We start from the raw sequence: 57,671 nt of genomic DNA, 5'->3' as shown, positions 1-57,671 counted from the left end.
GCCGCGCCGTGAACAATTTCGACCGCAACCCGACCCGCGTGCTGTTCGGCGCCAGCAACAGCGCACCAGCCGCCGCGCCGCCGCCGGCCGAGCCGCCGAAGCCGGCGCCCGCGAACGAGCGCAAGCGGCAGTAGCGGGCCAGAGTGCTTCCCCGACGTCGTCCTGGCGAAAGCCAGGACCCATACCGCGAGGTCTATCGGTAGCAGTCGGTCGGAGTACCGGACGACCGGTTTTCGTCAAACTCCTCCCTGGGGTAATGGGTCCTGGCTTTCGCCAGGACGACATCGAATGTGTGGTCGACCGCTTCGTTCCTAGCGACCAGCCTCGTAGCCCGGATGGAGCGCAGCGCAATCCGGGACCTGGCCCCCGCATTCCGCTGCGCTCCATGCGGGCTACGATCGCTTCCTGCAATGACGAACTCAAACAAAAACGGAGGCCGCGAGGCCTCCGTTTTCTTATTCGTCCTTCGCCAGCTGCGTCTCACCCCAGCCGGCCCGCGGCGTGCGCGAGCAGGGTGTAGACCAGGCCCGTCTCCGAGGTCAGGTGGTTGCGCAGCTCCTGCGGGCCGCGGCCGTCGCGGGCGACTTCGTCGAGCAGGCGTTCGAACTCCGCGACGTAGCGGTCGACGGTGCCCTTGAAGTTGCGGTCGGCGCGGTACTTGCGGGCGACCTCGTCGAAGGCCTTCTGGCCGGCGGGCGTGTACAGGCGCTTGGTGAAGGCCTTGTTCTCGCCGCGCTGGTAGCGGTCCCACATCTCGGAGGCGAGGTTGCGGTCCATCAGCCGGCCGATGTCGAGCGACAGCGATTCCAGCGGATTGCCGTTGCCCTGCGGGGCCTGCGGCTGCTGCGGAGCCGCCGGGCGGCCGCGCGGGGCCTCACGTCCATTCGGAACGCTTTGGTTGGCGTCCGTGCGGTTCAGCAGGTCCGACAGCCAGCCGTCGCGGCCCTGGTCGTTGCCGGCGGGCGCGACCGGCGGCGCTTCGGTGCGGCGCGAGGCCGGCATGCCGAGGTCCGGCGGCGGCAGGGTGGAGGCACTGCCGGTGTCGCGCATGCGCGTCTCGGTGACGCGGCCGCCGACGGCTGCCAGCGCTGGCTCTTCATGGCGCTGCACGGTGGCGCGGCTCGTCGAGGAGACGTCGAGGCCGCGGCCGTGCTGGGCCACGATGCGGTTGAGCTCGGCGAGCGCCTCGATCTGGTCGACGATCACCTTGCGCATCTGCGCAGTGCTCTCGGCGGCCTCCTGCGGCATCTCGAGCACGCCGCGGCGCAGCTCGTTGCGGGTGGCTTCGAGCTCGTTGTGCATCTCGAACGCCATCTGTTTCATGCTGGAGACGAGGTTGGTGAACTTCTCGGTCGACTGCTTGAACATCGCATCCGCCTCGTCCGTGGTCTGGCGGTAGATGTCGTGCATGGACTCGACGGTCTGCCGGTGCTCCTCCTCGGACGCCGCGCGCACCGCCTCGAACTGGCGGGTGATCGCGGCCGAGCCGGCGCCGGCGGTCTCCGCGACGACGCGGGCGATGTCGCGGGCGCGCTCTTCGGCGGCGGCCAGCGATTCATCGAGCAGGCCGGTGAAGCGCGACAGCCGCTGGTCGAGATCGGTCGTGCGCAGGTCGATCGTGGTGACGAGCGACTCCAGCGCCTGCTTGCGTTCGGCGAGCGAAGCGGTGGTGTTCTTGTTGCTCTGCTCCACGACCTGGGCGGCCTCGACGAGCGCCTTGCCGTGCGCGTCGAACTGGGTCGACAGCTCGCCGAGATCCTGCAGCGCCTTCGTGGTCTTGCTGTTGAAGACGTTGAGCTGGTCCTCGAGGTTCTGCGTCGCAGCCCCGTTGCGCGAGGTGACGTCGTTCATTGCCGAGACGAAGTCGGCGACGCGCGTCACCAGCGCCCGCTCAAGCGAGTTGAGGTTGTCGTGCGCACCGGTCAGCACCTCCTGGAGCAGGATGTTGCCTTCGCGCAGGCGCTCGAACAGGGCCACCGTGTCGGTGCGCAGGATCTTGCTGGTCTCCTGCATCTCGGTGACGGCCGCGATCGAGACCTGGCGCGACTGGTCGATCGCCGAGCGCGAGGCCTGTTCGAGGTCCTTGAGCGATTTGTTGACCGCGCTGGTGGCGATCTCGCTCGCCGAGTTGATGGTGCGGGCCACTTCGGAGCCGTTGCCCATCATCGTCTGCGAGAACGCCTGGCCGCGGGTCTCGATCGACTTCAGCGCGTCGGAGGTGACGCGATCGATGTCGAGCGTGAGCTGGCTGGTCTTCGAGCCGATCGCATCGACCAGCGCGCCGCGCTTGGAGTCGATCATGTTCGAGAGACGGTCGGACTGCTGCTGCACGTAGGTGACGATCTCGTCGGTCTTGCCGGTCATGGCCTGGCCGAAGCTGCTGCTGGCGGCGAGCACCGAGCGCTCGACGTCGGCCGAGCTCGACTTGACCCGCGAGCTCGCCTCGTTGGAGGCGTTGATCAGCGCGTTCTGGGCGTTGAGCGCGCTGGTCTGGATGTCGTTGGTGGCGTTCGCGGTCGCCGTGCCGAGCGCGCGCTCGATCTCGGTCGAGATCGTGCGGATCTGGCTCGCGGCGTCCGCCGAGGTCGAGGTCAGCGAGGTCTGCGCCTCGCGTGCGCTGTTGAGGATGGTCGAGGCGGTATCGGCGCCGACCGCGGTCAGCGTGCGCTCGATGTCCGTGGTCAGCGACTTGATCTGGCTCGCCGCATCGGTCGAGGCGGAGATCAGCGTGCCCTGGGCCTCGCGCACGCCGCTGGTGAGCGCCTCGATGGTGGCGCCGCCGGCGGTCGCCAGCGCGCGCTGCATCTCGGCCGCCAGCGAGCGGACCTGACCGGTCTGTTCGGCCGAGACCGCGAGCAGGGTGCTCTGGGCGTCGCGGGCGCTGGTCGTGATCGTCTCGGCGGTCATCTGGCCGGCCTGCGAGAGCGAGCGGTGCACCTCGGCCGCGAGCGACTTGACCTGGCTTGCCGCGTCCGAAGACGCCGTGACCAGGGTGCTCTGGGCCTCGCGGGCGCCGGTCATGATGGTCTCGGCCGTCGAGGTGCCTGCCATCGAGAGCGAGCGCTGCACGTCCGAGGACAGCGCCTTGATCTGGTTGGCGGTCTCGGTCGAGGCCGCGATCAGCGTGCCCTGCGCATCGCGGGCGCCGGCGGTGATCGACTCGGCCGTGGCGGAGCCGGCCATCGACAGCGAGCGCTGCACGTCGGCGGTGAGCGTCTTGACATGGTTGGCCGCGTCCGAAGAGGCGGTGACGAGCGTGGTCTGCACCTCGCGAGCGCCGGCCAGGATCGAGGCCGCGGTCGCCGAGCCTGCCGCCGACAGCGTGCGTTCGACGTCGGCCGCGAGGCCCTTGATCTGGTTGGACGCATCGCCGGATGCGGCGACCAGGGTCGACTGCGCCTCACGGGCGCTGGTCAGGATCGAGTTGGCCGCGCCGGTGCCCACCGCGGTGAGCGCGCTCTCGACCTCGGCCGAGGTCATCTTGAGCTGGGCGTTGACGTCGGAGGAGACCGTCATCAGCGACTGCTGGGCGGTGCGCGCGCCGGTCTGGATCGTCTCGCTGGTGTTGACGACCAGGTTGGTGAGCGAACGCTCGGCGTCCTCGACATGCGAGCGGATCGCAGTGGAGATCATTTCGGCGCGGGACATCATGTCTTCGCTGGCCTGGCGTCCGCTGCTCTCGATGCGGCCGGCGACGGCCTCGACACGCGAGCCGAGCAGGTCTTCGAATTGCGCCACGCGCACGTCGATGTCGTTGGCGACCGAGCCCACCTTGGTCTCGATGGCCTGGTGGATGTCCTGGAAGCGCGCCGTGACCGTGTCGGTCAGATGCATGCTGCGGCCGTCGATGATCTCGGTGACGCCGGTGATGCGGCGGTCGACCGCCTCGATCGCCTGCGCGGTGCCGTCCGTGAGCGTCGAGGTCAGGAGCGTGAGGCGCGTGTCGATCGACTGCACGGCCTGCGAGGCGCCGTTCGTCACCGCGGTGGTCAGGTAGGTGAGGCGGGTGTCGATGGACTCGAGCGCCTGCGCCGCGCCGCCGGTGAGCGTGTTCGTGAGATGCGTCAGACGCGTGTCGATCGACTGGATCGTCTGCGATGCGCCGTCGGTCAGCGAATTCGTCAGGTGGGTGAGGCGGGAGTCGACCGACTGGATCGCCTGGGCGGCACCGTCGGTCAGCGTGGTGGCGAGCGTGTTGAGGCGTCCGTCGATGGTGTCGGTCACGGACTGCGCGCGGGTGTCGAACGACTGTTCGAGCGCGGCGACGCGGCCGACGAGCTGCTCGTCGAAGGTCTTGATGTGGCCTTCGATCGTGCCGTCCAGGCTGGCGATCTTGCCGTTCAGCGAGGCGTCGAGGTTGGTGACGCGTTCGCCGATCGTGGTCTCGAACTGCACCAGGCGCTGGTCGAGCGCGCCGGTGATCTGGCCGCCGTGCGAGGTGAAGCGGGTGTCGAAATTGTCGACATAGGTCTTCAGCGTCTCGGCGATGTCCTGCGTGCGCTGGCCCATGCGCTCGACGATCTCGCCGCCGAAGGTCTTCACGGTGCGGTCGAACTCGGAGATGTGGCGGGTGATCAGCGCGCCCAGCGTGCCGGAATCGCGGGCGAACTTCTCGACCAGCTCGGAGCCCTGGTTCTTCACCAGCTCGTCGAACGCACTCATCTGGAGCGACAGCGAGTCGTGCGCGGTCTCGGTCTGGCTGACGACCTTGGCGACCAGAGTGTTGACGGTGGCGTCGAGCGCTTCGCTCGCCTTGTCTCCGGAGGTCATGATATGGCCGGCGAGCCGGTTGCCGGCGTCGTCGATCTTGGCGGAGAGGTCGTTGGAGCGCAGCTCGAGCTCGAGCAGCAGCGAGTCCGACGAGTTCTTCAGGCTGTCGTGCACCTGCTCGGTGCGCTCGGAGATGCCGTCGACGATCGCGGCGGAGCGCTGCTCGAACTCGCCAGTGATGCGGTCGATGCGCTCGTTCAGCATCTCGTGGACGCGGTCGGCGAGATCGACGAACTCGTCGTGGACGTGGCCGGTCTTGAAGTTGAGGCTGGTGGTCAGCCGCTCGCTGGCGTCGAGCACGGCGCGCGTGGTCTCGTTGCTGGCTTCCTCGAGGCGGTCGAGCAGGTCGCCGCCGCGCTCGCCGAGCGCGAGGATCATGTTGTCGCCGGCGTTGCTCAGCGCGCCCGTGATGTGGGCGCCGCGCTCTTCGAGAGCGCCGGTGATGCTCTTGGCGACCTCGTCGACGCGCGAGGCGATCGCATCCGAGATCAGCGCGATGTCGTGGCGCAGGTCGATCTGCACGCCGGAGATGGCGCTGCGGACCTGCTCGGCCTGGCCGACCAGATTGTCGCGCTGATGCGCGATGTCCTGAAGCAGGGCGCGGATGCGCACTTCATTGTCGGAATAGGCGCGTTCCAGCGCCGCAACCTCGTTGGCGACCAGCGTCTCGAGCTCGCCGGCGCGCGCGATCGCGCGCTCGATGCCGTCGCCCATCGCCGCGACCTCGCGGCGGATGGCCTGGCCGACGGTGACCATGGAATCGGAGGCCGAGCCTTCCGGCTCGGAGAAGCGGATTGCGACCTGCGCCATGGCCTGCGCGATCATGCGCATTTCCTGGCCGCGCCAGACCAGGCTCGCCAGGAAGTAGAACAGCATGATGGGCGCGAAGAACATCGCGACCAGACCGGCGATGACGAGCACGCCGCCGCTCTGGCCCATGGCGGCCTGGATCGAGGGCAGGAAGCCGACGGACAGCGCGGCGCAGGCTGCGAGCCAGATGCCGGCGAAGATGGTGGCGAAGGTGTAGACGCTGCGGGCAGGGCGGCCCTTCTGAAGCGCCTGGAGCAGCTGGCCGATGGTCTCGCGGTCGTCATTGGCGGCGCGGCGCGAGGTCCGGGGCTCCTCGATCGGATCGAACACCGCCCGCTCGTTGGCGGCGGGACGCGGCTCGAAGGACGGTTCGTCGTCGAACAAGGGAGGCGCCGGCGGCGCGACCGAGGGCGCCGTCTCGTTGCGCATCGACGCGTTGCGACTGGTATCCGCGGCGGTGTCGCTGATGTTCAGGGCTTCCTGGATCGCAGAAAGCGCAACTTCTGTCGGGTCTTTGACCTTTTTCGGAGTGTTCGCCATGTTCAGTCCGAGCCCTCGTTACTTGTACGCGTCCCCCCGCGAGCCCTGCGCGCTACGCAAGCCCACAGACCGGATCATGCCGCTTGCGCGGATCTCCGAGCCGTCCCCACCCGGACGGCTTGTCCGCCAATTTCCGCAACATCCTATTGGCAGAGCGTCGCGAATGAAATGCCTGCGATTAAGACAATCTTAATCATCGTTAACAGGATCGCGCCGTAACGTCTTAGCAACACATGGAATTCTCCACCGAACCCGGCCGATTGCGGCAACTTTTCGGCAATAAACCGGCAGAATTACGTAAAACGGCTGGAACATTTCGTTAACCATTTCCGTGCTTGGGTAGCGCGGAACCTTGCCGCCGGACCGGCGGAGCATCGCGCGATGCCGGGGCCTGCGCCATGACGCCTGATCTGCAACGGATGCAATGGATGCCCTCGCCCCCGCTTGCGCCCATCGACACCCCGCTCGACCTCGATCATCTCGCGCGCATGACGCTCGGGGACGCCGAGCTCGAACAGGAAGTGCTCGCGATGTTCGCCGAGCAGGCGGTCCGGCTGCTTGCAGCGATGGCGGCGCTGCCGGCCGAGGCCGGTGCGCTCGCACACAAGCTCAAGGGTTCGGCGCGCGGTATTGGCGCCTTTGCGGTGGCGGATGCCGCCGCCAGCCTCGAGACCGCGATCCGGACCGGCCACAACCGGCCGGGCGCCTTCGCCGCGCTGAAGGAGGCGGTGGCCGAGGTCCGCGCCGTTATCGAGGCGATCCTGAAGCACTAGGCCGGCAACCCGCAGGCCGCGGGCGGCCTGCGCACTAGCGCGGCCCTTATCGACCCGTTATAGGACAGCCCAGACCCTCCTTTATTCCAAGATCGCGGCAGCACGAGCACACATGGCCAAAATTCACTTTGTCGACCACAAGGGCGAAACCCGCACGGTGGAAATCGAGAACGGCGCGACCGTGATGGAAGCCGCCATCCGCAACAGCATTCCCGGCATCGAGGCCGAATGCGGCGGCGCCTGCGCCTGCGCAACCTGCCATGTCTATGTCGACGAAGCCTGGCGCGAGAAGGTCGGCAGCCCGACGCCGATGGAAGAGGACATGCTCGATTTCGGCTTCGACGTGCGCCCGAATTCGCGCCTGTCCTGCCAGATCAAGGTGAGCGACGATCTCGACGGTCTCGTGGTGGCGACGCCGGAACGTCAGGCCTAAACGCCAAGCCTAGGCACGCGGCTGTTCTAGGCGGCGGGCGGCGCGACCTCGATCCCGCGCTTGTGCCAGGGTCTGAGCTTCTCGATGATCTCCGCCGTGAGCGGCGCCGGCCGCCGGGTCGCCTCGTCGAGCATGACGCCGACCGACGTCGCCGACGCGATGCATTTTCCTTCCGAAAACACCACCTGCTCGAAGGTCACCGAGGTTCGTCCGAGCTTCACGACGCCGAGGCCGAGCGCGATCGTATTGGGCCAGTGCAGCTCGGCGCGAAAATGGATGTCGAGCCGCACCATGATCCAGGCGAGGCCCGGCGGCGTCAGCCCGTATTGCGGGCTCTTCATCAGCGTGACGCGGCCGGTCTCGAAATAGGTGGCGTAGACCGCGTTGTTGACGTGCTGGTTGGGATCGAGATCGCCGAAGCGGACGTTGTCGTCGAGGCGATAGGGGTAGTCCTCCAGGCGCGGCGTCGTATCGAGGCGGCTTGGTGCGTTCACCGGTTGATCTCCGTCATATCCTTCCCGGTTACAGCCCAGTTATTTTGACCCGGCAAGTGGGGGCGGCTGCGGGGCGCTCCCGCTTTTATGCCTTCCCTGATCCATTCCCGTTGGCTAGACAGGCAGGGTCCCCTCTGCCCGCCGGGCGCCGTCCAACCGACACCGACCGATAAAGAGACGACATGAGCGACGCGATCAAAACCGATGTGCTGATTATTGGCGCCGGCCCCTGCGGTCTGTTCGCCGCCTTCGAGCTTGGCCTTCTCGACATGAAGGCACATTTCGTCGACATCCTCGACAAGATCGGCGGCCAGTGCGCCGAGYTCTATCCGGAAAAGCCGATCTACGACATTCCCGGCATTCCGCATGTTTCGGGGCAGGGGCTCACCGATGCGCTGATGGAGCAGATCAAGCCGTTCCATCCGACCTTCCATCTCGGCGAGATGGTCGAGACGGTGGAGAAGATCGGCGATCCCGCATTTCGCTGCACCACCGATGCCGGCACGGTGTTCGAATGCAAGGTGCTGGTGATCGCGGCCGGCGGCGGCTCGTTCCAGCCCAAGCGTCCGCCGGTGCCGGGGATCGAGGCGTATGAAGGCACCTCGGTGCATTACGCCGTGCGCAAGATGGAACAGTTTCGCGACAAGAGCGTGCTGATCGTCGGCGGCGGCGATTCCGCGCTGGACTGGACGCTGAATCTGCATCCGCTCGCCAGGCGCATCACGCTGCTGCACCGGCGCGACGAGTTTCGCGCAGCGCCTCACAGCGTCGAGCAGATGCGCGCGCTCGTCGCAGCCGGCAAGATGGATCTCAGGATCGGCCAGGTCACCGCGCTGGCGGGGAGCGACGGCAAGCTCACCGGCGCCACCCTCAAGGGCAACGACAACAGCATCACCGAGATCGCCTGCGACACCCTGCTGCCGTTCTTCGGGCTGACCATGAAGCTCGGTCCGGTCGCGAACTGGGGCATTGCGCTGGAGAACAATCTAGTGCCGGTCGAGACGTCGGCGTTCGAGACCAACGTATCAGGCATCTTCGCGATCGGCGACATCAACACCTATCCCGGCAAGCTCAAGCTGATCCTGTGCGGCTTCCACGAGGGCGCGCTGATGTCGCAAAAAGCACATCGCTACGTCTATCCGGAGAAGCGGCTCGTGTTCCAGTACACGACCTCGTCGTCCAGCCTGCAAAAGAAGCTCGGTGTCAACTGACTGCGGCGGACGGGGCGGCGATGCCCCATGTTTCTGGTGCTGGAATCGTTCGCGAAATCGCCGTAGTCTGCGGCCATTCCAGTCGTGGGTTAGCAAGGTGATGATAATGCGGAATCTGTTTTCCGGCTTTCGGCTGCTCTCGCTCCTCGCGCTTGGTCTGTCGCTCGGCGCGGTGAGCCCGGCTGCCGCGCAGGTCCCGGCTGCGGTGCCGGCCCAGCCGACTGCCGCAGGCCTTTGGCAGAAGGTCGAAGATGGCAAGACGGTGGGATGGTTCCTCTTCATCGACCATAGCGGCGTGTTCGAAGGCGTCATCGCCAAGACCTTTCCGCGTCCCGGCGACGACCCGAACGAGGTCTGCTCGAAATGCACGGACGATCGCAAGAACGCGCCTGTGCTCGGCCTCTCCTTCATCCGCGACATGAAGCGCGACGGTTTGAAATATGACGGCGGCAACGTCGTCAATCCGCGCGACGGCAACATCTGGAAGGCCAAGATGTCGGTGAGCCCCGACGGGCAGACGCTGACGATGCGCGGCTTCCTCGGCATCTCCCTGTTCGGCAAGGACGAGACCTGGACGCGCCTGCCGGACGCGAACCTCGCGCAGGTCGACCCCGGCATCATTGCCAAATACCTGCCCGCGCAGGCCGCCGCGACCAAGCCGCCCGCGCCCGCGGCGAAGAAGGGCGGTGCGATGATGGCGCCGGCGCCGAAGCAGTAAGGTTGCTTCCGTATTCTTTTGTAGCCCGCATGAGCGAAGCGATATGCGGGACCACTTGTCCCGGGTATCGCTGCGCTCACCCGGGCTACGGAATCGTCAATACGTCCGCGCCTTCTTGCAAGGCGAATAGAAGGTGCCGTTGCCGGCGACAACCCGTTCCAGGCATTGCCTCGGATCGGTGATCTCGCCGTCGACCTGAAAATAATAGGCCCGCGCGCCCAGGTTCAGGACATATTGTCCCGGCGCAAGTTCGAGTTCTGCATCTCCGGCGTGAAGCTCATACATGTCGGCTGTCGCCGGAATCGGCGCCGCCCGGAACGGGTAGGAGACGTTGCGGATGACCGCGACATCGTCTCCGCCACTCAGCGTCTTGCCTGCGGCGTCTGTCGAAAACTCCCTGACGATTTTCGCCACCAGCCGGACTTCGACGCGCTCCGGGATGGCGTTCACCGCTTCGCGGCGGAAGACAATGAATTTGACGCGACCGTTGGGCAGATGCGGCCGATCGGGCTTCTTGAATTCCGGTGAAATCGCGATCCGCATGTCCGGCGCCATGACGCTGATCGCATTCAACTCGGCGAGCGAACGATCATCAACGATGGCATAGATGCCGTAGTCGCTCGGAAGCACCCGCGTCGGTTTCGGGGGCGGCGCCACCGCGGTGACCATTTCCGGCTTGGTGACCGTGATCGTGTTCTCCGGCTTGGGCGGGACCTGCGCGATCTCCTGGGGTTGCGACGACATCAGCCGGCGCAGCGAGGCAATGTTGTCTCGCTGCGAGACGACGAGAACGACGGCGCCGGCGGCAAGCAGGATGGCCGCCGTGCGCTTGATCACCGGCCAGAGCGGGCCCGAGATTGTCGGCAGCTTGCTGCGGGATATCTCGATTCCCGGTCGTAGGACGGTCGCGTCGCCGGACAGGAGTTTGCCGCCTGTTTCAGTCGCCTTGGACGAATTGAGCTGGTGTTGCGGCAAACGCTCCAGCGGCGCCTGTTCGCGCGAGAACTTCTCGACCTCCTCGATTGCGACCTCGAGAGCCCGCTTCATCTGGTCGATGTTCTTGGCGTCGGCGTAGGTGAACTGCTCCAGCAGCTTGTAGCGGGCAAGGTCGTAGACGATCTGCCGTCTGAATTCCGCGTCGTCCTTCACCGTCTCGAGCATGCGCGAAATCACGAGCGCAAACTGAACCTCGTTGGCGGGCAAATCGGTCGGGTCCTGTTGGCCCGGGAGCAGCTCCTTCGAACTCATAGCGCTGACGGTCCAAGGCCTGCCACGCCGACACCCGATTTTCTATTTGAAGCAGCTGGTTAAAGGATGCGGTCGCGTCCGCGGCAATTTCGTACACGTCCCGACACGACAAGGAAAGCCTTCGAAAGAGCTGCGGCAAATCGCCGGCGCGCCCTGCATGCGGGGCGTGCAGGCCGGTCGAAGGCGCGGCTCCGGCCAGTAGTTCCCCGGAATGCGCGCTGGCGCCGGATTTGCATAGCTATTGGCAAAGCTGCAGGGGGATGAGTCGCCATTTCCACGCCCGTCGCAATTGTGCGGGGGGTGGGCGACCTTGTTCGTCCCCGCGCGGCGCTGACATCGATACGTGGGAAAACGACATGAGACTTGCAAGACCGTGTGCGGCGACGTTGCTGGGGCTGATGACGCTGCTGGCGACATCGGCGCTCGCGCGCGACGACGGGCGTTACGCCAACTCCCCATTAAAGCCCTGGTTCGAGAGCCTGCGCAGCGAATATGGGCAATGCTGCTCGGATGCCGACGGCTATGTCGTGGCCGACGTCGACTGGGAGTCCGATCGGGGCCGTTATCGCGTGCATCTCGACGGCGAATGGGTCGTCGTGCCCGACGGCGCCGTCATCACCGAGCCGAACAAGATCGGCCGCACCATGGTGTGGAAGCACTATATCGACGGCCACCCGCGCGTCCGCTGCTTCATGCCGGGCAGCATGACGTAGCCGTCCGACCGCCATTCGGGCGAGGCGCATCGTCAATCGGTCAGGACGACGATCTTCCCGCCGGCCGCGTTGTCCTCCATGCAGCGGTGGGCCTCCGCGATCTCCGCGAGGTGAAAGACCCGCCCGACCTGGACGCGAAGCGCGCCTGTTTCGATTTGCCGGACCAGGTCCTGCAACGGCGTCTGCATGAAATCGTCAGGGCCTCCGGAATAGACCGTGAGGCTCACGGCGTTGGGGATGACGTCCATCGGGCTGAACTGGTCGAACCACCATTTGTCCCCGACCATGCCCGTCATGCAGACGATGCCGTTTCGGCGCGCACATTGCAGCGAATCGGCCAGCGTGGTCGTGCCCACGAGTTCGAGCACCTTGTCGACGCCGCCTCCGCTCGCAGCGGTGACCTTCTCGGCGATCCGGCCGTCGTCGATGATGGCAAGGCCCGCTCCGGCGGCTCGCATCAGCTCCATGCGCGCGGGATTGCGCGTGGTGGAAATCACCTCTGCGCCGTGCTGGTTCGCGATGGCTGCAGCGGCAAGGCCGACCGAGGTCGTCCCGCCGCGGATCAGGAGCCGCTCGCCGCGCCTGAGTTGCAGAGCGGTGAACAGCGAGCCCCACGCAGTTTGGAGCATCTCCGGCAATGCGCCGAGGGCGTCCCATGGCAGCGTGGTCTCGAGAGACTGAACCTGGGTGGCGGGCACGCAGACATATTCCGCGTAGCTGCCGTCGAACTGCCGCCCCATGCCGCCCATGGCGGTCGCAACGATCTGGCCTTTGCGAAACCGGCCGCCCGGTGCCTCCTCGACGAGGCCGACGGCCTCGATGCCGAGCACGCGCGGGAAGCTCACACCCGGCGATAGTCCGCGCCGGGTGAAGAGCTCGGACCGGTTGAGGCCGAAGGCCTTGACACGAATAAGGACCTGATCCGACGCGGGCCTAGGCACGGGCCAATCCTCGACGCGCAGCACCTCCGGTCCTCCCGACTTGCGGATCACTGCTGCTTTCATCTGGGCCATGGCATCAAAGTCCCGTGTTGCTAGTTCGGTTGCAGATCGAGGCGCGGAGATTCATGCGCCGGTTCGGCGCGGGCTTCCGGAAAGCGGAGGCATGCCGTCGTTCCGTGGCCGGGGACCGATGTGATGATGAGCTCGCCGCCATGCGCGGCCATGATCTCCTGAACGATCGACAGGCCGAGGCCCGCGCCGTCGCGCGTCGTGTTGCCGGTCCGGAACGGCTCGATCGGCTGGTGCCGGAAATCCTGCGGAATGCCGGCTCCGTCATCACGGATCGATATGCTGCCGCTGCCGAGATTGGCGGTAATGTGCCGCGCGCCGCGGGCGTGGATCAGCGCGTTGCCGACGAGGTTGCCAAGCGCGCTGCGAACCGCGGCTTCGACCCCCTGGACGATGAAGGGGCCTTCGCCATCCTGTTCCAGCGAAAGCTCGATTCCGGAATCCAGCGCCGACGGGCTGAAATCGGCGAGAACGTCGAGCGTCACGACGGCAAGATCGATCGGCCGCTTCGCGATCGCATGGTTTTGCAGCCGGGCAAGGTCCAGCATGGCCGAGACCAGTGACGTCAGGCGACGGACGTCCCGCACGAGCTCGACCTTCAGGGCCGGTTCGGATACGTCCTCGATCTTCGCGCGCAGCAGCGTCAGCGGCGTGCGGAGCTGATGGGCGGCATTGCCGATGAAGCGGCGCTGCATCCTGATATAGGCGTCGATCTCGCCGAAGGCGCGGTTCAGCGCCTCGACCAGTGGCTTCAGCTCGGAGGGCACTTCGGACAGGGATATCGAACCTTGCGGGGCTGATGGATCGATCGCGAACGCGCGACGCGCGACCCGTTCGATACCTCGTGAGACGAAACGTGCGGCCAGGGCCGAACCGATGGCGACGGTCGCCGCAAAGGCCAGCGCCAGCAGAAAGATCGAAAAAATACTGCGAAAAAGGAAGTTCCGTGCGAGCCGACCGAACCGGACCTGAGGCTGTCCGACCATCATCGCAAGCTGCAACGAGCCCCGTTGCACGACGCCAAGGCAGAAGGTGCTCTTCTGGTCGAGGGTGTTGAAGACGGACGTGCCGACGGGCCCATGATAGGGAAACGCGAAGGGAAGGGCGGGCCGGCGTTCGCTGCCATACTCGCTGACCAGGTCGCCCGCGGACACGACGTACCAGAGGTTCGGGCTGTCGGCCTTCAATTCCTCGATGGCGGGAGTCGAACGGATGGCCAGGTTTTGCCCTTCGATCACCGTGGCGCGGTCGAGAATGGCAGCCACGACCCGGCACGCCCTGAACTCGCGTTCCTCCATCGGGTATCGCCAGATGAAGACGCAGAGCATGATCAGGAAGATGGTCGTGGCGGCGATGCCGAGCGACAGCGCAAATGTTCGGGCGATCGACGTCATCGGGGTTTTGCCAGCCGCATGATGTAGCCGATGCCTCGCATGCTGCGGATCTCGACGTCGCCGCCGAGCTCGGCCAATTTCTTCCTCAAGCGCGAGACCTGCGCTTCGAGCGTGTTGGACTCGATCTCGTCGTCGAAGCCGTAGATTTCCTCGATCAAGGCGGCGCGGGTGAGGACGCGGTCGCGCCGCATCAACAGCGCGCCGAGGATCAGCGCCTCGCGTCGCCGCAGCAGGATTTTCGTGTCGGCGACCACCGCCTCGTTGCTGCCGAGGTGCAGTTCGACATTGCCGAGCGACAACACCGAGGGGGCGAGCAGCCGCGGCCGCCGCAGCACGGCGCGCACCCGCGCAATCAGCTCCTGCGGCTCGAACGGCTTTCCGAGATAGTCGTCGGCGCCACCATTGAGGCCATCGACGATATCCTCCTTGGCGTCCTTGGACGTCAGCATGATGATCGCCGGGCGTTCCGGCGATCGGCTCAGCGCCGTGACCACCTGGAGCGCATCGCCGTCGGGCAGCATCCGGTCGACGATCGCGAGATCGTATTTGAAGTTGTCCAGCGCCTGACGGGCATCGGCAATCGAGCCGACGAGGTCGACGATGCCGTGCAATTGACCGAGCAGGCGGCTGACATAGGCGCCGATCTGCGGTTCGTCTTCGATCACGAGGGAGCGCACGCGGGTCGTCCTTGACTCTGCCGGAACGTCTGATCCTGGACCGTGACGCTCCCTGGCCGAACTCTGGCGTTTCGGCTCCTGCGCAGGGTTCCCATTAATGCAGCGAGCTTGGCGAATAAAAGGCGGGGGGCGAGGGGCCGGCCGACACTGACGGTCAAAGTTCTGCTGCGTGAGCGCGGCCCGGCAATGTTCGGGCAATGTTGACACGAGCGCCTCGCGGCGTGCGGGAATGTCGCAGGGACGGTCGCCCCTTGCAATCTTGGGGCAATTTTGCCCGACCACATGCTGAGGCTCCAACCACACCAGTCGACTCGGTCAGCAAGGCCGAGTCCGGGGCCCAGTAATGAAATATCTTGACGAAGCCGCTATCCGCCACACGGCGAATGCGCGGCGGTCGACCGCCTGTCTTGCCGCGCTCGGCGCGATCATCGCGTCTGCGCAGTCCGTATCGGCGCAAACCGCGTTCACGCTGCCGGCGCCGCCGTTCGAGCTGCCGATGCTGCCTTCACCGTCCGGCAACTGGACCGTCATGGTCGGCATCGGCGGAGAATACACGCCGGATTTCGTCGGATCGAAGAACGGGAAGTTGAGGCCGATCCCGATTTTCTCGATTCGCCGTGCCGGATCGGTCGACCAGTTTCGCGGGCCTCGCGACAGCGCGAGCATCGCGCTCCTCGACGTCGGCAATTTTCGCGCAGGGCCTGCGTTCAAATACGTCTCGTCGCGCAAGAGCGACAAATATTCCGAGCTGACTGGTCTTGGCGACGTCAAGGCCGCATACGAGCTCGGTGGTTTCGTCGAATATTATCCGGTCGACTGGCTGCGCCTGCGCAGCGAGTTGCGTCAGGGCATGGGTGGCCATACCGGCACGGTGGCCGACGTCTCCGCCGACGTCATCGTTCCCTTGATTCAGAGGCTCACGATCTCGGCCGGTCCGCGTTTCACCTGGAAGAGCACCAAGGCGACCGCGCCGTATTTCGGCGTCGACGCGGCGCAGGCGCTGGCATCCGGGCTGCCGACCTACGATGCCAAGGGCGGCGCGCACTCGGTCGGCTTCGGAAGCCAGGTGTCCTACCGCATCAATCCGCAGTGGGAGGTCCATGCCTATGTCGAATACGAAAAGCTGCTCGGGGACGCGGCGGACAGTCCGCTCGTCAAGCTGCGGGGATCGTCGAACCAGACCACGGTCGGGCTGGGCGCTTCCTATTCGTTCGATTTCAGAATTCGATAGCTCGCCATGCGCCGCAGCTTAATTCTATGTGTTGTCGTGGCGGTCGCTTCCGGCGTCCTCGGCGCCGCCGTGGCGTTCGAGACGCGCGCAAGCCGACTCCAGGCGATCAAGACCGTCGGCATCGTCTCGGCCGTCGGCGAGGAAATGAGCTTGACGCAAGCGGGCCTGACCGAGCCAGGCGCGGCAGGGCAGAGCGTTTCGATCAGCGCATGGGGCCTGGACGAGCTGATCGTCCAGCAGGCGGCCAAGCTGCTGAGCGGACGCTTTCGCGTGCAGCCGGTGACCTATCGGCGCGCCGCGTTCGCCGCAGTCAGGGATTCGGCGGTTACGCCCGTCAATCTGCTGCGCAGCGATCCATTCAAGGAACTGGTTCGCACCGACGTCGTGCCCCAGGGGCTCGATGCCTATATCGTCATCACAAGGGCACGATCGAAACTCGGCAACGGCCGCAACGTCGAGGGCATCGGGCTCGCCCAATACCGGACGCTGCTTGTAGATTACGGCCTGATCCACGCGCTCTACGAGGTGCGCGTGATCGACGGCAAGTCGTTCGACGTGATCGAGAAGCGGGCGGCCGCGCCGCTCGATAACACCGGGACCATGCGGCTCGCCGGCCCGAGTGGGCCGGTCGACGAGACGTTTGATGGCCCGGCTTCGGGTGAACGGCTGCGCGCGGCGATTGCGGATCTCATCACACGCAGCCTTCCGCTCACGCTGGGCGACATGCATCTCACCGATGGACGGTAATGGTCATGAGATCAGGTCCGGCAGCATGACGTAAGCGTCGCGCCTAGAATTTATAGGTCACGCTGCCGAGCACGGTGCGGCCGATGCCGAGGAAGCAGTCGCCGCGCGCCAGGCAGGTGGTGACGTGACGCTTGTCGAACAGATTGCTGGCATTGACCTGAAGCCGCCAGGGGCCGGTCTCGTAACGAACCAGGGCATCGAACAGGGTGTAATCGGGCGTGCGGAGGGTGTCCGTGCCGTCCCATGAGGTGCCGATGTAGCGCACGCCGCCGCCGAGCGTGACGCCGGGCAGGCCGAGCTGGGAGAGGCGGTACTTCGCCCAGAGCGAAGCCTGGTGGTCCGGCACGGTCTCGACATGCTTGCCGGAATTGTCGCCGCTCTCCACGCGGGCATCGAGATAGGTGTAGGCGCCGATCAGGTCGAGCTCCGGCGTGATGCGCGCCAGCACCTCGAGCTCGGCGCCGCGGATGCGGACCTTGCCGGTCTGGATCGAGAACCGGTCATCGTTGGGGTCGCTCGTCAGCCGGTTCTTCTCGGTGGTGTCGAAGATCGCGCCGTTGATCGCATGGCCTGGCATCGGATTGTACTTGAAGCCGAGCTCCACCATCTCGCCGCGCTGCGGCACGCAAGTAGCGGCGCAGACGCCGCTGCCGAACACCGGGTTGAACGATTGCGCATAGGTCACGTAAGGCGTGACGCCGAACGGCAATTCGTACATCAGCGCGGCGCGGCCCGTGGTCGCCTGGTAATTCTCGACCGGAGAGCCCTGCGTATCACTGGTGACGTAGTCGTGGCGCAGGCCGAGCACGGCGAGCCACGGCCCGAGCCGCAACTGGTCCTGTGCGTAGAGGCCGAGCTGGCTCTGGCGGAGATCCGGCTCGGGAGACATCGCCGGCGCGGTCACGCCGCGGTAGACCGGGGCGTAGAGATCGAACGGCGTCGAATCCGTAGCGAAGCCGGATTGCGCGCGTTCACTGAATGCGCGGTAATCGACGCCGAGCAACAGCTTGTGTGCGACCGGGCCGGTGTGCAGTTTCAGCTCGGCATTGCTGTCCGAGGTCAGGTTGTCCTTGACCGTCTCGCGGCTCCATACGCTGCGTGCGACGGTGCGTCGGCCGGAATCGAGAAACGGATAGTTCGGATCGCTTGGATCGACGAAGTGCAGATCCGGCCAGGTCGAGCGGTAGATGCCCTCGACATGGGCGAAGCGCAGGTTCTGCCGGATCTTCAGGCCATCGCTGAAGCTGTGCTCGAACAGGCTGCTGATCGCGCCCGTCTCGGTCTGGTATTTGTCGAAGCCCGGCTCGCCGGCAAAACGCTGCACCGGAATGAATCCGTTGGGGCCGGCAAACAGCGTGCCCTCATGCGGCAGAAACGCCGTGGAAGAGCCGGTCGCGTCCTTCTGGTAGGTGCCGAGCACGGTCCAGCTCGTGGTGTTGGTCGGCCGCCAGGTCAGCGACGGCGCGAGCAGGATGCGGTCGTCCTTGACGTAGTCGGTCTGCGTGTTGCTGTCGCGGTAGACGCCGATGAAGCGATAGAGCCACTCGCCGTCTTTGGTCAGCTTTCCCGTGGAATCGAGCTGTACCTGCTTGCGGTTGAAGCTGCCATATTGCACGCCGATCTCGCTGGCGGCTTCCGCCTGCGGCCGCTTCGAGACCAGGTTCAACAGGCCAGCCGTCGAAGTGTCGCCGTAGAGCACGGACGAGGGGCCGCGCAGCACCTCGATGCGCTCCAGCGTATAGGGGTCCGGCCGCCATTCGTTGAAATTGTTGGTGTTCACCATGCGCGTGCCGTCGAGATAAATGTTCGGGTCCTGGCCGCGGATGCGCGGATAGTCGCCGCGCGAGTCCGCGCCGTAGGCGTCGGCGAACACGCCGGGGACATAACGCAGCGCTTCCTGCACGGTGGTCGCGCCCTGGTCGGTGACGCGGTCGGCGGTCACCACGGTGATCGATTGCGGCGTCTCGCGCAGCGGCGTGTCGGTCTTGGTGCCGGTGCCGCTGCGGGTCGCGACGTAGCCGTGGACGGGGCTCGTCGCGGTCTCCGCGCCCGTGCTCGCGCCGGCTGCCGGTGCATCGGCGTTCGACGGCGCGCGCTCGGCCTGACGACGGCGGCTTGCCGCCTGCGCGGCCTGGCGGGAGCGAAGCGGACGTGTACGTGCCGTCGGCCGCGACGATGACTGCTCGACGACGACGGCAGGCAATTCCCGCGACGATGATTGCGCCTCGGCGGGCGCTGCGTCCATCAAGCCTGCCAGCAGCGGCAGCGCGCCGCCGATCAATCCCGCCGTCGTCCTCAGATACGTTGTCATTCGCGACCCCATCATTTGCGGGGCGACGACTAACAAGCGCGGTGTGGAGCTTGAAGTGCAGGAGGGGCGCAATGCCCCTCAATCATCGGATTTGGAATTAGTATTCATATAAATCGGGCGCGCGCCGATTGATGCCGGCGCGCGAATGCGTGAATGAGAGAATGGAGAAGCGCGTCTTGTCGCGGCGTAGACCAACGCGCTTCGATCGCCCCCGCGTGATTTGCCTGCAGTCGCCGCAAGGCATTGTGGATGCGCAGGTCGCCTGACGCAGGGGCCCGCCCTACGCGCGGCCTGACGGCAGGCTCCGTTTGACCCGTGGCGAGAGCGAAACGGCTCCGTTGATCGCGCCGGCACGGGCCGCTTCCGTCGCGAGATACTGATTGCCCCATGTCCAGAGCATGCGAACGACCGGTTCGAGCGAGCGGCCAAGCGCCGTCAAGGAATACTCGACCCGCGGCGGGACCTGTGCGTATATCTCGCGATGAATGAGGCCGTCCGCCTCGAGCTCGCGGAGCTGGCGTGTCAGCATGCGCTGCGTGATCCGGGACAGGCGCCGCTTGAGCTCGTTGAAGCGAATCGTATCGTCGAGCAAGTGATAAAGAATCACGCCCTTCCACTTGCCGTCGATCAGATCGAGGGTGGCCTCCACGGGGCATCCCACGGCACAATCATAGGTCTTGCCGCCGAGCTTCTGCATAGTTCACTCCGTGATACTAGAGGACTGGCCTGTGCGTAATTGTCAGTCCCTAAATTAGCGCGCATCGTAGCTCTCGCAAAGATCGATATCGGCGAGGCGGTGACGAACGAGCCACCGCTTCGGCTCGCATAGGGTCTCTGCATTCAAATTCTGCGGCGGCAACCGGCGCAGACCGGGCAAACGCGCGCCGGAATAATCATAGAAAACACAGGGAGGGAGCGGTGCGAAGCGTGAGGAGAGGAATTCTACTCGTCATTTTTCTGTCGGCCGCAATCGTCACGGGCGCAGCCTGTGCGGAGAGCGGAAGCGGCAACGCGGAAGTCTTCGCGAAGCTCCCGCAGTCGGTCGGCAACATTGCGTTTACGCCGGACAATCAGCTGATCTTCAGCCACCATCCATTCTTCAGTCCCGACATTCGTGTCGCGCGGCTGACATCGCCGACGACGTTTGAGCCGTTTCCAAATGCCGAGTGGAATACGCCACGAAAAGGAACCGATCAGTACCTCGATAACGTGCTGGGCCTTCGTTCTGACGAAAGCGGTGTCGTGTGGATCATCGACATGGGATTCCGGACGCAGATCACGCCGAAGCTGGTCGGCTGGAACACGCGCACGAACAGGCTGGAGCGCATCTATTACATGCCGGAGCCCGTGACGGTGAAAGGTTCGCAGCCGCAGGATATCGTGATCGACCAGAAGCACCGGAAGTTCTACATCGCCGACGAAAACATCGGGCCTGGCGGCGATGGGTCTCACGCTGCGATCATCGTCATCGATATGGATACGGGTGTCGCACGACGCGTGCTGGACGGCGATCGATCCACTGTCCCGGAAAATGTGCCGATCACCGTAGATGGTAATGACCTGACGGTGCCCGGCAAGGACGGCAAGCCTTCGCTCATCAAGGTCGGCTGCGACGGCATCACGATGGATGCCAGGTCCGAATGGGTCTATTTCGCGCCACTCAGCGGCCGGTCGCTGTATCGCATCAAGGCCATCGACCTCGGCGACGAGAAGCTACCCCCCGAAGAGCTGAGCGCGAGGGTGGAACGCTACTCGGACAAGCCGAACAATGGCGGCCTGTCGATCGACTACGCGGGCAACATCTACCTGACCGCGGTCGAGACCAAGTCGATTGGTGTAGTCGGGACCGATCGGAAGTATCGCACCTATCTGAGCGATCCAGACATGGTGTGGCCGGACGGGATTACTGCCTCTGCCGACGGGTACATGTACGTGTCCGCGTCTCAGGTATCCGCAGCCGCCATGTTCCATGGCGGAAAGGCGGAAAACAAGACGCCGTATCTGATCTATCGGTTCAAGCCGATCGCAGCAGGCTATATCTCACGCTGACGGCGAGAGCGACGACCCCGGCAAGGGACAGCCGGGGTCGGAAACTATCTCAGCGTTCTTCGCTGGTCGCGTTGGCGCTCGCGAGCCGCTTGACGCGCGGCGACAGCACCGAGATCTGCGCAGGCGAGGCGGGCATGCCCGCGACGATCATCGCGGGCGCGGCCGACTGCTCCTCGACGCCGGCGCCGCCGAGGACCTGGACTTGCGTCGCCGAGATCGGAAACGACGTCACTTCGTAGGAGGGAAGCTCGGTGGCGAATGCACCGGACGAGCTCGCAATCATCGTGCCGAGAACGGCAATCATCGAAAGAACGCGCATGGGAAAATCTCCGTGGAAGATGGCAATCGGAGGTTTGGTCGCGGCGAGGACGCGACAGGTTCGCTCGTATGCGAACGTTCGGTCACCGTCGGCGGAGATATTTGGTTGCGTGATTCGCGCGCAATGAAGCGAAGACGAAATGCTTCGCTGAAGTGTTTCAGGATTGTTTCGCCGCCGCCGGCCTTCAGGTCACCGGCGCCGGATTGAACAGCGTCAGGTCGTTGTGGATGCCCCAGCGGTCCGACCACGGCTTGATACGGCCGCTGGCGACATCCAGGATCAGGCGGAACAGGTCCCAGCCGGTTTCCTCGATGGTCTGCTCGCCGGTGGCGATGCGGCCGGCGTCGAAATCGATCAGGTCCTTCCAGCGCCGTGCCAGCTCGCTGCGGGTCGCGACCTTGATGACGGGCGCTGCCGCAAGGCCGTAAGGCGTGCCGCGGCCGGTGGTGAACACCTGCAGCGTCATGCCGGAGGCGAGCTGGAGCGTGCCGCAGATGAAGTCGGAGGCGGGGGTGGCCGCGAACAGCATGCCCTTCTGCGTCGCCTTCTCGCCGGGTGCGAGCACGCCGGTGATCGCGGATGAGCCGGACTTGACGATCGAGCCCAATGATTTTTCGACGATGTTGGCGAGCCCGCCCTTCTTGTTGCCGGGCGTGGTGTTGGCGCTGCGGTCGGCGCCGCCGCGGGCCAGATAGGAGTCGTACCAGGCCATCTCGCGCACCAGCGCGCGGCCGACGTCTTCATTGATGGCGCGCCGGGTGAGCAGCTGGATCGCATCGCGCACCTCGGTGACTTCCGAGAACATCACGGTGGCGCCGGCGCGCACCAAGAGGTCGGCGGCGAAGCCGACGGCGGGGTTCGCGGTGACGCCGGAGAAGGCGTCGCTGCCGCCGCATTGCAGGCCGATCACGAGGTCGGACGCCGGGCAGGTCTCGCGGGTGCGCGCGTTGAGGATCTTCAGGCGCGCCTCGGCCTGGGTCATGATGGCGTCGACGATGGCGCCAAAGCCGTCGAAGGCCTCGTCCTGCATCCGCACGATGGCATCGCTGATCCCTTCCGGCACCAGCCGCTCGGGCGCGAGCTTTTCGCATCCCAGGCTGATGACCAGAATCTCGCCGCCGAAATTCGGGTTGAGCGCGATGTTTTGCAGCGTGCGGATCGGAACCACCGCATCGGGGGCATTGATCGCGACGCCGCAGCCATAGGCGTGGGTCAGCGGTACGACGTCATCGACGTTCGGATACTTTGGGAGCAGCTCGGCGCGGATGCGCTTCACCGCATATTCCATCGTGCCCTTGACGCATTGCACGGAGGAGGAGATGCCGAGGATGTTCTTGGTGCCGACCGAGCCGTCCGGATTGCGGAAGCCTTCGAAGGTGAAACCTTCGAGCGGCGGCAGGGGCGCGGGCACGGCGGTCGAGATTTCGAGCTTGTCCAGCGCTGGGGCCTCCGGCATGCGGATGCGCGCCTCGTCCACCCATTCACCGGCCAGGATCGGCGAAAGCGCGTAGCCGATCACCTCGCCGTAGCGGATGATCGGCTGGTCTTGTGCGATGTCGACCAGCGCCGTCTTGTGCCCCTGCGGCACGAAGGCGCGCAGCGTCAGCCCGCAGGCAAAGCGGGAGCCGGCGGGGAGCCCGAAATCATTGACCACGATCGCGACATTGTCGCGCTCGTTGAGCTTGATGTAGCGGGGCTGCTCTTTCGCTGCGACTGACTGGTCCATTGGCTTTGCCTCAGAAGCTGAAGTCGTAGGGTGGGCAAAGGCGCAACGCGCCGTGCCCACCATGCTTCACACCGAACGTAAGCGGTGGGCACGCTTCGCTTTGCCCACCCTACGATATCTTCCCCGTGGTTAACCCGGATAGGTGTAGGCCGTCTTCACGGTCGTGTAGAACTCGCGCGCATAGGAGCCCTGCTCGCGGGCGCCGTAGCTCGAGCCCTTCCGGCCGCCGAACGGCACGTGATAGTCGACGCCGGCGGTCGGCAGATTGACCATCACCATGCCGGACTCGCTGTTGCGCTTGTAGTGCGAGGCGTATTTCAGGCTCGAGGTGCAGATGCCGGAGGCGAGGCCGAACTCGGTGTCGTTGGAGATCGCCAGTGCCTCGTCGTAGTCCTTGGCGCGGATCACTGCGGCGACGGGGCCGAAGATCTCCTCACGCGCGATGCGCATGTTGTTGTTGGCCTCGGTGAACAGCGCCGGCTGGAGGTAGTGGCCGGGCGTCTCGCGCTTGAGCAGTTCGCCGCCGAAGGCAAGCTTGGCGCCCTCGTCCTGGCCGATCTTGATGTAGCGCAGGTCCTGGTCGAGCTGGCTCTGGTCGACCACCGGGCCGATATGCACGCCGGCCTTGAGCGCGTCGTCGACCGACAGCCCCTTCAGGCGCTCGGCCACCGCCGCGACGAAGCGGTCATGGATGCCTTCGGTCACGATCAGGCGCGAGGAGGCGGTGCAGCGCTGGCCGGTGGAGAAATAGGCGCCGTTGACGGCGACCTCGACGGCGGTCTTGAGATCGGCGTCGTCGAGCACCACCAGCGGGTTCTTGCCGCCCATCTCGAGCTGGAACTTCTTCATCGGGTTCGAGAGCACGCAGGCCTGCGCGATCTTGCGGCCGGTCTGCACCGAGCCGGTAAAGGAGATCGCGGCGACATCCGGATGATCGAGCAGGGTCTGGCCGACCACCGAGCCGGAGCCGACCACGAGGTTGAACACGCCTGCCGGAATGCCGGAGCGGGTGATGATCTCGGACAGCGCATGTCCCGAGCCCGGCACCAGTTCGGCCGGCTTGAACACGACGGTGTTGCCGTAGCAGAGCGCGGGCGCGATCTTCCAGGCCGGAATCGCGATCGGGAAATTCCAGGGCGTGATCATGCCGATGACGCCGACCGGCTCGCGGGTGAGCTCGACGTCGAGGCCGGGACGGACGGAAGCGCCCTTTTCGCCGATCAGGCGCAGCGCTTCGCCGGCGAAGAACGCAAAGATCTGGCCGGCGCGGGCGACCTCGCCGATGCCCTCGGGGAGCGTCTTGCCTTCCTCGCGGGCGAGCAGGCGGCCGAGCTCTTCCTTGCGGGCGAGGATTTCGAGGGAAATCTTGTTCAGCGCGTCATAGCGCACCTGTGGCGTCGACTGCGCCCAGGCGGGGAAGGCGGCTTTCGCGGCGGCGATCGCCTTCTCGGTCTGCGCCTTGTCGGCCTTGGCGTACTCGCCGACGAGGTCGTTGGTGTTGGAGGGGTTGATATTCTTGGTGACGCCGGAGCCGTCGACCCACTCGCCGCCGATGAAGTTCTTCAGGATTGCCGTCATCTATCGTCCTCCGAATTTTCTAACGCACGAGGCACGGGCGCTTGTCGTCAAACGTCCAGCCCGGGATCAAGTCCTGCATGGCAATAGCGTCATCCCGGGCGCCAAGTCCATGCTGCTTGTAGAGGTCATGCGCGGCTTCGATGGCTGCCCGGTCGATTTCGATGCCCAGGCCCGGCCTGTCGGGCACCGCGATCTTGCCGCCGGTGATCCGGAGCGGCTCCCTGGTCAGCGCCTGGCCATCCTGCCAGATCCAGTGGGTGTCGATCGCGGTGACCTTGCCGGGGGCGGCGGCGCCGACATGGGTGAACATGGCGAGCGAAATGTCGAAATGGTTGTTGGAGTGCGAGCCCCAGGTCAGGCCGTTGTCGCGGCAGGTCTGGGCGACGCGCACCGAGCCCTGCATGGTCCAGAAATGGGGGTCGGCGAGCGGAATGTCCACCGCGCCGAGGCGCAGCGCATGGGAGAGCTGCCGCCAGTCGGTGGCGATCATGTTGGTCGCGGTCGGCAGGCCGGTGGCGCGGCGGAACTCGGCCATGATCTCGCGGCCGGAGAAGCCGGCCTCGGCGCCGCAGGGATCCTCGGCATAGGCGAGGATGCCGTGCATGTCCTTGCAGAGGCCGATTGCCTCGTCGAGCGACCAGGCGCCGTTGGGGTCCAGGGTGACGCGGGCGTTGGGGAAGCGTTTTGCGATCGCGGTGACGGCCTCGATCTCCTGCTCGCCGCGCAGCACGCCGCCCTTGAGCTTGAAGTCGGCGAAGCCGTAGTGGTCGTGGGTGGCTTCCGCAAGCCGCACCACCGTCGCCGGCGTCATCGCCTCCTGGTGGCGCAGATTGAACCATTCCGGCTTGCCGGTCTCACCCTTGACGTAATCGAGCTTGCTCTTGCGCCGGTCGCCGACGAAGAAGAGATAGCCGAGCGTCTCGACGCTGTTGCGCTGCTGGCCCTCGCCGAGCAGCGCCGCCACGGGGAGCCGGAGATGCTGGCCGAGCAGGTCGAGCAGCGCGGACTCCACCGCGGTGACGGCATGGATCATCACGCGCAGGTCGAATGTCTGCTTGCCGCGGCCGCCGGCGTCGCGGTCGGCGAAGGCGGTGCGGATGTCGGCCAGGATGTTGTTGAGCGCGCCGACGGTCTTGCCGATCACGAGATCGCGTGCGTCCTGGAGCGTCTGCCAGATCTTCTGCCCGCCGGGCACCTCGCCGACGCCGGTGTGACCGGCATTGTCGGTGAGGATGACGATGTTGCGGGTGAAGAACGGCGCATGTGCGCCGCTCAAGTTGAGGAGCATGCTGTCGCGGCCCGCGACCGGGATCACCTGCATCGATGTGACGACCGGTGCACCAGAGACGTCAGTCTGGGCCATCGCACGCTCCTCCCTGTTGTCGTCTGTTATTCTGCCGCCTGTTGTGTCGATCGAATGGCGGGCAGATTTTTCACCAACGCGGTCAGTTCCGCGACCTCCTGCTCGGTGAGGTCGGTGAGCGGCGGGCGGACCGGGCCGGAATCGCGGCCGATCACCTTCATGCCGGCCTTGATGATCGAGACCGCATAACCCTTCTTGCGGTTGCGGATCGCGATCAGCGGCAGGATGAAATCCTTCAGACCGGCATGGATCGTCTCATGGTCGCGCTTGCGCACGGCGGCGTAGAAATTGATGGCGAATTCCGGAACGAAGTTGAACACCGCCGAGGAATAGGTCGTCACGCCCATGTCGAGATAGGGCAGCGCGAAGGTCTCCGCGGTCGGCAGGCCGCCGATATAGGTCAGGCGATCGCCGAGCTTGGTGTAGACGCGGGTCATCAGCTCGATGTCGCCGATGCCGTCCTTGTAGCCGACCAGGTTCGGACAGCGCTCGGCGAGGCGGGCGAGCGTGTCGGGCTGGAGGATGGCGTTGTCGCGGTTGTAGACGATGACGCCGATCTTCACGGAAGCGCAGACCGCCTCGACATGGGCGGCAAGGCCGTCCTGCTCGGAATGGGTGAGATAGGGCGGCAGCAGCAACAGGCCGTCGGCGCCGGCCTTTTCCGCGCCGATCGCGATCTCGCGCGCGATCGCGGTGCCGTAGCCGGTGCCGGCGAGCACGGGCACGCGGCCCTTGGTCTCGTCGACGGCGATCTTGACCACCTGCGGGACCTCGGTCGGCGTCAGCGAGAAGAACTCGCCGGTGCCGCCGGCGGCGAACAGACCAGCGACGTCATAGCCGCACAGCCAGTCCATGTTGGCGCGGTAGGTCGCCTCGTCGAACGAGTAATCCGCCTTGAACGGCGTGACGGGGAAGGACAGGAGGCCCGATCCGATCTTCTGGGCCATTTCCTGCGGGGTCATCTTGCTCATGGGCGCTGCTCCCTTCTCTAGTGTTGTCGCGGACGCAACTGAAGCCGCACGTCCATGCGCCGTTGTTTAGGAGACCGTTCGATGCGCGTCCAAGCCAAAGCCTATATCGACCGATGCGGATTCAGCATCAATCTTCCACCATCTCGGCCGAGGACAATTCGCTCGCGATCTTCACCAGGGCGGAGAGCAGCGGATTCTCGTCGTCGCGGCGCCAGACCATGAACAGCTCGACTGGAACGCGGCTGCGCAGCTTCAGCGGCCGCAGGCGGACGTCGGCGATCTTCAGGCTCGCCGCCGCCGCCGGCACGATGGCGAGGCCGAGGCCGGCGCGGACCATGGCGAGGATCGAGTGGATCTGGCTCAGGTGCTGGACGTAGCGCGGCAGCACGTCGGCGCGGGTGAACAGCGCCACCAGCAGGTCGTGAAAATAGCGGCTCTCATAGGGCGAATACATCACGAAGGGCTGGTCGTCGAAATCCTTGATGGTGACGCTCTCGGCGCTCGCCAGCGGATGCTTCTTGGGGATCGCGGCCAGCAGGGGCTCGGCGACGACGCGGCGGCTGGCCACTTCGGGGCGCGCGATCGGCGGCCGCAACAGCCCGGCGTCGATCTGGCCGGAGCTGAGCGCCTCGAACTGATCGCCGGACACCATCTCCTTCAGCGAGAAATCGACTTCGGGCAGCTTGGCGCGGCAGGCGGCGACGAGTTCCGGGAGGAAGCCGTAGGCGGCAGCCGCCGTGAAGCCGATCTTCAGCGAGCCGGTCTTGCCGAGCGCGATGCGGCGGGCGACCTGCGAGGCGCTTTCGGCGAGCTTCAGGATGCGCCGCGCCTCCGGCAGGAAGCTGCGCCCGGCCGGGGTCAGCCGGACCGAGCGGCTGGTGCGCTCGAGCAGCGGCGCGTCGATGATGTGCTCGAGCACCTGGATCTGCCGCGACAGCGGCGGCTGGGTCATGTTCAGCCGCGCGGCGGCGCGGCCGAAATGCAGTTCTTCGGCCACCGTGACGAAACAGCGGAGCTGGTTGAGGTCGAACATCGATACATGCCTTAGATGAATAAGGCGTTTCCCCGGCACTTCTAGCATCGATCATCCCCGAAACAAAGACGGCGGCTGTGGGAGCCGCCGTAAGTTGCCTGGTCCGCTCCGATGATCTCGGAGCGCTCAGGAGGAACGTTTGAGCACCACCCGCTCGATCTTGCCCACGACCACGAGATAGGCGAACGCGGCGACCAGCGCGTWGGCGCCGACGAACAGCAGTGCGCCGTTGAACGAGCCGGTCGCAGCCAGGATGTAGCCGATCACGATCGGGGTGGTGATCGAGGAGAGGTTGCCGAAGGTGTTGAACAGGCCGCCGGAGACGCCGCCGGCTTCCTTCGGCGAGGTGTCGGAGACGACCGCCCAGCCGAGCGCGCCGATGCCCTTGCCGAAGAAGGCGAGCGCCATGAAGCCGACCACCAGCGCCTGGCCGTCGACATAATTGCAGGCGATGATCGACATCGACAGCAGCATGCCGCCGACGATCGGAATCTTGCGCGCCATGGTCAGCGAGCCGGTCTTGCGCAGGATCGCGTCCGAGATGATGCCGCCGAGCACGCCGCCGATGAAGCCGCACAGCGCCGGCAGCGTCGCGACGAAGCCGGCTTGCAGGATCGACAGCCCGCGCTCCTTGACGAGGTAGACCGGGAACCAGGTCAGGAAGAAATAGGTCAGCGTGTTGATGCAGTACTGGCCGAGATAGACGCCGAGCATCATGCGGTTGGAGAGGAGCTGGCGGATGTGGTCCCAGCCGGAGCCGGAGTCCGGCGCGCGCTCGTGCCTCACGTCGTCTTTGGGCGCGTCGAGGTCGACCAGCGCGCCGCCCTCCTTGATGTAATCGAACTCGGCTTCGTTGATGCCGGGATGCTCCTTCGGGCCGTAGATGGTCTTGATCCAGACCAGGCCCATGATCACGCCGAGCGCACCCATCACGAAGAAGACGTAGCGCCAGCCGTAGTCGTGCGCGATCCAGCCCATCAGCGGCGCGAAGATCACGGTCGCGAAATACTGCCCGGAATTGAAGAAGGCCGACGCGGTGCCGCGCTCGTTGCCGGGAAACCAGGCCGCGACGATGCGGGCGTTGGCGGGGAAGGAGGGCGCTTCCGCGATGCCGACCAGGAAACGCAGGCCGAACAGCACGATGATGGCGGTGCCGGCGCTGAAGAAGCCGACCCAGCCCTGCATCATCGTGAACAGCGACCAGACGATGATGCTGAAGGCATAGACGAGGCGCGAGCCGTAGCGGTCGAGCAGCCAGCCACCCGGCACCTGCGCGATCACATAGGACCAGCCGAAGGCCGAGAAGATGTAGCCCATGGCGACGGGATCGAGATGGAGCTCCTTGGAGAGCGCGGGGCCGGCGATCGAGAGCGTGGCGCGGTCGGCATAGTTGACGGTCGTGACCAGGAACAACATGGTCACGATGAACAGCCTGACGCGAGACCTCCTCACGTCCGCTGCGGACACAACTGCGCTCATCATGCGCCTCCTTGCAATTTGAAACGTTTCCTCAACACGACTCCTAGAGGCGCGCGCGGCAAAGTGTCCAAGTTGAAGGGAGTATCGATCGATACCGTTTTTGGATCGATGGAACGGCAGGCGGCGGGAACGGTGCGTGGTGATGGCGAACGCGCGCGCCACGCACTCAATCGTCGTCCTGGCGAAAGCCAGGACCCATTACCCCAGGAGGAAGTTGTGGCGCGCGCTGGCAATGATCAATCTTCGCCAAATTGCGCTCGGTGGTAATGGGTCCTGGCTTTCGCCAGGACGACGCGTGGAAAGAGACAGCGTCGGCTACTGCCGCGCGCTCGGCAGCAGCTGCGGCAGCAATCCCCGCGTCACCGGCGGCGGCACGGCGTCCAGCCCGAGCACGGCGCTGGCGGCCGGCAGCGTGGCGTCGGCCATCGCGGCGTGGCCTTCGGCGCTTGGATGCACGGCGCCGCCATAGACGGCGGAGAGCACGCCCCAGGTCGCATCGTGGATGTCGGTCGGCTGGCTCGCGGCCGGCAAGCCTTGCGGATAGGTCATCGCAGCAAAATAGCTGTCATTGGCGTCGCGGATCCAGCGCGCACGCGGCAGATAGGCGCGGTACTCCGAGGCGCCGCGGCCGCACAGCATCGGCTGGCTGGCCGCGCTGACAATGTCCGGATTGAAGCTCTGGCCGTTCTCGGCGAAGCAGGTGCGGTCGAATTCGGGATCGTTGCCGGCATGGGCGCAGAAGCCGTGATCGGCGAACGCCGCCTGGTGCGAGTCCACGAACGTCATGCGATCGGCTTCGGGATCGCGGCACAGCGCGCCGCGCGTGCAGGTGGCGAGGCCCTTCAGCTGCGGCAGGAATTCGGTGTCGACGAAGGTCGAGACGCGAGCGAGACGCTGCGGATCGGCGTTGAAGGACGGATGGATGTCGAACCCGGCGCGGCCGCCGCGGCAGGGCACGCCGCCATCGGCGAGCGCCGGATTGGCATAGGAGACGTAGACGACGTGCGAGAGGTCGCCGCCGACGAGCGGCTTCAGCGCCTCGCGCAGCTTGACGAAGTTCTGCGGCAGCTCGCGCGCCAGCGCATCGCGGGATTCGTCGACGCTCGCCATCACGCCGGAGCGGCGGAACAGCGCGCGCTCGGTCGCGGTGTCGACGATGACGTCGGCGACGAGACCGGAGAAGTAGACATCATTGGCACCGACCGAGAGCAGCACGAGGTCGAGCGTGCGGTCCGGCTGGCGCTTTTTGGCGGCGGCGAGCGCTTCGCGCAGCTCGGCGACCTGCGCGCTCACGCTGGTCTGGCAGGTGCCGTTCTTGCCGGGCAGGCACTCGCGGGCGCGCTGCGAGCCGAGCAGCCCGTCGCCGATGCTGGCGCCGGTGCAGGCGAGCGGCAGAAAGGTCACCGCGATGTGGGTGTAGCGCACGGCGAGCGCGAGCGCGGTGCGGGTCTGGTAGCTGTAGAGCGAGCGGTGGCAGGACGAGTTGAGCCAGAGCGCGCCGTAGCGCTGCCAGTTGGCGAGCGTATCGGGCGCCTCGCAGGCGCGCCCGCCCTTGTAGCCGGCGCGGCTCGGCCGGTAGTACTGCGCGCCGGCGGTGCCGAGATAGGAGCGGAAGCAGAAGCCTTCGTCGGACAAGGCCAGCGGCCGGTCCGGATTGCCTTCGCCCGAGGCGATGCTGTCGCCCAGGCCGGCGATGAAGACGTCGCGGACCTGGATCTCGGTCTGGATACGCTGGGTCGGATCGGAGCCGGAGGAGACGTCGACGGTTGCGACCGTCTGCTTGCCGTAGCGGACGCGCAGATTGATCGGCTCTGCGCAGTCGAAGGTCGAGGTCTGCGGCCCGTCGCCGTCATCGAACGACCAGGCACAGGTGGCTCCGACCGGCACCGCGCCGGCCAGGCGCACGGTGACGGGGTGGTCGGCCGGGGTGATGTAGTTTTCCTTCACGTTGTCGCGATTGCAGGGCTGATTGAGCCGGCCCTGGAGGTCGATGCAGAGCCGGTTGACCATGTTGCGGGCCCAGCCGCGGCCTTCGCTCTGGATCTCCAGCGACTGCTCGGCGGCGAGGATGCTGCGGTTGCGCGCGTTCTCGACATGAAGCAGGAAGTCGCGATCCTCGCGGAACAGCCGGAAACGGTTGCGCACCTCCCAGCTGATCTGCATGGCGCCCGCGTCCTGTGCGGCCGCGCGCTCGAGCGGCAAGGCGGTGAGCAGCCCGGCAAGCAGCAGGACGCCAGCGAGAAAAGGACGAAGGGATACAGGGATCATGGCCCGCGTCTTCAACGGCAAAGTTGAGGCGGAAATAAGAGAGCAACTGTTCCCCCGCCTGCACCCTTTGTCTGACGGTTTTGCAGGCCGCCGTCCAGCGGCCTGGGGCTTGCTGATCCTACCGTTTGCTGGCCTGCCGCAGCGACCGTTCGCGCTCCATCGCTGCCACCTGCTTGGGCAGGTTGGTCTGCGCGCAGGCCTCGGCCAGCCGCCGGCGCTCCTGCCAGGGCTCCACGACGTTCATCCAGAGCTCGCGCGCGCCCATGATGGAGATGGCGAGACCGAACGGGATCACGAAATAGAGGATGCGGAAGACCAACAGGGTCGCCAGCAACTGCTCGCGGCCGAATTCGGGCAGCGCCACCAGCATGGCGGCATCGAACACGCCGATCGAGCCGGGGGCATGGCTGGCAAAGCCGAGCAGCGTCGCCAGGATGAACACCACGGCGAGCGACAGGAAATCGATCGGCGGGCTGGCCGGCACCAAGAGGTACATCGCCAGCGCGCAGAAGCCGAGATCGACCACGCCGATCAGGATCTGCACCAGCGTCAGCGGCGCCGACGGCAGCACCACCTTCCAGCCCTTCTGGCCGAGCTCCCGGCGCTTCTCGCCCATGCAGAGCCAGACCAGATAGGCGCAGATCGAGGCGAGACCGCCGAGCGCGATCAGCCGGTTGATCGACGACGGCAGCTGATCCATGTAGGAGGCGGCGTCCGGATGGATGGCCATGCCGATCGAGAGCACGAAGATGTTACCGAGCCAGAAGGTCAGGCCGGAGAGGAAGCAGATTTTCGCGACGTCGATCGCGTTCAGCCCGTAGTCCGAATAGATCCGGAAGCGGATCGCACCGCCGGTGAACACGGTTGCACCGATATTGTGGCCGATCGAATAGGACGTGAAGCTGGAGAGCGCTGCGATGCGGTAGGGCACGTGCTTCTTGCCGATCGTTCGCAGTGCAAAAAAATCGTAGAAGGTCAGCGTACAGAACGCGAAGCACACGCAGATCGCCGCCAGCCCGATATTGCCGCGGGGAATCTCGGTTAACGCCGTCAGGATGACGCCGGTATCGATGCCCTTGAGGGTGCGCACAAGCGTCGTGATCGCGAAGGCGATGATGACGACGCTCGCGGCGATTCCAAGCCGTCGCCAGCCGATCCATCTCTTGAAGCCGCGTTTCAGCGCGGGCAGCAGTCCGTGCATTCATCCTCCCGGCGGGGGGCAAGACCGACCCGCCCAGACATTGGCGGCTCGGGTGCGATCGCTGCCACGGTGGGCGTCGATCGCTAGATATGTTCTAGCTCATTTAAGGCAAAAAGGTCGGCTTGTGCAGCCCTTGACAAGGATAGGTTCTGCGCTGGACCGGCCGCTCTGTCATACGTGGTTCACATGGCAGGCGCGTTAAGCATATGAGTCGTGACACCAGGCTCGGGTCGCGCTCCGCATGTTGACATGATTTCACCTTACTGGCGCCGCTCGCATTGTTCCCGCGCAAACGATCCGGGCTTTTTAGGAACGTCGCCGTCGCGCGCCGGTTAGCGACCCATCAGCAATCGAACATGGCGGAATTTTGCGGCTTTTCGTGCAGGCCGATGCCGCCGTGTTCCCGAAACCCGAGAGGATCGGATCGATGGGACTGTTCACAAAAGACATTAAGACGATGAACGACCTGTTCGTGCATCAGCTGCAGGACATCTATTACGCCGAGCAGCAGCTCACCAAGGCGCTGCCGAAAATGGCGGATAAGGCGACCGATCCGCAGCTGAAGCAGGGCTTTTTGACGCACCTGGAAGAAACCAGGCAGCACGTCAAGCGTCTCGAGGAGGTGTTCAAGATGCACGGTGCGCAAGTGAAGGCGGTGGATTGCCCGGCGATCGACGGCATCATCGAGGAAGCCGAGGAGACCGCCGGCGAAGTCGCCGACAAGGCGGTGCTCGATGCAGCCTTGATCAACGCGGCGCAGGCCGCCGAGCATTACGAGATCGCGCGCTATGGCAGCCTGATCGCCTGGGCCAAGCAACTCGGCCGCACCGACTGCGCAGCCGTGCTCACCAAGACGCTGGAGGAGGAGAAGGCGACCGACAGGAAGCTGACGACGCTCGCCGAGAGCAAGGTGAACCTGCGCGCCGCGAGCTAGGGAGTGTAGCCAGGAAGACGCCCTGCGGCCCACGCGCGGCGTCTTGCTGCTCAGATGTATAATCGGCCCGTGCCCGACCATCGTCGTCGGCGCCTGCATCTCGGCGTTCGGCTGCCTCAGCCTGCTCTGGATCGGCGCCGTGATCGGCTTCGGCGCGCAGGCGCGAGGATGAACAATGTGAGCAAACGCACACATCGTCTGTTCACCATCCCCGGAACCGGCTCGTAGCCGGTTACCGACTATCCACCTCTGCCGGTTTCTAGTGCAGGTCCCATAGAGGCCGGCAATGTATCAAGTTCTTTACTGTCTGACGGACCAGCATGACTGGAGCCTGGTCGCGCTTGGCGGCGCGGTGTGCCTGCTTGCCAGCGCCGCGGCGATCAGCCTGTTTCACCGGGCGCGCGCGACGCGGGGGTCGGGGCGTCTGGCCTGGATCACGCTGGACGCCGCCGTCAGCGGATGCGGCATCTGGGCGACGCATTTCATCGCGATGCTGGCCTACGGGCCGGGGGCCGACGGTGCCTACAACATTCCGGTGACGGTCCTGTCGCTGATCTTCGCGATCTCCGTGACCTTCATCGGATTGAGCATCGCGGTATCGTCGGCGCGGACGCCGTGGATCGTTCTCGGCGGTGCCATCGTCGGCGCCGGCGTCGCGACGATGCATTACACCGGCATGGCGGCGCTGGAAGTTCCCGCGCGCATTGCCTGGGTCGAAGGCACGGTTGTGGCCTCGGTCCTGTTCGGCATCGTGTTTGCGGCGCTGGCGCTGTTCGTCGCCGCGCGTCGCGACGACCTTTCCCATGCGCTGAGCGCGACCGCCCTGCTGACGCTCGCCATCGTCGCGCATCATTTCACCGCGATGGGCGCGGTGGTGCTGACGCCGGACCCGACGCTCGCGATCAGCGGGCTGTCGATCGCGCCGGGCTCGCTGTCCTTCCTGACCGCCAGCGCCGCGGTTGCGATCATCGCGATTGCGCTCGCTGCTGCGCTGCTCGACCGCCGTGCCAAGGGTGCATTGGGACGCCAGCAGTTCGTGCTGGACACGGCGCTCGAGAACATGTCGCAGGGGCTGTGCATGTTCGATGCCGACGGCAAGATCCAGCTCTTCAACGAGCGCTACGCTGCGTTGCTCGGCCGCACCGGCATTCCGCTCACCGGCCGCCTGCTCGTCGAGGTGTTGCGGGAGGAGCAGGCCAAGGGCCAGTGGCAGGGCGATGCGGACGAATTCTTCGCGCGCCTCGTCGTCGACGCACGCGAGGGCCGCACGACCAGCCAGGTCGTGAACAGGCTCGGCCGCTCCATCCGCGTCGTCAACCAGCCGATGCAGGGCGGCGGCTGGGTCGCGACCTTCGAGGACATCACCGATTGGCTGGAGGCGCAGGCGAAGATCACGCACATGGCGCGCCATGACGCGCTGACCAATCTGCCGAACCGCGTGCTGTTCCACGAGCAGCTCGAGCAGGGTCTGCGCCGCGCGAGATCGAACGACCAGCTCGCGGTGCTCTGCCTCGATCTCGATCACTTCAAGGACATCAACGATTCCCTCGGCCATCCCATCGGTGATGCGCTGCTCAAGGAGGTCGGCCGCAGGCTCGCGGCCGCGGTCGGCGAGAACGACACCGTGGCGCGGCTCGGCGGCGACGAGTTCGCCGTGGTCCAGCTCGGCCGGTCCGAGGAGGCCGCTGCGGCGCTGCTTGCCGGCCGTCTCGTCGAAGTGATCTCCGCGCCTTACGAGATCAACGACCATCAGATCGTCATCGGCGTGTCGATCGGCATCTCGCTGTCGCCGCAGGACGGCAGCGATCCGGACGAATTGTTGAAAAATGCCGACCTGGCGCTGTATCGCGCCAAGGCCGACGGTCGCGGCACCTATCGCTTCTTCGAGACCGGCATGGATGCGCGCGCGCAGGCGCGGCGCCTGCTGGAGATGGATCTGCGCGCGGCGGTACAGCGCGACGAGTTCCAGGCGTACTACCAGCCGATCCGTGACGTCGCCAGCGGCCGCGTCGTCGCCTTCGAGGCGCTGCTGCGCTGGAACCACCCGCAGCGCGGTCTGATCGCACCCGTCAGCTTCATTCCGCTGGCCGAGGAGACCGGACTGATCGTCCAGCTCGGCGAGTTCGTGCTGCGCTCTGCCTGCACCGACGCGGCGACCTGGCCGGACGATGTCGACGTCGCCGTCAACCTGTCGCCGGTGCAGTTCAAGAACCCGAATCTGATCGCATCCGTGACCGAGGCGCTGGCAGCCTCGGGGCTCGCGGCACGCCGCCTCGAGCTCGAGATCACCGAATCCGTGCTGCTCCAGAACAGCGAGGCGACGCTGACCACGTTGCATGAGCTCCGCGCCATGGGCGTGCGGATCTCGCTCGACGATTTCGGCACCGGTTATTCGTCGCTGAGCTATCTGCGCAGCTTCCCCTTCGACAAGATCAAGATCGACCGCTCCTTCGTGTCGGAGCTCGCGACGCGCGAGGATTCCATGGCGATCATCCGCGCCGTGACCGGGTTGGGGCGCAGCCTCGGCATCGTCACCACGGCGGAGGGGGTCGAGAACGACGCGCAGCTCGAACTGCTCCGGCGCGAAGGCTGCACCCAGGCGCAGGGCTATTTGTTCAGCAAGCCGCGTCCTGCGTCCGACGTGATGATCATGCTGAACCGGCCGCGGCTGCGCGCCTTGGCGTAAGATCTAGCTGCGGCGCAGCGCGAAATGCGCGCCGCAGAACGCCATCACGGCGCCGAGACAGAGCGCGGCAAGGCCCGCCAGCACGCCGGAGATGGTCGGGATCGGGCTCGGCGCCGAGGCCGCTTGCCCTGCTCCCGCCAGCAGCAGCACACCGACCGCGATCAGGAATTGCCGCATTCTCTGCGGGATCTGGCCGGAGACGGCGCTCTGCATCAAGGTCGCGGTGAAATAGCCCCCGGAGAAGCCGACGGTCGCGATCAGCCACCAGGCGATCGCCGCGCCCGCCGGCATGAACTCGTGCGTATCGGAGCGCCAGAGGCCGCCGAGGTCGAGCCCGTAGCGTGCGCCGAGCATGTGCACTGCGAGCGCGAGCAGCACGCCGGCGATCACGGCGGCGCCGAGAATCAGCCGGCGCGGGAAAAAGGTCGTCTCAGCCATGGCTCGCTTGTAGGATGGGCGAGGGCGGTCGCGCAAGCGGATCGCAGACGGGATCGAGTGTGAAGATGCAGCTTTCCGAGGCCCCGGCCGCTTCAGCCACGAGCTACGCCTACAAGGCGTCGCTGATCGGCTCGGCGCATCGCTTCGAGCTCACCGACGCCGGCCTGTCCTGGCGCATCGGCGGCCGTTCGGGCGTCTGGCGCTACGATGAGATCAGCGCGATCCGGCTGTCGTTCCGGCCGGTGTCGATGCAGCAGCACCGCTTTCGCGCCGACGTCAGCCATGCCGACGGCGGTCGTATCGCGATCCTGTCGACCAGCTGGCAGACCGCGGCGCTGATGGCGCCGCAGAACAACGGCTTTCGCGATTTCATGATCGAGCTGCATGCGCGGATGGCGAAGGCCGGCAGTCGCGCCGCGTTGACGGCGGGCCTCGGCCGCAAGACCTATGCGGCGGTGCTGGCGTTCCTGGCGGTGCTGGCGGTGGCGATGACGGGGCTGTTCATTCGCGCGCTGATCATCGGCGAATTCGCGGGCGTGCTGTTCATCATCGGCTTTGCCGCGCTGTTCGTCTGGCAGGTCGGCGGCTTCGTGCGGCGCAATCAGCCGCAGAGCTACAGCTTCGATCGCGTGCCTCGGTCCTTGCTGCCGTAGGACTTGCAACCGGCCGCAATCAAATGTGACTTCGCCGCCCGGCACCCATATCGCAGGGTGCGGCCATGTCAGCCATGGACCGCAGCCGCCGCCTGCCGACGGCGGATGAGATCGAAGCGATCAACCCGAGACATCTGATTGAAACGCCGCTGTCGCCGGCCGACCTGTTGTTTCTGTTCGGGACCCGTGAGGACGTTGCGCTGCGCGTCGCGACCGCCGCGCGGCTATGGCGCGAGGGCTATTTCCGCTGGTCGATCGTCAGCGGCGGCGTGACGCCGGGCTCGGAGCAATCCGAGTGCACCGTCATCAAGGCGGCGATGATTGCCGCAGGCATTCCGGCGGACCGCATCCTCGAGGAACATCGCGCGATGAACACCGGCGAGAACGTGATCCTGTCATTGCCGATCATCGATGTCGCGCTGGGGCTGCAGAACGTCCGCAGCGTGATCTGCCTCGGCAACACCTGGACCGCGCGGCGCTACCCGATGACGCTGCACCGGCACTGGCCGGGGGTGACAAAGATGCTGCTCACCGTCGACAGCTTCGCGACGCCGCGCGCGCTTTGGCATACGGACGCCGAATTTCGTCGCCGGATCCTGCACGAATGGGACAAGATCGAGCCGTACAAGGCGAGGGGCTTTATCGCGGACTGGCCGGAGAGCTGACGGGCGGGGGGTATGGATTCTTGTTTTGACGCGTTTTCTTGACGCGAACCGGTATCCACTTCGCTCGAAAACTCTCTAGCTACTCCGTCGAGTCAAAATCCTCTTCCTTGGTGCCGAGCAGCGAGACGATCGTGCGCAGGCCGGAATCGAGCTGCTCGAGCGAGGGCGGGGCGAGCGCGAGCCGCACCGCGTTCGGCGCATGGCCATGCGCGATTGCAAACGTCGAGGACGGCGTCAGCGCGATGCCGCGCCGCGCGGCTGCGGCAACGAAGGTCTGCGAGCGCCAATGCGGCGGCAGCGTCAGCCAGAGATGATAGGAGCGGGGGTCCGCGGCGAACTGGTAGCCGGCCAGCAGTCTTGCCGCAGTCTGCTGGCGGCGTGCGGCGTCGATCCGCTTCAGCCGCGTCAGCTCGGCGACGGTGCCGTCGGCCATCAGCCGCTGCCCGGCCGCGAGCGCATGGCCGGAGGCGATCCAGCCGCCGGTGCGGACCGCGCTCATCACGCTCTCGCGCAGATGCGGCGGCGCGACCAGGATGCCGAGCGCGAGGCCCGGCGCGACCTTCTTGGACAGGCTGTCGACCACGATGCAGCGGTTCGGTCCGAGCACCGCCAGCGGTGTGTCGTCGGCGAGGAAGCCGTAGACGGCGTCCTCGATGATGGTGAGGTCGAGCTTTTCGGCGACGCGCATGATGTCGGCCCGCCGTGTCGCGTTCATGGTGACGCCGAGCGGATTCTGGATGATGGGCTGGAGATACAGCGCCGACAGGTGCGCCTCGCGATGCGCTTTCTGGATCGCGTCGGGACGGGCGCCATACTCGTCCATCGGAATCGGGACCAGCGTCACGCCGAGCCGCGCGGCGATGCTCTTGACGTAGGGGTAGGTCAGCGCCTCGACGCCGCAGCGGCCGCCGGTGGGAACGAGCGCCGCGAGTGCGGCCGCCACCGATTGCTTGCCGTTGGCGGTGAAGACGATCTGCTCGGCCTGCGGCGTGTAATCCTTGCGTGCCAGATAGGCGGCGGCGGCATTGCGCGCGCTCTTGGTGCCGGTGCTGGTCGAGACGCGCAGCGCAGCTTCGAGTGCATCGACGCGCTCCAGCCCCGCGAGACTCTTGGCGATCATCGCCCATTGCTGCGGCAGCAGCGCGTAATTGACCTCGAAGTCGATGCGCGCGTCGCGCGGCTCGCTCATCGTCTCGACTTCGCGCCTGATGTCGCCGGAGATGAAGGTGCCGCGGCCGACCTCGCCGACCACGAGGCCGCGGCGGAGCAATTCCGTATAAACCCGGCTCGCGGTCGAGACCGCAATGCCGCGATCATAGGCAAAATTGCGCTGCGGCGGCAGCCGGTCGCCGGGCCTTAACGTGCCGTTAGAGATATCGAGGGCAATGGCATCGGCAAGCTTCACGTACTCGAACTTGGACATTATTGCACCGAGAGCAATGTTTTCCTTGTACCGAGGATTGTACTGGAGCATTTAAGTTCCATCAAGGCCCGCGATTGAGCCGAGGAAAGCGAGAGCAATCCGAAGGCAAATCAGGAGCAGACGCTTCCAGCGTCTGCGCCAACGGCATCTCTTTCGCCGTGCGGGACGACAGGCCGGAGAAGGAAAATGACCACGATCTCGCAGACTGCCGGGCGGAATTTACGCCCATCCTCATCGAGCGGATTTTTCCGCGCGCTCGCCAATGGCGCCTATGCGCTGTTCGAGCGCCTGGAGCGCCGCTCCGCCGTCAAGACGCTGAACGAACTCGACGACCGCGCCTTGCGCGACATCGGGATCACGCGCAGCCAGATCGAGGACGCCGTCTACGGGCAGGTCAAAGCCGAGCTGACGCGGTATCTGTGACGCTTGGCCGATCGTCATGCCCGACAAGTCCCGGGCATGACGGCCTCGCGAGAGGTGTACAATACCTCAACACCGTCATTGCGAACGCAGCGAAGCACCAGAGTCTTTCCGCGGCGACAGTGTCCATTCCTCGAAGGATGTCGGCCGAGATGCAGCCGGGCCGTCGCCCTTCGAGGCTCGCCACGCGGCGCGTTGCGTCGCATGGTTGGCAGCTCAGGGTGACCGCGGCACCACCGGCATTCTGGGTGTTTTGCCCGACAGGTAGCGCGATATCTTGTAGCCCGGATGGAGCGGAGCGTAATCCGGGAATCCATCCAGGCGAAAAAAGCGGCCCCGGATTGCGCTGCGCTCCATCCGGGCCACGAGGGTGTCGATGGATCAGGCGAAGGCGGCTTGGTCCCACGCTCCGCCAAGAGCTCGATCGCCTTCAGAGAGGTCGGACTTGCGGCGAGGCCTTGTCGCCGAACCCGCGTCACGCCGGTGCCTGGCATCGATCCGTCCCACGCTGATGCGAAGGCGCGCAACCAGCGCCGCAGCGCGCGCAGCCGCCCGCCTCACGAGGAACGCAATCGTCGCGGCCCGGCTCAGAATGCTGAGCATCAACACCACCGAGAAGATGTCGATATAGGCGACGAGATCCCCGACCAGCATCAGCGCGGGAGGCAGGGGTACGTTGTGATAATAGGCTAGCAGCAGGATGCCCAGGGGGATGAGGGCCGCCACCTTTCGCCATGTCAGCCGCTCCAGCAGCGCGGCGAATTGCACCACCAGCGCCTCCCACAGCGCGTCGCCGATCGCGAGCGGGATCTCATGGCTCCACTTGCGCCACCAGTTCTTCACGACATTGCTCCGAGGTCAGTGCCTGACCACCAGCACCGAGCACTTCGCATAACGCACCACATGCCCGGCGTTGGAGCCGAGGAAATAGGTGCGCATCGCCGGCCGGTGCGAGGTCATCACGATCAAATCGGCCTTCACGTGCACGGCCTCCTCCAGGATCTCGTGATAGATGCCGCCCTGGCGCACCACGCTGGAGATGCGCGCGGCGTCGATGCCGGATTCGCGTGCGACGATGGCGAGCGCCTCTTCCGAGGTCTGGCGCTGCTGCTCGTCGAAATCGGCCGGGACGTATTCCGCCAGCATCACCGGCGTCATCGGCAGCACGTTGAGCAGGCGCACCGCGCCGCTCCAGGTCTGCGACAGCGTTGCCGCGGTGGCGATCGCCGGCTTTGCCAGATCCGTGTCGGCGAGGTCGATGGGCACGAGGATGGACTTGAACATCTGCGCCTCCCTCTCAATTCAAACTGGCTCAACCGGTCGAGACGGCGCCCGCGCGTCTCATCCCAGTCGAAGCAGCTTGGGGCTGACGAACAGCACCAGTTTGCCGCGGCGGTAGGCCACGTCTCCCCAATCCTTGACGTCAAAGTCGAAGATCGCAAGCCCCGCGGTGGGCAGGTTGTGGGCGAGCGCCTTGGCGCCGGCCGGATCGCCGCCGCCCGTCAGCATCAGCGCGGCCTCGTGCATGCCCGGATTGTGCCCGACCAGCAGCAAGTGCCGGGGATTGGCCGGGATGGTTGCAGTGCGAATGGATTCGAGAATTTGCGCAGGGTCGGCGCCATAGAGCTCCGGCAGGATCTCGACCTGCGGCGCCGGGACACGCTTCTTCATCGCCTCCCAGGCGACGTCCCAGGTCTGCCGGGCCCGGACGGCGTGCGACACCAGAACGGCATCGGGGAAGGGCGGATGGGCGGCGATCCAGTCGCCGATCTCGGCGGCATCGGTGTGGCCGCGGTCATCCAGCCGGCGATCCTGGTCACGGCCGCTCGGCGCGTCAGTCTCGGTCTTGGCGTGACGCAGCAGCATCAAACGGCGCATGGCATTCTCGAATCGTTATGTGTCCGGGATAATCTACCGGCGCCGGCTGAGGACAGGGTGACAAGCGCCGGCACAGTCCTCTAAGAAAACGACATGAGCGAGACTTTCACAAGCGTGTCCCAGGAAGAAGCCGGCTTTCGCGAGCGCGCACGGCTGTCGTTCGACCTCGATGCCGACATCTGCGTCATCGGGGCAGGGTTGGCCGGGCTCTCCATCGCGCTGGAAGCGGCCCGGCTCGGGGCCAGCGTCGCGGTGCTCGAGGGCCGCCATATCGGCTGGAACGCCTCCGGCAACCAGCTCGGCACGGTGATGCCGGGCTTTGCGCTGCCGCTCACCGAGCTGATCGAGCGCATCGGCTTCGAAGATGCGCGCGAATTGTGGACGCTGTCGAAGGAGGGGGCCGAGTTCGTCCGCGCCAACGCCACGGAAGAGAACATGCCGGGCATCGGCTTGAGCGACGGTGTGCTGGAGGTCTCCAACGTCGATGCCGGCGACCGGCTGATCAGCCGGTTGCAGATGCTGACCGAGGATTTCGACACCGATGTCGAGGGCTGGCAGGTCGATCGCGTCCGCCAGGTGCTCAAGACCGATCACTACTTCCACGGCGTCTATTATCCGAGGGCATTCCAGGTCGACGGCCGCAAATATGTGCATGGCCTCGCGGCGCTGGCGCGGCGGGCTGGCGCCCGCATCTTCGAGGATACGCCGGTCGTCAGCATCGATCATTCCGGCATCCGCAAGCGCATCGTCACGCCCTCGGCGCGGCTGCGCGCGACCCACATCGTGCTCGCCGGCAACATCCATCTCGGCGCGCCGCTGAAGCGGTTGTCCGAGACGCTGCTGCCGGTCTGGCGCTACGCCGGCATCACCGCGCCGCTCGGCGAGCGCGTGCACGACCTCGTCGGCTTCAAGGGATCGGTGATGGATTCCGACGGCGTCGACCATTTCCGCATTGTCGACGGCGATCGCCTGATGTGGGAAAGCCCCGAGACCACATGGGCCGCGCGCCCGCAGCGCTTTGCCGGCGCCGTCAGCCGCAGGATCCGCACCATCTTCCCCGGTCTCGGCAATGTCGAGATCACCGATACGTTCGGCGGCGCCACCGGCCAGACCGTGCACGGCATGCCGCAGATCGGCCAGCTGCGCAAAGGCCTGTGGGTGGCGAGCGGGTTCGGGCGCCAGGGCATGAACACCTCGGCCATGGCCGGACAGCTGATCGCACGCAGCATCCTGTGGGGCGACGAGCGCTGGCGGCTGTTCTCGCCGTTCGAGCTGGTCTGGGCGGGGGGCGCGACCGGGCGGGTCGCAGGCCAGTTGGTCGGGGTCTGGGGCAGGGCGAGTTCCGCCGCCGCGGGGTCGCTCGCCCGCTACCGCGAGCGGGCGCGGGTCAAGGACCGGGAACGTGAGGCGCGGCTCGCCGAAGCCAACCGGGCCGCCGGCACCGGTCCACGCCGTCCGCCAGCCGGTGTCCGGCCGCGGCCGGCCCCGCCGCCGGAACCTGCGGCCCAAGACGCAATTCGGGTCCCGGAACCGGCCGCGCAGGACGGCAGCATCTCGCAATAAGTTGAGAGAAATTCCGCCCGGAAGTGTAACGTCGGCCGTTAGAGCCCGTATCTCAGGGCGTGGGACTCCCCGCTCACGGAGAATGAGATGTTTGACCGCCGCATCCTGCTAACGACTGTCGCCGGCCTGTTCGGCCTTTCGGCCTTCCGCTGGCTGAGAGGAACACCCGCCGAGGCTGGCGAGAAGGCCGCGCAGAAATTCGAGATCGAGAAGACGGACGCCGAGTGGCGCGCCCAGCTGACACCGCAGCAATATGAAATTCTGCGTAAGGAGGGCACCGAGCGGCCCGGCTCCAGCCCGCTGTTGAAGGAGCACCGCAAGGGCATCTTTGCCTGCGCCGGCTGCGACCTGCCGCTGTTTGCGTCCGACACCAAGTTCGAGAGCGGCACGGGTTGGCCGAGCTTCTACCAGCCGATCGAGGGCAATGTCGGCAAGACCGAGGACCGCACCTTCGGCATGCTCCGCACCGAGGTGCATTGCCGGCGCTGCGGCGGCCATCTCGGCCACGTCTTCGACGACGGTCCGAAGCCGACCGGACTGCGCTACTGCATCGACGGGTTCGGGCTGGTTTTCCACCCGGCGGCAGCGTCGGCGACTTGAGGTTTGGTACCGGCAATTGTTGCCGGCCCGGCAATTGTGCCCCGGTCATCGGACCGGGGCTTGTCTATTTAAGTCATTGATTTCCTGAGAATACCCGCATTGGCATAGGCCTTGCGACTGTCTCTCCCGACTGCGGCCCTGGTCGACCGGCCGCCGAGATCGGATTTGGAGACAAAGTTATGGGTATCTTCGATGCAATGAACACCTCGGTGGGTGGCCTGCAGGCGCAGTCCTACGCGCTGCAGAACATTTCCGGCAACATCGCGAACTCATCCACCACCGGTTACAAGGGCATCGGCACCAGCTTCGTCGATCTCATTCCCGACGCCTCGGTCCCGAGCAAGCAGGTCGCGGGCGGCGTGACGGCCAACGCCAAGGCGACGATCACGACGCAGGGCACAATCTCCTCGTCCACCGTCGCCACCAACATGGCGATCACCGGCGACGGCTTCTTCTCGATCCAGAAGGCGACCGGGATCGTCGACAACGTCCCGGTGTTCAGCGGCGTCACCTATTACACCCGTCGCGGCGACTTCCAGCTCAATGCCAACGGCAATTTGGTCAACGGCGCCGGCTATTATCTGATGGGCACCACGGTCGACCCCAAGACCGGCAACCCGACCGGTAACGTCGCCACCGTCCTGAAATTCCAGAACAACTTCATCCCAGCACAGGCGACCACCTCGATCCAGTACGCCGCGAACCTGCCGTCGCAGCCGAACACGGCGGCGAGCTCGACCGCGGCGGCCAAGACGCTGCTGGCGGCCGGGGGCCTGAACCCGTCGGATTTCGCCGCCAACCCGCTGATCGTCGGCACGCCGCCGCCGCCTTATGTGAACGCGACGGTCTCCGGCGCCGCCGCTACCGGCAATCTGCGCTCGGCCTACACGTCGACGACGGTAACCGGCTCGGTGGCCCTGCTGAACAGCGCATCGGCCGCAGCGAGCAGCGGTACGTCCCTCGACCCGAACGCAAGCCCGCATCTCGGCGTCTCGTTGGCCGGCCAGACGTTGACCATCAACAACGGCAGCGGCCCCTATACGATCACCTTCGACAACACCGCGACGGGCATCACGACAACCGCCACCAGCACCGTGATCGGCGTGAAGGCCGGCGCCACGACGACGGTGAACGATATCCTCACTGCGATTCAAACGGCCGGTGGCGCCGGCAACGGCGTCACCGCCACGATCACCGGTACCGGCAACATCCAGATCGCAGGCGGCACCCTCGTCGATCTTGCGATCAGCGGTAGCGCGGCGACCACGCTCGGCCTCAGCAACGTGACGCGCGGCGGCAACGTGCTGTCCACGCCTCCGATCACCGGCAATACGCTGCTCAGTGGCGCTGCGACGGCTGGCAATTCGGAAGTTCTTTCATCGGGTTTCCAGGCAGGGTCGGCGGGTCCGCCCGTCGTTAATCCCGATACGATCACCGTGAACGGTCAGACGCTGACTTTCGTCTCCGCGGCCCCCCCCATTAACAACCCGAACCAGATCAGCGTCACTGACGACATCTCGACCTTGCTTCAGAAGATCGACTTTCTCGCCGGCACTTCAGGCTCGTCGATCAGCAACGGAGTGATCACGCTGAATACCGGCACCGCAAACCCCTCTTTGAACGTCTCCAGCAGCAACACCAATGCGTTCGCGGCGCTCGGCTTCACCGCAGCCGTTTCCAAGCCTCGCGGCGGCGGCGGGACGGCCGGCACGGGCACCGTGATCGGCAACGACGTCGCGACCTTCACCAAGGAAACGATCAGCGGTGGCGCGGTGACCGCCTACAATGCGGCCGGCACGCCGGTGAATCTGCAGCTCCGTTGGGCCAAGACCGACAGCGCCTCGCTGGGAACCGGTCATTCCGACACCTGGAATCTGTTCTATCAGACTGACCCGAACGCGACCGGCACGAACGTTGCGTGGATGAACACGGGACAGGCCTTCACCTTTGCCGCCGACGGCTCGCTGACCTCGCCGAGCAGCTCGGGCATTACCATCAACAATGTCACCGTCAGCGGCCAGTCGCTCGGCTCGGTCGCCTTCAACATCTCCCAGGGCGGTCTGACGCAATATGCCAGCACCAGCGGCGCGGTAACGATCAACACCATCACCCAGAACGGCTACGCCGCCGGTCAGCTCCGCTCCGTCGCCGTCAACAACAGCGGCCTCGTGGTCGGAACCTTCTCCAACGGCCAGAACCTCGACCTCGCCCAGGTGACGTTGTCGCACTTCAACGGCACCAACTACCTCAAGGCGCTCGACGGCGGCGCCTATGCAGCGACCGACCAGTCGGGCCCTGCGATCGACGGCGCTTCGGGCACCATCAGCGGCTCGTCGCTGGAAGGCTCCAACACCGACATCGCCGACGAGTTCACCAAGCTGATCGTGACCCAGCAGGCCTATTCGGCCAACACCAAGGTGATCACGACCGCGAATTCGATGGTGCAGGACCTCCTCAACGTGTTGCGCTGATCGGCGCGTGACGTAACCAAAGGCGGCCAGTGATATGGGTTTGAGTTCAGCCCTCGCCAGTGCGATGAGCGGTCTGCGTGCCAACCAGGCCGCGCTCTCGATCGTTTCCTCGAACGTCGCCAACTCGCAGACGCCGGGTTACGTCGTCCAGACGCCGAACCAGATCGAGGTCACCACCGGCGACTTCGGCTCGACCGCGATGACGACCGGCGTCAGCCGGGAGCTCGACACCTATGTGCTGAACCAGCTGCGCACCGAGACCGGCGGCAGCGGCTACGCCGACCAGATGGCCAACATCCTGAAGCAACTTCAGAATGTCTATGGCAATCCCGGCGGCAGCGGCACACTCGAAACCGCGCTGAACAACTTCACCACGGCGCTGCAGGCGCTGTCGACGAGCGCGGGATCGTCCTCGGCGCAGACCGTGGCCGTCGGCGCGGCGCAGGCGCTGGCGCAGCAGCTCAACGTCACCACCAAGGGCATTCAGTCGCTGCGCTCCAACGTCGAGCAGGATCTCGGCACCTCGGCGCAGCAGGCCAACGCGGCGATGCAGAAGGTCGCCGACATCAACACCAAGCTCCAGGGCCTATCGGCGAACGACCCGTCCGCCGCGACGCTGATGGATCAGCGCGACCAGGCCATCAACACGCTGTCGAAATATGTCGACGTCCGCGTCACCACCGACGGGTCGAACCAGGCCAATATCTACACCACGACAGGTATCCAGCTGGTCGGCGCAGGGCTCGCCTCGCAATTCACTTTTGCGTCCGCCGGCGCGCTGTCGGCGACTTCGCTCTACAACACGGATCCGGCCAAGTCCGGCGTCGGCGCGTTCAACATCAAGCTGCCGAACGGCTCGCAGCTCGACGTCGTCGCCAACAACGTGGTCTCGTCCGGCCAGATCGCGGCCGATCTCAAGCTGCGCGACCAGACGCTGGTGCAGGCGCAGACCCAGATCGACCAGCTTGCCGCCACGATGTCGAGTGCGCTGTCGGACAAGACCACGGCCGGCAGCGCGGTGTCCGGCCCGCCGGCCGGTTTCGACATCGACCTTGCCGGCGCGCAGCCGGGCAACACCGTCAACCTGACCTACACCGATACGGCGACCAACACGAAGCGCCAGATCACGCTGGTCAACGTGACCGATCCGGCGGCGCTGCCGCTCCCGAACGCCACCAATGCCAACCCGATTCAGATCGGCGTGAATTTCTCCGGCGGCATGGGCGCGATCGCGTCCGCACTCAACACCGCGCTTTCCGGCTCGCATTTGTCGTTCTCCGCCGCCCCGTCGCCGGCGACGGCCACCACGCTGCGGGTGACCGACGACAACACTGGCCTTGCCAAGGTCAATTCGTCCTCGATCACCAAGACGATCTCGTCGCTGACCTCGGGCAATCCGCAGCTGCCGCTGTTCACCGACGGCGGCCAGGCGCTCTATACCGGCGCGATCACCGCGTCGGGCTCGCAGATGACCGGCCTTGCCGGGCGCATCGCCGTCAACACGCAGCTGGTCAGCGATCCGACCAGGATGTCGGTCTACAACACCTCGCCGGTGACGCCCGCGGGCGACACTACGCGCTCGGACTATCTTTATTCGCAGCTCACCTCGGCGGTGTTCTCCTATTCGCCGCAGAGCGGTCTCGGCTCGGCGAGCCAGCCCTTCACCGGCAGCGTCTCGAACTATCTCCAGCAGTTCCTGAGCGTCCAGGGCAACGCCGCGACCCAGGCGACCCAGCTCCAGCAGGGCCAGAGCGTCGTGGTCTCCACGCTCCAGGCCAAGTTCAACTCGACCTCCAGCGTCAATTTGGACTCGGAGATGTCGAACCTGATCCAGCTCCAGAATGCCTATGCCGCCAACGCTCACGTGATGTCGGTGGTGCAGGGCATGATGAACACGTTGCTCCAGGCTCAAGTGTAACAAGTAACAGGGCTCTGAAACATGTCGATCAGCAGCATCAACTACTCCTCGTCGGTTCTCGGCTCGCAGATCCGCAACATCAATCAGCAGCTCACCGATCTGTCGACGCAGCTCTCGACCGGCAAGCTGTCGCAGAACTATTCCGGCATGGGCACCAACGAGGGCTTTGCGATCGCCTCGCGCGCGCAGCTCTCCAACATCGCGGCCTATACCGACACGATCACCAACGTCAACGTCAACATCAACCTTGCCAATACCGCGCTCCAGTCGCTGACGACGATCCGCAATACGGTGCAGACCGGCTCCGCGAATTCGGCGCAGGCCCTCAACGTCAACGGCCAGACGATCGCGCAGAACACCGCCGCCGCCCAGTTCGGCTCGATGGTCGGTGTTCTCAACACGCAGTCGGGCAACCGCTATCTGTTTTCCGGAACCGCCTTCAACACGCAGCCGGTTGCGGATGCCGGCGACATCATCAACGGCACCACGACCCAGGCCGGCTTCAAGACCGTCATGGCGGAGCGCCAGGCCGCCGACCTCGGTGCCAACGGCAAGGGGCGGCTGGTGCAATCGACGTTGCCGTCGGGCGCAATACAGGTGTCGGAGGATTCGGCGACGTCGCCGTTCGGGCTGAAGATCGCGGCGGTGTCCTCGACGCTGACGGGCGCGACGGTCACCGGGCCGAGCGGCTCACCGGTATCGTTCTCGGTCAATCTCAACGGCGTCAACCCGAACAACGGCGACAAGCTCAGTATCCAGTTCACGCTGCCGGACGGCTCGACCGAGCAGATCGACCTGACGGCGTCCAGCGCGACGCCGACGCCGGTCGGGAGCTTTGCGATCGATGCAAGCACCCCCGTCAACCCAGCCAACACCGCAACGAACCTCAACACCGCGCTGGACACCGCGATCACGAAGCTCGCCAACACCTCGCTGGTGGCGGCGTCCGCGATCGTCGCCGGCGACAATTTCTTCAACACCGCGAGCTCCGCGATCGGCGCGCCCGTCAACAACCAGGCGGCCACGCCAGCGCCAATCACCGGCGCGACGGCGCTGTCGGGCACGAGCCCCTCGGATTCGATTTCGCCGGGCTTCGTCGCCGGCGATACCCTCACCGTCAACGGCACCACGCTCACCTTCGTCAGCTCGGGCGCGACCGGCAACCAGCTCAATGTCGGCGACAGCATCCAGACCCTGCTCGGCAAGATCGACCAGATCACGGGGACCTCGAAGCCGTCGACGATCCATGGCGGTTCGATCACGATCAAGACCGACGATGCGGCGAGCCTGAGCATCTCGGGCTCGTCACCCGGCGCGACCGCCGCGCTCGGCGCACTCGGTTTCAGCGCGACGCCGGTGACAGCGACGCAGCCGCCGCTGCGCGTCGGTTCCTCGCCGGCGAGCTCGGCGACCACGCTGGTCAACGGCTCGGCGAACACCGTGAAATGGTACCAGGGCAATGACGGGCCGGGCTCGGCGCGCTCGACCGCGGTGGCGCGGGTCGACGATTCCGTGACGGTGCAGTATGGCGCGCAGGCGGACGAGGATGCGATCCGCCGGCAGCTGCAGGCGATCGCCGTGTTCGGGACGTTCTCGACCTCGCCGACCGGGCAGTATTCGGGCGGGCAGGTCGCCGCGCTCAGCCTGCGCACGACCCAGGCGCTGACGCAGCAGCCCGGCCAGCAGCGCATCGAGGACATCCAGACCGACATCGCGATGGCCCAGAACACGATGAAGGACGCGAGCACGCGCCAGACCCAGGCCAAGGCGCAACTCCAGAGCATCGTCGACCAGGCGGAATCGGCTTCGCCCGACCAGGTCGCGAGCGAGATCCTGGCGCTCCAGAACGCGCTTCAGGCGTCCTACCAGGTGACCTCGAATCTCGCGCAGCTCTCGCTCGTCAAGTTCCTGTAGGGATGCGTTAAGGCGTCGTTAACCATGCCTCTTTACCTTTTGGTGAGGATTGGAGCGGGGCGGAGCCGTCGATGTCGGACAAGATGCAACTGGTGGTGGCCACGCCGTGCTTCGGCGGGCAGGTTTCGAGCATCTATGCGAGCTCGATCTTCGCGCTCCAGCGCGCCGTGCACGGCATGTCCAATCTCGAGCTCAAGGTGCTGCTGCGCGACGGCGATGCCCTGATCACGCGGGCGCGGGCCAACCTGGTCGCGCTGTTCCTGGACGATCCCAAGGCGACGCATTTCCTGTTCATCGATGCCGACATCGGGTTCAAGCCGGAGCAGGTGTTTCGGCTGATCGAATGCGGAGCCGATGTCGTCGCCGGCTGCTATCCGATCAAGCGCGTCAACTGGGACAAGGCGAAGCGGGCGATCCAGGCCGGCCGGGCCGATGTGCCGGCGGCCTCGCTCGATTACGTGCTCGAGATCGAAGATCCCGACCGCATCGTGGTGGTCAACGGCTTTACCCGCGTGCGCTATGCCGGCACCGGCTTCCTGATGATCCGGCGCCACGCGCTGGAAGCGATGTGCCGCCATCCGAACCATGCAGGCCTGCAGTTCTTCCGCGAGCATTCCCACGATACGCTGGCCGCGAGCCAGAACCGGTTCGCGCTGTTCGAATGCATGATCGATCCGGCGACCGGCACCTACCTTTCCGAGGATTTCGCCTTCTGCAAGCGCTGGACCGATATCGGCGGCGAGATCTGGGCCGACATCCAGAGCTCGCTCGACCATGTCGGGCCGTCGGTGTTCCATGGCGACATCGCTTCGCAATTCGCGCCGGCGCCCGCGGCGGCGGCCGATGCGGCGTGAGCCTTCCGGGATGAGCATCGGCGCATCCCATCCGTCGGTCCTGGAGCGCGCGTCCGACGGCGGCTCGCGCTACCGCCTGCGCGATCTCTTCACGCCGCTGGACACGCTGCTCGTCTCTGGTGGAGACCCGCGGCTTTCGCTCGATCCGAAGCACCGCGTCAACGCCTATGGCTGCGCGCCGTCGCCGGAGCCCGAGATCTGGAATTTCGCCTCTTCGACCGCGTCCACGATCTCGCAGGCGGCCTACGACCGCGCTGCGCTGGCGCGCGAGGAGCTGATGCACAAGTGCCTGTTCGACGAGGTCGAGGTCGCCTTCGACGCGCGCTGCGAGGACATGCGCGACGAGCTGCGCGGCCACCTCCAGCTCTCGCCGCGCGTCGACATTGTGTTCTCGCCGTCCGGCACCGATTCCCAGCTTCACGCGCTGTTCCTGGCGCACACGGCGCTCGGCGCGCCGCCGGTGACGATCGTGGTCGGCGCCGACCAGACCGGAAGCGGCACGGCCTACACCGCGCGCGGTCGCCACTTCAGCTCGATGACGGCGAGCGGCCTTGCCGTGCGCAAGGACGGCGCGGTGGCGGGGCTTGCCGGCGACAGCGTCGCGCTGCCGCTGCTCGGTTCTGCGCCCGGCATCACGATGAGCACCGACGCCGATGCCGCCGTGCTGCGTGCAGTCGAAGCCACAATCGCGCAAGGCGCGCCCGTGCTGCTCCAGATCATGGATACGTCAAAGCTCGGCTGGCGCGCCCCGAGCCCGGCCTGTCTCGACGAGATCGCGCGGCGGTGGCCGCGCAAGGTCCAGGTCGTCGTCGATGCCTGCCAGGCGAGGCTCGGGCGCCGGCGGCTGCGTTCCTATCTCGACCGCGGCTACATGGTGCTGATCACCGGCTCGAAGTTCTTCGGCGGGCCCGCCTTCAGCGGCGCGCTGTTGGTGCCCAAAGGCATGTCGCGATCGCTCGACCGGGTTGGCGGGATCGCGCCGGGCTTCTTCGACTATGCCGGTCGCAGCGACTGGCCGAAGGCCTGGACTGCGTTGCGTTCGCGCTTCGAGCGCCGGCCGAATTTCGGTCAATGGCTGCGTTGGGAAGCGGCGCTCGCGGAGATCGGCAGCTACTATGCCGTGCCCGGGGCTTTCCGCGCCAGGGCGCTGGCCGAGCTTGCAGGCGGCATCGACAGCATGATCGCGCTGTCGCCGTCGCTTCAGGCCGTTCCAACCGCGGTCGAGAAGGCCGGCGCGGACGACGAGGAATTTGCCCAAGCCACGATCTTTCCGTTCACGCTGCTGCGCGACGGCAGACCGGTCTCGATCGCCGAGACCGGAGCTGTTCATCGCGCGCTGGCGGTCGACATGAACGACGAGATCAGCGGCAGCGCGGCGGACCGGCAGGTGGCCGCGCAGCGCTGCCTGATCGGTCAGCCGGTCCGGCTGGAGCGGCAGGACGACGCGCCGCGGGCCGTGCTGCGGCTCTGCGTCGGCGCGCGCCTCGTGACCGAGGCCTGGTCCGCGGACGAGGCGCAAGCGCGACGCAATCTTCAGCATGTACTCGACCGGGTCGCCCATGTCCTGGTGAAGATCGAGCTGCTGCTTGACCGTGCCGCGACCGCGCCGGGGATGTCTGTGCTTGAGGTGTAAGATGCTGCATCCTGTTTCCGCGCCGAACGGTGCGACCACGCCGAACTATTCCGACCGCATCGGCTTTGCGCAGTTGACGCGCCGGGCCTTCGAGGGCGGCGATCTGCATCCGTTGCGCGAGCATCTTCTGGCGCGGATCGCGGCGGGAACGGCGGAGGCGGGCGAAGGCCTGGATCTGTCGCTGATTGCCCAGCTTCTCGGCGAGAAGGAGGCCGGGCTCGTGATCCAGACCGAGGTGCTTTCCTTCCATCAATTGTTTCGTACGCCGTGCGCGGTTTCGAAACCCCGGTTGCGTGTGCTCGCGCTCGCGGCCGATATCGACATGGGCGGCAACACCCCGATCGAATTCCTGCTCGAAGACTCCGACATCGAGCTGCTGACGCTGTACGTGGTCAAGGGCGTCGGCCTGCCGGCGACATTGCCCGATCACGACGTCGCCATCGTCGTTGCCTCCGATTCCGAGGAATGCCGCGAGGCGCTCGCCGTCATCGAACAGGCTGCGCCACGCTGGCCGCGGCCGCTGCTCAATCGCCCCGAGCTGATCGGCAATCTCGATCGCGACAAGCTCTACCGGCTGCTGGCGGGCATCTCTGGTCTCGACATTCCCGCGACCGTCCACGCGATGCGCGCGCAATTGTCGAAGCTTTCGGAAGGCAAGATCGCCTGCGAGGACATCACGGGCGAACTGCGCTTTCCGATGATCGTGCGGCCGCGCGGTACGCATGCCGGCGTCGGGCTCGCGAAGATCGACGATGCAGCGGCGCTCGCTGCCTATCTCGCCGAGCGGCAGGAGCAGGATTTCTTCGTCGCGCGCTTCGTCGACTATTCGAGCGCCGATGGGCTCTACCGCAAATATCGTCTCGCCATGGTCGACGGCAAACCCTACGCCTGCCACATGGCGATCGCCGATCGCTGGGACATCTGGTACCTCAACGCCTATATGGCGTTCAGCGAAGAGAAGCGGGCTGAAGAAGCCGTCTTCATGCTCGGCTTCGACCACGCTTTCGCGGCGCGCCACAGAGCGGCGCTCGACGAGATGAGCAGGCGCGTCGGCCTCGATTATTTCATCGTCGATTGCGCCGAGAACCAGGACGGCGAGCTGCTGGTGTTCGAGGCCGACAACACCGCCGTCGTGCACAACATGGATCCCCCGGCGGTGTTTCCCTACAAGCCGCCGCAGATGCGCAAGATCTTCGCCGCGTTCACGGCGATGCTGTCGCAGCACGCAAAGGCTGGCGAGGAGAGTGCAGCATGAACGAGATCATCCGCAACACCCAGGCAGCCGGCGCTCACGGCTCGCTCGACCCGCAGGACTGGAGCGAGTTTCGCGCGCTCGCCCATCGCATGCTGGATGAGACGATCGACGGTATTGCCAACGTCCGTCAGCGTCCGGTCTGGCAACCGATCCCCGACGATGTTCGTGCGGCATTCAGGACCGACGTGCCGCGCGAGGCGAGCGATCTCGCCGACGTCTATCGCGAGTTTTCCGAGCGCGTCGCGCCTTACGCGACCGGCAACGTTCATCCCGGTTTCATGGGCTGGGTGCATGGCGGCGGCACTGCGGTCGGGATGCTCGCGGAGATGCTCGCGGCGGGCCTCAATGCCAATCTCGGCGGACGCGATCACATGCCGATCGAGGTCGAGCGCCAGATCGTCGACTGGATGCGCCGCCTGTTCGGTTTCCCCGAGAGCGCGAGCGGCATCTTCGTCACGGGCACGTCGATGGCCAATCTGATGGCGGTGCTGGTGGCGCGCACCAGCGCGCTCGGCTCGCTGGCGCGGCAGTACGGCATCGGCAATGACGGCGCGCTGCTCACCGCCTACACGTCGCGTGCCGCCCATGGCTGCGTCTCGCGGGCGATGGACATTGCCGGGCTCGGCACCGATGCGCTGCGCAAGATCGACGTCGATGCCGATCATCGCATCGACGTCGCCGCGCTGCGTGCGCAGATCGCGGTGGACCGCGAGGTCGGCTTCAAGCCGTTCCTCGTCGTCGCCTCGGCAGGCACGGTCGATATCGGCGCGATCGATGACCTCAAGGCGATTGCGGAGCTGTGCCGCGAGGAAGGAATCTGGTTTCACGTTGATGGTGCCTTCGGCGCGCTGGCGATACTCTCGCCCGAGCTTGCACCTTTGCTCGACGGTATCGAGCTTGCGGATTCGATCGCGCTCGATTTCCACAAATGGGGGCAGGTGCCTTACGACGCCGGCTTCCTGCTGGTGCGCGACGGCGAACGGCACCGGCAGGCCTTTGCGCAGCCGGCGGCCTATCTGCGGCGCGAGGCGAGGGGGCTTGCGGTGGGAGCGGTCTGGCCCTGCGATCTCGGGCCCGATCTGTCGCGCGGCTTCCGCGCGCTGAAGACCTGGTTCACGCTGAAGACGTTCGGCACCGACCGCCTGGGCGCGGTGATTGCGCGAAGCTGCGCGCTGGCAAAGTATCTGGAGACGCGCATCCTCGCCGAGCCGCGGCTGGAGTTGCTTGCTCCGGTCAATCTCAACATCGTCTGCTTCCGCTACCGCGGCGCCGACGATGAGATCAATCGCGAGATCGTCGCCGACATTCAGGAATCCGGCGTGGCGGCGCCGTCGAGCACGACCGTCGCAGGCCAATTGGCGATCCGCGCCGCGATCGTCAATCACCGCACCGACGAGACGGACATCGAGGCGCTTGTGGCTGCGGTGCTGGAGTTCGGCGGACGACGGAGCCGCGTCGGCCTGGTCGAGGTCGAGGCGCCGCCGCTCGCGGCGCAGTGACCACGAACGCGGCTGAGAACGACAACGGCCCCGGAGATGATCCGGGGCCGTTGTCGTTCGCGCGGGTGCGCGTCAATCCGAGATATGTGCTCAGGCGGCCGAGCTGACGTCGTTCTTGTCTGCTTCCACCTTGGGATGCGTGGCCTCGTACTGACCCCGAAGCTTCTCTTCATAGGCGATCAGCTTGCGGGCATCCTTGAGCGCCCGGTAGAGATCGCCGCTCATGATGTTGTTGTTGATGGCCTCGATGATCGGCCAGGAGCTCGGCACGGCGGTGACGATATCGCGCACCAGGTTGAAATAGGTGCCGTGCTGGGTCTGCGGATCCGGCGAGATGTACATCAGCTGCACCGCCAGATAGACGAGCTTGGCCGGCGTGTCGGCGGTCTCCGGCGTGAGGATGTCGCGCTCGCGCAGGATCGGCACGTTCTCGCCGTCGATCAGAAGGCGGGCGCGCTGGTCGGTGTTGGTGATCACGCAGTTACCGACAATGATGCGTTCGTGCGGTCTGAGCTCGACCTTGAGGGCCATGCCTGTTCTCCATCAACGCTTTCGTAACCGAGCGTGTGTTGCGGCGGATCAAGGCGCAATACTCCATCAAGATTAGTTAACGACTTATGAATCTCGGCGATTGCCGCCAAAAAAATCAATCATATCAACGTTGAAATCACCTGGCGAAGCCGCATCGCCGGCGTGCGGATCGACCGAATCGCGCGCCGACTCAACGAAAGCGCCGATTTCATTTCATGTTTCGTTAGAGGTCTCGGCGCCACGGTCCGCCGGTCGCTGGGTCAATCTCGATCCAAGCAGACGCGTAACAGTAGCGTCGTTTACCAGAAAGGTAACAGAGTCATGTCCGGTATCGTTCTCTCCTCCTCGGTTCGTCAGAACCTGCTCTCCCTCCAGTCCACCGCTGACCTCCTCGCCACCACGCAGAACCGTCTGTCGACCGGCAAGAGCGTCAACTCGGCCCTGGACAATCCCACCAACTTCTTCACGGCACAGTCGCTCGACAACCGCGCCAGCGACATCAACAATCTGCTCGACGGTATCGCCAACGGCGTGCAGGTGCTGCAGGCTGCCAACACCGGCATCACCTCGCTGCAGAAGCTGATCGACAGCGCCAAGTCGATCGCCAACCAGGCGCTGCAGACCACSGTCGGCTACTCCACCAAGTCSAACGTCTCCRCCACSATCTCGGGTGCGACGGCGGCCGACCTGCGCGGCACGACCTCCTACGCCAGCGCGACGGCGAGCAGCAACGTGGTGTTTAGCGGCGCGGCCGGCGGCACYACCGCGGCGAGCGGCACCACSACGCTCGGCGCYACCATCGGCWSCTTYGCMRGCACTGGYGCGACGGCYGGTGACGGCACCACSGCCCTGGCCGGCACCATCACCCTGATCTCCACCAGCGGCACGAGCGCCACCGGCCTGCTCGGCAACGCCCAGCCCGCCGACGGCGACACGCTGACCGTGAACGGCAAGACCATCACCTTCCGCAGCGGCACCGCGCCGGCCTCGACCGCGGTTCCGTCCGGCTCGGGCGTCAGCGGCCACCTCGTCACCGACGGCAGCGGCAATACCACTGTCTATCTCGGCGACACCGCCACGCCGGCCTCGCTCGCGACCGTGAACGATCTCTTGAGCGCGATCGATCTCGCCAGCGGCGTGAAGACGGCATCCATCACCTCGGGTGCTGCGACGATCTCCGTGAGCGCCAGCCAGCCCGGTGCTGCCGTTTCGACCGCTGCTGCGGGCGCCGTCCGGTGCTGCCGTTTCGACCGCTGCTGCGGGCGCCGT

48 protein-coding genes (1 of these 48 running past the window's edge) are annotated in these 57,671 nt (G+C 65.8%); 25 read left to right on the top strand and 23 right to left on the bottom strand.

Translation table 11 applies throughout. The features are described from left to right. Window positions 1-134, top strand: the 3' portion of a protein-coding gene (locus ACXJMY_RS25455) for an MlaD family protein (RefSeq protein WP_456622094.1). Its footprint begins 748 nt before the window's first position; 134 of the gene's 882 nt are visible here — the last part of the coding sequence; its start codon lies off the left edge, out of view; the stop codon is at window positions 132-134. Window positions 135-480: 346 nt separating this feature from the next. Here ACXJMY_RS25455 and ACXJMY_RS25450 read toward each other — a convergent pair whose 3' ends face one another. Further along, the gene (locus ACXJMY_RS25450) at window positions 481-6,120 is read right to left on the bottom strand and encodes an apolipoprotein A-IV repeat region-like domain-containing protein (protein ID WP_456622093.1); all 5,640 of its coding nucleotides are present in this window, start codon (window positions 6,118-6,120) and stop codon (window positions 481-483) included. 428 nt (window positions 6,121-6,548) lie between these two features. Between ACXJMY_RS25450 and ACXJMY_RS25445 the strand changes: the two genes are divergently transcribed. Then, a complete protein-coding gene (locus ACXJMY_RS25445; protein ID WP_456622092.1) occupies window positions 6,549-6,893 on the top strand; it encodes an Hpt domain-containing protein in 345 nt (114 codons plus the stop codon). Between the two features lie 112 nt (window positions 6,894-7,005). Then, the gene (locus ACXJMY_RS25440) at window positions 7,006-7,326 is read left to right on the top strand and encodes a 2Fe-2S iron-sulfur cluster-binding protein (RefSeq protein WP_018642875.1); all 321 of its coding nucleotides are present in this window, start codon (window positions 7,006-7,008) and stop codon (window positions 7,324-7,326) included. Window positions 7,327-7,352: 26 nt separating this feature from the next. On the opposite strand, the gene ACXJMY_RS25435 is transcribed toward ACXJMY_RS25440, so the two are convergent. Next, window positions 7,353-7,820 (bottom strand): acyl-CoA thioesterase, encoded by a 468-nt coding sequence (locus ACXJMY_RS25435; protein WP_456622091.1) that lies wholly within the window; start codon window positions 7,818-7,820, stop codon window positions 7,353-7,355. 182 nt (window positions 7,821-8,002) lie between these two features. Between ACXJMY_RS25435 and ACXJMY_RS25430 the strand changes: the two genes are divergently transcribed. Both ACXJMY_RS25430 and ACXJMY_RS25425 read left to right on the top strand, forming a co-directional pair. After that, window positions 8,003-9,031 carry an NAD(P)/FAD-dependent oxidoreductase gene (locus ACXJMY_RS25430; protein WP_456622090.1) on the top strand — a complete coding sequence of 343 codons (1,029 nt, stop codon included), beginning with the start codon at window positions 8,003-8,005 and terminating at the stop codon, window positions 9,029-9,031. 106 nt (window positions 9,032-9,137) lie between these two features. Continuing rightward, the gene (locus tag ACXJMY_RS25425) at window positions 9,138-9,749 is read left to right on the top strand and encodes a DUF2147 domain-containing protein (RefSeq protein WP_456622089.1); all 612 of its coding nucleotides are present in this window, start codon (window positions 9,138-9,140) and stop codon (window positions 9,747-9,749) included. Between the two features lie 96 nt (window positions 9,750-9,845). Here the strand turns inward: ACXJMY_RS25425 and ACXJMY_RS25420 are convergent, their stop codons facing one another. Further along, entirely contained in the window at window positions 9,846-10,997 is a 1,152-nt protein-coding gene (locus ACXJMY_RS25420; protein ID WP_456622088.1) for a hypothetical protein, read from the bottom strand. Between the two features lie 356 nt (window positions 10,998-11,353). Here ACXJMY_RS25420 and ACXJMY_RS25415 point away from each other — a divergent pair, with 356 nt between their 5' ends. After that, window positions 11,354-11,710, top strand: a complete 357-nt coding sequence (locus ACXJMY_RS25415) for a hypothetical protein (RefSeq protein WP_456622087.1) — start codon at window positions 11,354-11,356, stop codon at window positions 11,708-11,710. Between the two features lie 32 nt (window positions 11,711-11,742). Here the strand turns inward: ACXJMY_RS25415 and ACXJMY_RS25410 are convergent, their stop codons facing one another. From ACXJMY_RS25410 to ACXJMY_RS25400, 3 genes are all read right to left on the bottom strand, one after another. Continuing rightward, window positions 11,743-12,675, bottom strand: a complete 933-nt coding sequence (locus tag ACXJMY_RS25410; RefSeq protein WP_456622086.1) for a zinc-binding alcohol dehydrogenase family protein — start codon at window positions 12,673-12,675, stop codon at window positions 11,743-11,745. Between the two features lie 68 nt (window positions 12,676-12,743). Further along, window positions 12,744-14,114 carry a sensor histidine kinase gene (locus ACXJMY_RS25405; protein ID WP_456622085.1) on the bottom strand — a complete coding sequence of 457 codons (1,371 nt, stop codon included), beginning with the start codon at window positions 14,112-14,114 and terminating at the stop codon, window positions 12,744-12,746. Next, window positions 14,111-14,791: a response regulator transcription factor gene (locus ACXJMY_RS25400; RefSeq protein ID WP_456622084.1), complete on the bottom strand. Its 681-nt coding sequence runs from the start codon at window positions 14,789-14,791 to the stop codon at window positions 14,111-14,113. Before ACXJMY_RS25400 ends, ACXJMY_RS25405 begins: the two co-directional genes overlap by 4 nt. 343 nt (window positions 14,792-15,134) lie before the next feature. On the opposite strand from ACXJMY_RS25400, the gene ACXJMY_RS25395 reads away from it, so the two are divergent. Both ACXJMY_RS25395 and ACXJMY_RS25390 read left to right on the top strand, forming a co-directional pair. Further along, window positions 15,135-16,022 (top strand): MipA/OmpV family protein, encoded by an 888-nt coding sequence (locus ACXJMY_RS25395; RefSeq protein WP_456622083.1) that lies wholly within the window; start codon window positions 15,135-15,137, stop codon window positions 16,020-16,022. A 6-nt stretch (window positions 16,023-16,028) separates the two neighbouring features. Further along, window positions 16,029-16,769 carry a hypothetical protein gene (locus tag ACXJMY_RS25390; RefSeq protein ID WP_456622082.1) on the top strand — a complete coding sequence of 247 codons (741 nt, stop codon included), beginning with the start codon at window positions 16,029-16,031 and terminating at the stop codon, window positions 16,767-16,769. Window positions 16,770-16,812: 43 nt separating this feature from the next. On the opposite strand, the gene ACXJMY_RS25385 is transcribed toward ACXJMY_RS25390, so the two are convergent. Continuing rightward, window positions 16,813-19,080, bottom strand: a complete 2,268-nt coding sequence (locus ACXJMY_RS25385) for a TonB-dependent siderophore receptor (RefSeq protein ID WP_456622081.1) — start codon at window positions 19,078-19,080, stop codon at window positions 16,813-16,815. Window positions 19,081-19,360: 280 nt separating this feature from the next. Next, window positions 19,361-19,777, bottom strand: coding sequence for a winged helix-turn-helix transcriptional regulator (locus ACXJMY_RS25380; protein WP_456622080.1), 417 nt, complete (start codon window positions 19,775-19,777; stop codon window positions 19,361-19,363). A 221-nt stretch (window positions 19,778-19,998) separates the two neighbouring features. On the opposite strand from ACXJMY_RS25380, the gene ACXJMY_RS25375 reads away from it, so the two are divergent. Then, window positions 19,999-21,129, top strand: a complete 1,131-nt coding sequence (locus ACXJMY_RS25375) for an L-dopachrome tautomerase-related protein (RefSeq protein ID WP_456622079.1) — start codon at window positions 19,999-20,001, stop codon at window positions 21,127-21,129. A gap of 49 nt (window positions 21,130-21,178) precedes the next feature. On the opposite strand, the gene ACXJMY_RS25370 is transcribed toward ACXJMY_RS25375, so the two are convergent. From ACXJMY_RS25370 to ACXJMY_RS25330, 9 genes are all read right to left on the bottom strand, one after another. After that, complete coding sequence (locus tag ACXJMY_RS25370; RefSeq protein ID WP_456622078.1) at window positions 21,179-21,448, bottom strand: hypothetical protein; 270 nt, start codon at window positions 21,446-21,448, stop codon at window positions 21,179-21,181. A gap of 184 nt (window positions 21,449-21,632) precedes the next feature. After that, window positions 21,633-23,174: a galactarate dehydratase gene (garD, locus tag ACXJMY_RS25365; RefSeq protein ID WP_456622077.1), complete on the bottom strand. Its 1,542-nt coding sequence runs from the start codon at window positions 23,172-23,174 to the stop codon at window positions 21,633-21,635. A gap of 129 nt (window positions 23,175-23,303) precedes the next feature. Next, entirely contained in the window at window positions 23,304-24,752 is a 1,449-nt protein-coding gene (locus tag ACXJMY_RS25360; protein ID WP_456622076.1) for an aldehyde dehydrogenase family protein, read from the bottom strand. A 19-nt stretch (window positions 24,753-24,771) separates the two neighbouring features. Then, window positions 24,772-26,115 carry a glucarate dehydratase gene (gene gudD / locus ACXJMY_RS25355; RefSeq protein ID WP_456622075.1) on the bottom strand — a complete coding sequence of 448 codons (1,344 nt, stop codon included), beginning with the start codon at window positions 26,113-26,115 and terminating at the stop codon, window positions 24,772-24,774. Between the two features lie 26 nt (window positions 26,116-26,141). Further along, on the bottom strand, window positions 26,142-27,086 hold the full coding sequence (gene kdgD, locus ACXJMY_RS25350) for a 5-dehydro-4-deoxyglucarate dehydratase (RefSeq protein ID WP_456622074.1): 945 nt from the start codon (window positions 27,084-27,086) through the stop codon (window positions 26,142-26,144). Between the two features lie 127 nt (window positions 27,087-27,213). Continuing rightward, window positions 27,214-28,119, bottom strand: a complete 906-nt coding sequence (locus ACXJMY_RS25345; protein WP_456622073.1) for a LysR substrate-binding domain-containing protein — start codon at window positions 28,117-28,119, stop codon at window positions 27,214-27,216. Between the two features lie 126 nt (window positions 28,120-28,245). Beyond that, the gene (locus tag ACXJMY_RS25340; RefSeq protein WP_456622072.1) at window positions 28,246-29,598 is read right to left on the bottom strand and encodes an MFS transporter; all 1,353 of its coding nucleotides are present in this window, start codon (window positions 29,596-29,598) and stop codon (window positions 28,246-28,248) included. A 315-nt stretch (window positions 29,599-29,913) separates the two neighbouring features. After that, window positions 29,914-31,866: a hypothetical protein gene (locus ACXJMY_RS25335; protein ID WP_456622071.1), complete on the bottom strand. Its 1,953-nt coding sequence runs from the start codon at window positions 31,864-31,866 to the stop codon at window positions 29,914-29,916. A gap of 118 nt (window positions 31,867-31,984) precedes the next feature. Next, window positions 31,985-33,067 (bottom strand): lysylphosphatidylglycerol synthase transmembrane domain-containing protein, encoded by a 1,083-nt coding sequence (locus ACXJMY_RS25330; protein ID WP_456622070.1) that lies wholly within the window; start codon window positions 33,065-33,067, stop codon window positions 31,985-31,987. A gap of 427 nt (window positions 33,068-33,494) precedes the next feature. Between ACXJMY_RS25330 and ACXJMY_RS25325 the strand changes: the two genes are divergently transcribed. The 3 genes from ACXJMY_RS25325 (at window position 33,495) to ACXJMY_RS25315 (ending at window position 36,687) form a co-directional block, all read left to right on the top strand. Further along, window positions 33,495-34,001 carry a YciE/YciF ferroxidase family protein gene (locus ACXJMY_RS25325; protein ID WP_456622069.1) on the top strand — a complete coding sequence of 169 codons (507 nt, stop codon included), beginning with the start codon at window positions 33,495-33,497 and terminating at the stop codon, window positions 33,999-34,001. A 43-nt stretch (window positions 34,002-34,044) separates the two neighbouring features. After that, on the top strand, window positions 34,045-34,173 hold the full coding sequence (locus tag ACXJMY_RS25320; RefSeq protein ID WP_456622068.1) for a hypothetical protein: 129 nt from the start codon (window positions 34,045-34,047) through the stop codon (window positions 34,171-34,173). 114 nt (window positions 34,174-34,287) lie between these two features. Beyond that, on the top strand, window positions 34,288-36,687 hold the full coding sequence (locus ACXJMY_RS25315) for a bifunctional diguanylate cyclase/phosphodiesterase (RefSeq protein ID WP_456622067.1): 2,400 nt from the start codon (window positions 34,288-34,290) through the stop codon (window positions 36,685-36,687). Between the two features lie 3 nt (window positions 36,688-36,690). Here the strand turns inward: ACXJMY_RS25315 and ACXJMY_RS25310 are convergent, their stop codons facing one another. Further along, complete coding sequence (locus ACXJMY_RS25310; protein WP_456622066.1) at window positions 36,691-37,125, bottom strand: hypothetical protein; 435 nt, start codon at window positions 37,123-37,125, stop codon at window positions 36,691-36,693. Window positions 37,126-37,190: 65 nt separating this feature from the next. Between ACXJMY_RS25310 and ACXJMY_RS25305 the strand changes: the two genes are divergently transcribed. Both ACXJMY_RS25305 and ACXJMY_RS25300 read left to right on the top strand, forming a co-directional pair. After that, the gene (locus tag ACXJMY_RS25305; RefSeq protein ID WP_456622065.1) at window positions 37,191-37,778 is read left to right on the top strand and encodes a hypothetical protein; all 588 of its coding nucleotides are present in this window, start codon (window positions 37,191-37,193) and stop codon (window positions 37,776-37,778) included. Between the two features lie 65 nt (window positions 37,779-37,843). After that, window positions 37,844-38,443, top strand: a complete 600-nt coding sequence (locus ACXJMY_RS25300; RefSeq protein ID WP_456622064.1) for a YdcF family protein — start codon at window positions 37,844-37,846, stop codon at window positions 38,441-38,443. A 79-nt stretch (window positions 38,444-38,522) separates the two neighbouring features. Here ACXJMY_RS25300 and ACXJMY_RS25295 read toward each other — a convergent pair whose 3' ends face one another. Continuing rightward, on the bottom strand, window positions 38,523-39,866 hold the full coding sequence (locus ACXJMY_RS25295; protein ID WP_456622063.1) for an aminotransferase-like domain-containing protein: 1,344 nt from the start codon (window positions 39,864-39,866) through the stop codon (window positions 38,523-38,525). A 186-nt stretch (window positions 39,867-40,052) separates the two neighbouring features. Between ACXJMY_RS25295 and ACXJMY_RS25290 the strand changes: the two genes are divergently transcribed. Then, window positions 40,053-40,289, top strand: coding sequence for a DUF1127 domain-containing protein (locus tag ACXJMY_RS25290; protein WP_456622062.1), 237 nt, complete (start codon window positions 40,053-40,055; stop codon window positions 40,287-40,289). A 378-nt stretch (window positions 40,290-40,667) separates the two neighbouring features. Here ACXJMY_RS25290 and ACXJMY_RS25285 read toward each other — a convergent pair whose 3' ends face one another. From ACXJMY_RS25285 to ACXJMY_RS25275, 3 genes are read right to left on the bottom strand one after another with little or no spacing between them, the layout of a single operon-like run. Beyond that, on the bottom strand, window positions 40,668-41,129 hold the full coding sequence (locus ACXJMY_RS25285; protein WP_456622061.1) for a hypothetical protein: 462 nt from the start codon (window positions 41,127-41,129) through the stop codon (window positions 40,668-40,670). 15 nt (window positions 41,130-41,144) lie between these two features. After that, window positions 41,145-41,570, bottom strand: a complete 426-nt coding sequence (locus ACXJMY_RS25280; RefSeq protein ID WP_456622060.1) for a universal stress protein — start codon at window positions 41,568-41,570, stop codon at window positions 41,145-41,147. 57 nt (window positions 41,571-41,627) lie between these two features. Continuing rightward, entirely contained in the window at window positions 41,628-42,164 is a 537-nt protein-coding gene (locus ACXJMY_RS25275) for a SixA phosphatase family protein (RefSeq protein WP_456622059.1), read from the bottom strand. 93 nt (window positions 42,165-42,257) lie between these two features. Between ACXJMY_RS25275 and ACXJMY_RS25270 the strand changes: the two genes are divergently transcribed. From ACXJMY_RS25270 to ACXJMY_RS25230, 9 genes are all read left to right on the top strand, one after another. Next, a complete protein-coding gene (locus ACXJMY_RS25270) occupies window positions 42,258-43,727 on the top strand; it encodes an NAD(P)/FAD-dependent oxidoreductase (protein WP_456622058.1) in 1,470 nt (489 codons plus the stop codon). 87 nt (window positions 43,728-43,814) lie between these two features. Then, entirely contained in the window at window positions 43,815-44,327 is a 513-nt protein-coding gene (gene msrB / locus ACXJMY_RS25265) for a peptide-methionine (R)-S-oxide reductase MsrB (protein WP_211385360.1), read from the top strand. A gap of 179 nt (window positions 44,328-44,506) precedes the next feature. Continuing rightward, entirely contained in the window at window positions 44,507-46,798 is a 2,292-nt protein-coding gene (locus ACXJMY_RS25260) for a flagellar hook-basal body complex protein (protein WP_456622057.1), read from the top strand. Between the two features lie 34 nt (window positions 46,799-46,832). Then, window positions 46,833-48,716 (top strand): flagellar hook-associated protein FlgK, encoded by a 1,884-nt coding sequence (gene flgK / locus ACXJMY_RS25255; protein ID WP_456622056.1) that lies wholly within the window; start codon window positions 46,833-46,835, stop codon window positions 48,714-48,716. A gap of 21 nt (window positions 48,717-48,737) precedes the next feature. Continuing rightward, window positions 48,738-50,630, top strand: coding sequence for a flagellar protein (locus ACXJMY_RS25250; protein ID WP_456622055.1), 1,893 nt, complete (start codon window positions 48,738-48,740; stop codon window positions 50,628-50,630). Window positions 50,631-50,701: 71 nt separating this feature from the next. Next, on the top strand, window positions 50,702-51,484 hold the full coding sequence (locus ACXJMY_RS25245; RefSeq protein ID WP_456622054.1) for a hypothetical protein: 783 nt from the start codon (window positions 50,702-50,704) through the stop codon (window positions 51,482-51,484). Continuing rightward, window positions 51,474-53,117: a hypothetical protein gene (locus ACXJMY_RS25240; RefSeq protein ID WP_456622053.1), complete on the top strand. Its 1,644-nt coding sequence runs from the start codon at window positions 51,474-51,476 to the stop codon at window positions 53,115-53,117. The genes ACXJMY_RS25245 and ACXJMY_RS25240 overlap by 11 nt, the downstream gene beginning before the upstream one ends. Window position 53,118: 1 nt before the next feature. Next, on the top strand, window positions 53,119-54,372 hold the full coding sequence (locus tag ACXJMY_RS25235; RefSeq protein WP_456622052.1) for an ATP-grasp domain-containing protein: 1,254 nt from the start codon (window positions 53,119-53,121) through the stop codon (window positions 54,370-54,372). After that, the gene (locus ACXJMY_RS25230) at window positions 54,369-55,871 is read left to right on the top strand and encodes a pyridoxal phosphate-dependent decarboxylase family protein (RefSeq protein WP_456622051.1); all 1,503 of its coding nucleotides are present in this window, start codon (window positions 54,369-54,371) and stop codon (window positions 55,869-55,871) included. Before ACXJMY_RS25235 ends, ACXJMY_RS25230 begins: the two co-directional genes overlap by 4 nt. Before the next feature lie 90 nt (window positions 55,872-55,961). Here the strand turns inward: ACXJMY_RS25230 and flbT are convergent, their stop codons facing one another. Further along, a complete protein-coding gene (gene flbT / locus ACXJMY_RS25225) occupies window positions 55,962-56,402 on the bottom strand; it encodes a flagellar biosynthesis repressor FlbT (protein ID WP_456622050.1) in 441 nt (146 codons plus the stop codon). Window positions 56,403-56,723: 321 nt separating this feature from the next. On the opposite strand from flbT, the gene ACXJMY_RS25220 reads away from it, so the two are divergent. Then, window positions 56,724-57,671: DUF1522 domain-containing protein (locus tag ACXJMY_RS25220; RefSeq protein ID WP_456622049.1), on the top strand; the 948-nt coding region annotated here is incomplete at its 3' end.

This window comes from Bradyrhizobium sp. P5_C12, from assembly GCF_054049735.1.
This window is presented reverse-complemented; position numbering and strand designations above follow the sequence as displayed.

Bases quoted from the DNA above. Each gene is read 5' to 3' on its own strand.
- ACXJMY_RS25275 (WP_456622059.1), bottom strand. From the start codon at position 42,164: ATGCGCCGTTTGATGCTGCTGCGTCACGCCAAGACCGAGACTGACGCG.
- ACXJMY_RS25310 (WP_456622066.1), bottom strand. From the start codon at position 37,125: ATGGCTGAGACGACCTTTTTCCCGCGCCGGCTGATTCTCGGCGCCGCC.
- garD (WP_456622077.1), bottom strand. From the start codon at position 23,174: ATGGACCAGTCAGTCGCAGCGAAAGAGCAGCCCCGCTACATCAAGCTC.
- flgK (WP_456622056.1), top strand. From the start codon at position 46,833: ATGGGTTTGAGTTCAGCCCTCGCCAGTGCGATGAGCGGTCTGCGTGCC.
- ACXJMY_RS25250 (WP_456622055.1), top strand. From the start codon at position 48,738: ATGTCGATCAGCAGCATCAACTACTCCTCGTCGGTTCTCGGCTCGCAG.
- ACXJMY_RS25240 (WP_456622053.1), top strand. From the start codon at position 51,474: ATGCGGCGTGAGCCTTCCGGGATGAGCATCGGCGCATCCCATCCGTCG.
- flbT (WP_456622050.1), bottom strand. From the start codon at position 56,402: ATGGCCCTCAAGGTCGAGCTCAGACCGCACGAACGCATCATTGTCGGT.
- ACXJMY_RS25390 (WP_456622082.1), top strand. From the start codon at position 16,029: ATGCGCCGCAGCTTAATTCTATGTGTTGTCGTGGCGGTCGCTTCCGGC.
- ACXJMY_RS25260 (WP_456622057.1), top strand. From the start codon at position 44,507: ATGGGTATCTTCGATGCAATGAACACCTCGGTGGGTGGCCTGCAGGCG.
- ACXJMY_RS25420 (WP_456622088.1), bottom strand. From the start codon at position 10,997: ATGAGTTCGAAGGAGCTGCTCCCGGGCCAACAGGACCCGACCGATTTG.
- ACXJMY_RS25360 (WP_456622076.1), bottom strand. From the start codon at position 24,752: ATGACGGCAATCCTGAAGAACTTCATCGGCGGCGAGTGGGTCGACGGC.
- ACXJMY_RS25370 (WP_456622078.1), bottom strand. From the start codon at position 21,448: ATGCGCGTTCTTTCGATGATTGCCGTTCTCGGCACGATGATTGCGAGC.
- ACXJMY_RS25405 (WP_456622085.1), bottom strand. From the start codon at position 14,114: ATGACGTCGATCGCCCGAACATTTGCGCTGTCGCTCGGCATCGCCGCC.
- ACXJMY_RS25325 (WP_456622069.1), top strand. From the start codon at position 33,495: ATGGGACTGTTCACAAAAGACATTAAGACGATGAACGACCTGTTCGTG.
- ACXJMY_RS25345 (WP_456622073.1), bottom strand. From the start codon at position 28,119: ATGTTCGACCTCAACCAGCTCCGCTGTTTCGTCACGGTGGCCGAAGAA.
- ACXJMY_RS25415 (WP_456622087.1), top strand. From the start codon at position 11,354: ATGAGACTTGCAAGACCGTGTGCGGCGACGTTGCTGGGGCTGATGACG.
- ACXJMY_RS25450 (WP_456622093.1), bottom strand. From the start codon at position 6,120: ATGGCGAACACTCCGAAAAAGGTCAAAGACCCGACAGAAGTTGCGCTT.
- ACXJMY_RS25445 (WP_456622092.1), top strand. From the start codon at position 6,549: ATGCCCTCGCCCCCGCTTGCGCCCATCGACACCCCGCTCGACCTCGAT.
- ACXJMY_RS25305 (WP_456622065.1), top strand. From the start codon at position 37,191: ATGCAGCTTTCCGAGGCCCCGGCCGCTTCAGCCACGAGCTACGCCTAC.
- ACXJMY_RS25280 (WP_456622060.1), bottom strand. From the start codon at position 41,570: ATGTTCAAGTCCATCCTCGTGCCCATCGACCTCGCCGACACGGATCTG.
- ACXJMY_RS25330 (WP_456622070.1), bottom strand. From the start codon at position 33,067: ATGCACGGACTGCTGCCCGCGCTGAAACGCGGCTTCAAGAGATGGATC.
- ACXJMY_RS25290 (WP_456622062.1), top strand. From the start codon at position 40,053: ATGACCACGATCTCGCAGACTGCCGGGCGGAATTTACGCCCATCCTCA.
- ACXJMY_RS25235 (WP_456622052.1), top strand. From the start codon at position 53,119: ATGCTGCATCCTGTTTCCGCGCCGAACGGTGCGACCACGCCGAACTAT.
- gudD (WP_456622075.1), bottom strand. From the start codon at position 26,115: ATGGCCCAGACTGACGTCTCTGGTGCACCGGTCGTCACATCGATGCAG.
- ACXJMY_RS25230 (WP_456622051.1), top strand. From the start codon at position 54,369: ATGAACGAGATCATCCGCAACACCCAGGCAGCCGGCGCTCACGGCTCG.
- ACXJMY_RS25395 (WP_456622083.1), top strand. From the start codon at position 15,135: ATGAAATATCTTGACGAAGCCGCTATCCGCCACACGGCGAATGCGCGG.
- msrB (WP_211385360.1), top strand. From the start codon at position 43,815: ATGTTTGACCGCCGCATCCTGCTAACGACTGTCGCCGGCCTGTTCGGC.
- ACXJMY_RS25300 (WP_456622064.1), top strand. From the start codon at position 37,844: ATGTCAGCCATGGACCGCAGCCGCCGCCTGCCGACGGCGGATGAGATC.
- ACXJMY_RS25425 (WP_456622089.1), top strand. From the start codon at position 9,138: ATGCGGAATCTGTTTTCCGGCTTTCGGCTGCTCTCGCTCCTCGCGCTT.
- kdgD (WP_456622074.1), bottom strand. From the start codon at position 27,086: ATGAGCAAGATGACCCCGCAGGAAATGGCCCAGAAGATCGGATCGGGC.
- ACXJMY_RS25440 (WP_018642875.1), top strand. From the start codon at position 7,006: ATGGCCAAAATTCACTTTGTCGACCACAAGGGCGAAACCCGCACGGTG.
- ACXJMY_RS25295 (WP_456622063.1), bottom strand. From the start codon at position 39,866: ATGTCCAAGTTCGAGTACGTGAAGCTTGCCGATGCCATTGCCCTCGAT.
- ACXJMY_RS25315 (WP_456622067.1), top strand. From the start codon at position 34,288: ATGTATCAAGTTCTTTACTGTCTGACGGACCAGCATGACTGGAGCCTG.
- ACXJMY_RS25245 (WP_456622054.1), top strand. From the start codon at position 50,702: ATGTCGGACAAGATGCAACTGGTGGTGGCCACGCCGTGCTTCGGCGGG.
- ACXJMY_RS25270 (WP_456622058.1), top strand. From the start codon at position 42,258: ATGAGCGAGACTTTCACAAGCGTGTCCCAGGAAGAAGCCGGCTTTCGC.
- ACXJMY_RS25385 (WP_456622081.1), bottom strand. From the start codon at position 19,080: ATGACAACGTATCTGAGGACGACGGCGGGATTGATCGGCGGCGCGCTG.
- ACXJMY_RS25380 (WP_456622080.1), bottom strand. From the start codon at position 19,777: ATGCAGAAGCTCGGCGGCAAGACCTATGATTGTGCCGTGGGATGCCCC.
- ACXJMY_RS25335 (WP_456622071.1), bottom strand. From the start codon at position 31,866: ATGATCCCTGTATCCCTTCGTCCTTTTCTCGCTGGCGTCCTGCTGCTT.